Annotated in this window: 45 protein-coding genes and 2 pseudogenes (1 of these 47 cut by a window edge); 19 read left to right on the plus strand and 28 right to left on the minus strand. The window is 36.0% G+C overall.

From position 1 onward, the window contains the following. Nucleotides 1-511: pseudogene (gene acs / locus AAEU33_RS18030) on the plus strand (acetate--CoA ligase); its annotated part reaches 1,406 nt to the left of the window's first position; the annotation flags it as partial. A gap of 54 nt (nt 512-565) precedes the next feature. On the opposite strand, the gene AAEU33_RS18035 reads toward acs, so the two are convergent. Then, nucleotides 566-1,828 carry a T9SS type A sorting domain-containing protein gene (locus AAEU33_RS18035; protein ID WP_345989424.1) on the minus strand — a complete coding sequence of 421 codons (1,263 nt, stop codon included), beginning with the start codon at nt 1,826-1,828 and terminating at the stop codon, nt 566-568. 247 nt (nt 1,829-2,075) lie between these two features. Between AAEU33_RS18035 and AAEU33_RS18040 the strand changes: the two genes are divergently transcribed. The 3 genes from AAEU33_RS18040 (at nt 2,076) to nhaA (ending at nt 5,950) form a co-directional block, all read left to right on the plus strand. Continuing rightward, nucleotides 2,076-2,438: a hypothetical protein gene (locus AAEU33_RS18040; RefSeq protein ID WP_172277860.1), complete on the plus strand. Its 363-nt coding sequence runs from the start codon at nt 2,076-2,078 to the stop codon at nt 2,436-2,438. Between the two features lie 111 nt (nt 2,439-2,549). Then, the gene (locus tag AAEU33_RS18045; protein WP_172277859.1) at nt 2,550-4,760 is read left to right on the plus strand and encodes a RelA/SpoT family protein; all 2,211 of its coding nucleotides are present in this window, start codon (nt 2,550-2,552) and stop codon (nt 4,758-4,760) included. Between the two features lie 2 nt (nt 4,761-4,762). Continuing rightward, nucleotides 4,763-5,950 carry a Na+/H+ antiporter NhaA gene (nhaA, locus tag AAEU33_RS18050; protein ID WP_345989427.1) on the plus strand — a complete coding sequence of 396 codons (1,188 nt, stop codon included), beginning with the start codon at nt 4,763-4,765 and terminating at the stop codon, nt 5,948-5,950. Nucleotides 5,951-6,003: 53 nt separating this feature from the next. Here the strand turns inward: nhaA and AAEU33_RS18055 are convergent, their stop codons facing one another. From AAEU33_RS18055 to AAEU33_RS18065, 3 genes are all read right to left on the minus strand, one after another. Then, nucleotides 6,004-6,147: a hypothetical protein gene (locus AAEU33_RS18055; protein WP_172277855.1), complete on the minus strand. Its 144-nt coding sequence runs from the start codon at nt 6,145-6,147 to the stop codon at nt 6,004-6,006. 158 nt (nt 6,148-6,305) lie between these two features. Then, nucleotides 6,306-7,265 carry a YihY/virulence factor BrkB family protein gene (locus AAEU33_RS18060; protein WP_345989429.1) on the minus strand — a complete coding sequence of 320 codons (960 nt, stop codon included), beginning with the start codon at nt 7,263-7,265 and terminating at the stop codon, nt 6,306-6,308. 2 nt (nt 7,266-7,267) lie between these two features. Next, nucleotides 7,268-8,290 (minus strand): DUF4421 family protein, encoded by a 1,023-nt coding sequence (locus AAEU33_RS18065; RefSeq protein WP_273647549.1) that lies wholly within the window; start codon nt 8,288-8,290, stop codon nt 7,268-7,270. A gap of 159 nt (nt 8,291-8,449) precedes the next feature. Here AAEU33_RS18065 and AAEU33_RS18070 point away from each other — a divergent pair, with 159 nt between their 5' ends. Further along, on the plus strand, nt 8,450-8,923 hold the full coding sequence (locus AAEU33_RS18070; RefSeq protein ID WP_345989432.1) for a 23S rRNA (pseudouridine(1915)-N(3))-methyltransferase RlmH: 474 nt from the start codon (nt 8,450-8,452) through the stop codon (nt 8,921-8,923). A gap of 2 nt (nt 8,924-8,925) precedes the next feature. Here the strand turns inward: AAEU33_RS18070 and AAEU33_RS18075 are convergent, their stop codons facing one another. Genes AAEU33_RS18075 through AAEU33_RS18085 form a run of 3 tightly spaced genes read right to left on the minus strand, consistent with a single transcriptional unit; the run spans nt 8,926 to nt 10,637 of the window. Continuing rightward, complete coding sequence (locus tag AAEU33_RS18075; RefSeq protein ID WP_345989434.1) at nt 8,926-9,741, minus strand: tetratricopeptide repeat protein; 816 nt, start codon at nt 9,739-9,741, stop codon at nt 8,926-8,928. Then, complete coding sequence (locus tag AAEU33_RS18080; protein ID WP_345989436.1) at nt 9,738-10,304, minus strand: phosphatase PAP2 family protein; 567 nt, start codon at nt 10,302-10,304, stop codon at nt 9,738-9,740. Before AAEU33_RS18080 ends, AAEU33_RS18075 begins: the two co-directional genes overlap by 4 nt. Nucleotides 10,305-10,307: 3 nt before the next feature. Then, entirely contained in the window at nt 10,308-10,637 is a 330-nt protein-coding gene (locus AAEU33_RS18085; RefSeq protein ID WP_172277843.1) for a twin-arginine translocase TatA/TatE family subunit, read from the minus strand. 223 nt (nt 10,638-10,860) lie between these two features. On the opposite strand from AAEU33_RS18085, the gene AAEU33_RS18090 reads away from it, so the two are divergent. Next, entirely contained in the window at nt 10,861-11,802 is a 942-nt protein-coding gene (locus AAEU33_RS18090) for a hypothetical protein (RefSeq protein WP_345989438.1), read from the plus strand. A gap of 69 nt (nt 11,803-11,871) precedes the next feature. Here the strand turns inward: AAEU33_RS18090 and AAEU33_RS18095 are convergent, their stop codons facing one another. After that, nucleotides 11,872-13,098, minus strand: a complete 1,227-nt coding sequence (locus AAEU33_RS18095; RefSeq protein WP_172277839.1) for a TCR/Tet family MFS transporter — start codon at nt 13,096-13,098, stop codon at nt 11,872-11,874. Nucleotides 13,099-13,306: 208 nt separating this feature from the next. Further along, the gene (gene secD, locus AAEU33_RS18100; RefSeq protein ID WP_345989441.1) at nt 13,307-16,201 is read right to left on the minus strand and encodes a protein translocase subunit SecD; all 2,895 of its coding nucleotides are present in this window, start codon (nt 16,199-16,201) and stop codon (nt 13,307-13,309) included. Between the two features lie 217 nt (nt 16,202-16,418). Here secD and AAEU33_RS18105 point away from each other — a divergent pair, with 217 nt between their 5' ends. Continuing rightward, nucleotides 16,419-17,783 carry a PQQ-dependent sugar dehydrogenase gene (locus AAEU33_RS18105; protein ID WP_345989443.1) on the plus strand — a complete coding sequence of 455 codons (1,365 nt, stop codon included), beginning with the start codon at nt 16,419-16,421 and terminating at the stop codon, nt 17,781-17,783. A gap of 23 nt (nt 17,784-17,806) precedes the next feature. On the opposite strand, the gene AAEU33_RS18110 is transcribed toward AAEU33_RS18105, so the two are convergent. From AAEU33_RS18110 to AAEU33_RS18125, 4 genes are all read right to left on the minus strand, one after another. After that, on the minus strand, nt 17,807-19,012 hold the full coding sequence (locus AAEU33_RS18110) for a hypothetical protein (protein ID WP_345989445.1): 1,206 nt from the start codon (nt 19,010-19,012) through the stop codon (nt 17,807-17,809). 3 nt (nt 19,013-19,015) lie between these two features. Continuing rightward, nucleotides 19,016-20,374: an oxygen-independent coproporphyrinogen III oxidase gene (hemN, locus tag AAEU33_RS18115; protein WP_172277832.1), complete on the minus strand. Its 1,359-nt coding sequence runs from the start codon at nt 20,372-20,374 to the stop codon at nt 19,016-19,018. A gap of 272 nt (nt 20,375-20,646) precedes the next feature. Continuing rightward, nucleotides 20,647-21,657, minus strand: coding sequence for a glycosyl hydrolase (locus AAEU33_RS18120; RefSeq protein WP_345989448.1), 1,011 nt, complete (start codon nt 21,655-21,657; stop codon nt 20,647-20,649). 75 nt (nt 21,658-21,732) lie between these two features. Continuing rightward, complete coding sequence (locus AAEU33_RS18125; protein ID WP_273647541.1) at nt 21,733-23,262, minus strand: amino acid permease; 1,530 nt, start codon at nt 23,260-23,262, stop codon at nt 21,733-21,735. A 177-nt stretch (nt 23,263-23,439) separates the two neighbouring features. Here AAEU33_RS18125 and pnuC point away from each other — a divergent pair, with 177 nt between their 5' ends. The 5 genes from pnuC to AAEU33_RS18150 all read left to right on the plus strand — a co-directional run bounded on the left by pnuC (nt 23,440) and on the right by AAEU33_RS18150 (nt 29,330). Beyond that, nucleotides 23,440-24,117, plus strand: coding sequence for a nicotinamide riboside transporter PnuC (gene pnuC, locus AAEU33_RS18130; RefSeq protein ID WP_345989450.1), 678 nt, complete (start codon nt 23,440-23,442; stop codon nt 24,115-24,117). Next, nucleotides 24,114-24,740: a hypothetical protein gene (locus AAEU33_RS18135; protein WP_345989452.1), complete on the plus strand. Its 627-nt coding sequence runs from the start codon at nt 24,114-24,116 to the stop codon at nt 24,738-24,740. Before pnuC ends, AAEU33_RS18135 begins: the two co-directional genes overlap by 4 nt. Before the next feature lie 92 nt (nt 24,741-24,832). Next, nucleotides 24,833-25,600 carry a diaminopimelate epimerase gene (gene dapF / locus AAEU33_RS18140; RefSeq protein ID WP_345989454.1) on the plus strand — a complete coding sequence of 256 codons (768 nt, stop codon included), beginning with the start codon at nt 24,833-24,835 and terminating at the stop codon, nt 25,598-25,600. Nucleotides 25,601-25,634: 34 nt separating this feature from the next. Continuing rightward, nucleotides 25,635-26,660 (plus strand): endolytic transglycosylase MltG, encoded by a 1,026-nt coding sequence (gene mltG, locus AAEU33_RS18145; RefSeq protein ID WP_345989456.1) that lies wholly within the window; start codon nt 25,635-25,637, stop codon nt 26,658-26,660. Between the two features lie 168 nt (nt 26,661-26,828). Further along, complete coding sequence (locus tag AAEU33_RS18150; protein WP_345989458.1) at nt 26,829-29,330, plus strand: TonB-dependent receptor; 2,502 nt, start codon at nt 26,829-26,831, stop codon at nt 29,328-29,330. A gap of 34 nt (nt 29,331-29,364) precedes the next feature. Here the strand turns inward: AAEU33_RS18150 and AAEU33_RS18155 are convergent, their stop codons facing one another. The 3 genes from AAEU33_RS18155 to AAEU33_RS18165 form a co-directional block, all read right to left on the minus strand. Then, a complete protein-coding gene (locus tag AAEU33_RS18155) occupies nt 29,365-29,811 on the minus strand; it encodes an adenylyltransferase/cytidyltransferase family protein (protein WP_273647536.1) in 447 nt (148 codons plus the stop codon). 80 nt (nt 29,812-29,891) lie between these two features. Further along, nucleotides 29,892-30,914, minus strand: coding sequence for a UDP-glucose 4-epimerase GalE (galE, locus tag AAEU33_RS18160; RefSeq protein WP_345989461.1), 1,023 nt, complete (start codon nt 30,912-30,914; stop codon nt 29,892-29,894). A gap of 363 nt (nt 30,915-31,277) precedes the next feature. Beyond that, entirely contained in the window at nt 31,278-32,402 is a 1,125-nt protein-coding gene (locus tag AAEU33_RS18165; RefSeq protein WP_172277812.1) for a DegT/DnrJ/EryC1/StrS family aminotransferase, read from the minus strand. 86 nt (nt 32,403-32,488) lie between these two features. Here AAEU33_RS18165 and AAEU33_RS18170 point away from each other — a divergent pair, with 86 nt between their 5' ends. Continuing rightward, nucleotides 32,489-34,093: a S8/S53 family peptidase gene (locus AAEU33_RS18170; RefSeq protein ID WP_345989463.1), complete on the plus strand. Its 1,605-nt coding sequence runs from the start codon at nt 32,489-32,491 to the stop codon at nt 34,091-34,093. A 68-nt stretch (nt 34,094-34,161) separates the two neighbouring features. Here AAEU33_RS18170 and AAEU33_RS18175 read toward each other — a convergent pair whose 3' ends face one another. After that, nucleotides 34,162-36,696 (minus strand): phosphoenolpyruvate carboxylase, encoded by a 2,535-nt coding sequence (locus AAEU33_RS18175; protein WP_345989465.1) that lies wholly within the window; start codon nt 36,694-36,696, stop codon nt 34,162-34,164. Between the two features lie 253 nt (nt 36,697-36,949). Here AAEU33_RS18175 and AAEU33_RS18180 point away from each other — a divergent pair, with 253 nt between their 5' ends. Continuing rightward, nucleotides 36,950-37,555: a hypothetical protein gene (locus AAEU33_RS18180; RefSeq protein WP_345989467.1), complete on the plus strand. Its 606-nt coding sequence runs from the start codon at nt 36,950-36,952 to the stop codon at nt 37,553-37,555. Nucleotides 37,556-37,589: 34 nt separating this feature from the next. On the opposite strand, the gene lpdA is transcribed toward AAEU33_RS18180, so the two are convergent. Beyond that, nucleotides 37,590-38,990, minus strand: a complete 1,401-nt coding sequence (gene lpdA, locus AAEU33_RS18185; protein WP_345989469.1) for a dihydrolipoyl dehydrogenase — start codon at nt 38,988-38,990, stop codon at nt 37,590-37,592. Nucleotides 38,991-39,087: 97 nt separating this feature from the next. On the opposite strand from lpdA, the gene AAEU33_RS18190 reads away from it, so the two are divergent. The 4 genes from AAEU33_RS18190 (at nt 39,088) to AAEU33_RS18205 (ending at nt 42,164) form a co-directional block, all read left to right on the plus strand. Beyond that, nucleotides 39,088-39,492 carry a helix-turn-helix domain-containing protein gene (locus tag AAEU33_RS18190; protein ID WP_345989471.1) on the plus strand — a complete coding sequence of 135 codons (405 nt, stop codon included), beginning with the start codon at nt 39,088-39,090 and terminating at the stop codon, nt 39,490-39,492. Between the two features lie 115 nt (nt 39,493-39,607). After that, on the plus strand, nt 39,608-40,771 hold the full coding sequence (locus AAEU33_RS18195) for an iron-containing alcohol dehydrogenase (RefSeq protein WP_345989473.1): 1,164 nt from the start codon (nt 39,608-39,610) through the stop codon (nt 40,769-40,771). 205 nt (nt 40,772-40,976) lie between these two features. Further along, nucleotides 40,977-41,438 carry a lipocalin family protein gene (locus tag AAEU33_RS18200; protein WP_172277794.1) on the plus strand — a complete coding sequence of 154 codons (462 nt, stop codon included), beginning with the start codon at nt 40,977-40,979 and terminating at the stop codon, nt 41,436-41,438. Nucleotides 41,439-41,507: 69 nt separating this feature from the next. Continuing rightward, on the plus strand, nt 41,508-42,164 hold the full coding sequence (locus tag AAEU33_RS18205) for a GDSL-type esterase/lipase family protein (protein WP_345989475.1): 657 nt from the start codon (nt 41,508-41,510) through the stop codon (nt 42,162-42,164). Nucleotides 42,165-42,248: 84 nt separating this feature from the next. On the opposite strand, the gene AAEU33_RS18210 is transcribed toward AAEU33_RS18205, so the two are convergent. The 3 genes from AAEU33_RS18210 to AAEU33_RS18220 form a co-directional block, all read right to left on the minus strand. Next, complete coding sequence (locus tag AAEU33_RS18210; protein ID WP_345989477.1) at nt 42,249-43,601, minus strand: DEAD/DEAH box helicase; 1,353 nt, start codon at nt 43,599-43,601, stop codon at nt 42,249-42,251. A 67-nt stretch (nt 43,602-43,668) separates the two neighbouring features. Next, a complete protein-coding gene (locus AAEU33_RS18215; protein ID WP_345989480.1) occupies nt 43,669-44,178 on the minus strand; it encodes a hypothetical protein in 510 nt (169 codons plus the stop codon). Nucleotides 44,179-44,220: 42 nt separating this feature from the next. Then, a complete protein-coding gene (locus AAEU33_RS18220; RefSeq protein WP_345989482.1) occupies nt 44,221-45,870 on the minus strand; it encodes an AarF/UbiB family protein in 1,650 nt (549 codons plus the stop codon). 157 nt (nt 45,871-46,027) lie between these two features. Here AAEU33_RS18220 and AAEU33_RS18225 point away from each other — a divergent pair, with 157 nt between their 5' ends. Then, nucleotides 46,028-46,189 (plus strand): hypothetical protein, encoded by a 162-nt coding sequence (locus AAEU33_RS18225; RefSeq protein WP_172277785.1) that lies wholly within the window; start codon nt 46,028-46,030, stop codon nt 46,187-46,189. A gap of 66 nt (nt 46,190-46,255) precedes the next feature. On the opposite strand, the gene AAEU33_RS18230 is transcribed toward AAEU33_RS18225, so the two are convergent. The 7 genes and pseudogenes from AAEU33_RS18230 to purM form a co-directional block, all read right to left on the minus strand. Further along, a complete protein-coding gene (locus tag AAEU33_RS18230) occupies nt 46,256-47,764 on the minus strand; it encodes a bifunctional GNAT family N-acetyltransferase/carbon-nitrogen hydrolase family protein (protein ID WP_345989484.1) in 1,509 nt (502 codons plus the stop codon). A gap of 82 nt (nt 47,765-47,846) precedes the next feature. Further along, nucleotides 47,847-50,796: pseudogene (locus AAEU33_RS18235) on the minus strand (glycoside hydrolase domain-containing protein). Between the two features lie 322 nt (nt 50,797-51,118). Beyond that, complete coding sequence (guaA, locus tag AAEU33_RS18240; RefSeq protein WP_172277779.1) at nt 51,119-52,648, minus strand: glutamine-hydrolyzing GMP synthase; 1,530 nt, start codon at nt 52,646-52,648, stop codon at nt 51,119-51,121. Nucleotides 52,649-52,806: 158 nt separating this feature from the next. Beyond that, entirely contained in the window at nt 52,807-54,045 is a 1,239-nt protein-coding gene (purD, locus tag AAEU33_RS18245) for a phosphoribosylamine--glycine ligase (protein WP_273647519.1), read from the minus strand. A 92-nt stretch (nt 54,046-54,137) separates the two neighbouring features. Beyond that, nucleotides 54,138-55,655, minus strand: coding sequence for a bifunctional phosphoribosylaminoimidazolecarboxamide formyltransferase/IMP cyclohydrolase (gene purH / locus AAEU33_RS18250; protein ID WP_345989487.1), 1,518 nt, complete (start codon nt 55,653-55,655; stop codon nt 54,138-54,140). A gap of 149 nt (nt 55,656-55,804) precedes the next feature. After that, nucleotides 55,805-56,368, minus strand: coding sequence for a phosphoribosylglycinamide formyltransferase (gene purN / locus AAEU33_RS18255; RefSeq protein ID WP_345989489.1), 564 nt, complete (start codon nt 56,366-56,368; stop codon nt 55,805-55,807). Between the two features lie 77 nt (nt 56,369-56,445). After that, complete coding sequence (gene purM / locus AAEU33_RS18260; protein ID WP_172277771.1) at nt 56,446-57,438, minus strand: phosphoribosylformylglycinamidine cyclo-ligase; 993 nt, start codon at nt 57,436-57,438, stop codon at nt 56,446-56,448. Nucleotides 57,439-57,671 lie beyond the last annotated feature (233 nt).

Here is a 57,671-nt window from a genome sequence, read left to right on the forward strand (position 1 = left end):
CCACCAGAGATACAAAGAAACTTATTTTACCGCTTTTCCCGGAAAATATTTCACTGGAGACGGTGCTTTAAGAGATGAAGTTGGATATTACAGAATTACAGGCCGGGTAGATGATGTAATCATTGTTTCCGGACATAATTTAGGTACGGCTCCTATTGAGGACAGCATCAACCAGCATCCTGCTGTTGCCGAATCTGCAATTGTGGGATATCCTCATGATATCAAAGGAAATGCTTTGTACGGGTATGTTGTTTTAAAAGAAACCGGAGAAAGCAGACAAAGGGAAAACCTTAAAAAAGAGATCAACCAGCTTATTGCCGATCAGATCGGACCGATCGCTAAACTTGATAAAATACAATTTGTTTCAGGATTGCCAAAAACACGTTCAGGAAAAATTATGCGTAGGATCTTGAGAAAAATTGCCGAAGGAGATTTCAGCAACTTTGGAGATATTTCTACGTTATTAAATCCGGAAATTGTGGACGAAATTAAAAATGAAAGAATAGACTAATCTTTATCATTAATAAAAAGGCGCAGGATTTACCTGCGCCTTTTTTTATCAACTCTATTCTTTGATAATTTTTATAGCTTGTCTACCGAGGTTGGAATGTACACTAAGCAGATAATTCCCTTTAGGATAATGAAAATCCAAAGAATATTTTTTCAGCCTTTTCCCACTGATATCATCTTTCAGAATTTCTGTAATGAACTTTCCTGATGTGTCATACAGCCCGATAATGATATAATCGGAATGTAAAAAATGAATACTGAGATTCAGCTTGTCTTTAACAGGGTTGGGAGCTACATCGATCTGAAGTTTCCTTTCCTGATTCTCTCTGGTAGTTTCCTGCGTTGCAAGATTACCGACAGTCATTTTATAAATACCGGTACCAGCAGCATATGCCACATTACTGTTAACAAAAAATATCCTATTCAAAGTACCGCCTACTCCTGTGTCCGTCCAGGTTTCACCACCATTAAAGGTTTCATAAAATCCTGTATTATGACCACCCATCCACCCATGGTCTGGTGAAGTAAAGCCCACAGCCTGAACAAAAGTATCCGGAAAATCCTTTGTTTCCCAGGTAAGTCCGCCATTTAAAGATTTCAATAACCTTCCTGTGTTAGGAGATTCTGCTTCAATAGAGCAGAATATTTTATTATTATCCAGAAGCTGCATTTTCCAAACGTACTCAAAAGGAATATTACTGTTATATATTTTTGTCCAGCTTGCTCCTCCATCAGTCGTCTTAAGAATAACCGCACCGTCATCATCACTTCCGGATGCGAAACCAACGTTCTCATTGATAAAAGTAATTTCTACCAGGGCGGTAGCATACGCGGACATATCCATATACTGCCATGTAGTACCGCTATCTGTTGATTTGATAATATAAGCAGGATAAAACCATGCTCCGCAACCGTACACAGTAGATGCGCCCACACAATCCAGACCACAGATTCCTTGCGGGTATGGCGAAATATTATTAACTCTTTGCCATGTAACTCCGCCGTCTGTTGTCTTATAAAAATTGTTATTCAATGTCCCCAGAAAACCTACATTTTCATTTAAAAATTCAATATTCCTATAGTATTCATTGGGTGTCGTGCTCACAATTTGCTGTGTCCAGCTGGTACCACCATTTGTTGTCTTAAAAACAGCTCCGTTGCCGCCCCGGGCCGCCCACCCTAAATTTTCATTAAGAAAAAACACATCATCATACCGCCCTCCCCCATTTCCCGGAGGATAAGAGAACGCGGTCCAGTTATATTGCTGAGCCTGCAGAAAGAATGATGATAGAATAAGAGTCAATAAAATTCTTTTCATAGGTATTAATTTTAAAAACAAATTTGAGGTTTTTGAGATAAGTGTACAATAAACTTCTTAATAATTCATGATACTGTCTATCAACGACTAACGGACTTTTAAGTTCAAACATTTGATTGATAGAAATCATCAAATATTTTAACATTTAATTATAGATAAAACAATATAAATCAAATTTTATTGAATTTTATTCAAATAATTTGAAATTTAATTATTACCTTTAAGTACAAATTTAAAACACACGATCATGACAAAAATATTAGCCGGATTATTTCAATCTCACAGTGATTATAAGAAGCTTGAAACGGACCTGGAAAGCTCAGGCTTCGGAGATTCAGATTATATTGTTTATCTCAACGACCATCAAAATTCACAATATCTTGCAAGTGTTGCAGTAAAAGATACAGATCAGGCAGATAATGCCAGGAACGTTTTTAATAAAAATGCTGTGGTAAAAACCTATTTATTTGAGAATATGGGAATAGAACAAGCAGACTACCATAACATAAAAAGATATATTGACGCACGAAATAAAGCTGAAATCCATAACAGTCCCGACGTTAAAATCAAGGGCTCAAGCAATGGCATGGATTCAGAAGTAAAATTCTAATAAAAACTAAAATCTAATAACCGGAAATCCGCAGATCTTTCTGCGGATTTTTTGTCATTGACAACTGGGAAAATTTTCGTATTTTCGTTTAATTATACGGGATTTACACAAATGAGCTACGACTTAGAACGGGAGAACAAAGAAATACTGGCAAGATATAAAGACCTGATTTCTAATACTTACAGGACTTTGGATGAAGAAAACAATAAACTCATCCGAAAGGCATTTGATATTGCATTAGATGCCCATAAAGATCAAAGGAGAAAATCCGGAGAACCCTATATCTACCATCCTATTGCCGTAGCTAAAATTGTTGCAACGGAAATAGGTCTTGGAGCTACATCAATAGCCTGTGCACTGCTGCATGATGTGATTGAAGATTCCGACTATACCTACGAAGATATCAAGAAGATCTTTGGGGAAAAAATAGCCAATATCGTGAATGGATTAACCAAAATATCCATCATGAATCATCAGAACATTTCCGTACAGTCTGAAAACTACAGAAAATTACTGCTCACACTATCGGAAGATTTCCGGGTTATACTGATTAAAATCGCAGACCGCCTTCACAATATGCGGACACTGGAAAGCATGGCCCCGGATAAGCAAAAGAAAATTGCTTCTGAAACCGTGTACATCTACGCTCCCATGGCCCATCGTCTGGGATTATACAACATTAAATCCGAGCTTGAAGACCTTTCATTAAAGTATAATAATGCGGAAGTTTTCAATGAGATCACTGAAAAATTAGAACTAGCCAAGGAAAACCGGGAAAAATACATTGAAGAATTCAAAAAAGAAGTTTCCGAAAGGCTCAAAGAGGAAGGATTAAATTTCAGTATAAAAGGCCGTGCAAAAGCAGTTTCTTCCATTTACCGGAAAATGCTCAAACAAGGAGTTTCTTTTGAGGAGGTATTTGATAATTACGCCATCAGGATCATTTACAAATCAGATGCAAAAAATGAAAAGTTCCTGGCCTGGAAAATTTATTCAATCGTAACGGATGTATACCACAGTAACCCTTCAAGAATGCGTGACTGGATCACACAGCCCCGTTCTACAGGATATGAAAGTTTACACCTTACTGTCCTTGGACCGGATAAAAAATGGATTGAAGTACAGATCCGTTCAGAAAGGATGGACGAAATCGCTGAAAAAGGGGTAGCCGCACACTATAAATACAAAGAAGGATACAAGCAAAGCAGTGAGGACAGAAATTTTGAAAGATGGGTAACAGAAATCCGGGATGTTTTAGAACAGCAACAGAATCTTTCTACCTCCGAACTTCTGGATAACATCAAACTCAATTTATATTCTAAAGAGGTTTTCGTTTTTACTCCCAAAGGAGAAATCAAAATTCTGCCAACCAACGCTACGGCACTGGACTTCGCATTCTCTGTACACTCTGATTTGGGTATGAAATGCCTAGGAGCCAAGATCAATGGAAAACTGGTTCCAATCTCATATGTTCTTCAAAACGGAGACCAGGTAGATATCCTTTCTTCCCAGAATCAAAAGCCTAAATCGGACTGGCTCGAATTCGTAGTTACTTCCAAGGCAAAATCCAAGATTAAGAGTTATCTTAATTCACAAAAAAATCAGCTGGTAGAAGAAGGAAAAGAAATTTTACAAAGAAAGCTTCGTCATGCTAAAATTAATTTTAATGATGAGGAAGTCAATAAACTTCAGAAATTTTTCAACTTAAAAACATCACAGGAACTGTTTTTAAAATTCCAGAGCAATGAACTGGATGTAAGCAGTCTTAGAAAATACATCGAAAGTAAAAATGTATTCAATAATTTACTTTCAAGATTCAGAAAATCTCCTTCCAAAAACGTTCATTATGAAGAACCAAAGGAGCAAAACCTGGACATGATCGTCTTTGGAAAAGACGAAGAAAAGTTAAACTATAGTTATGCAAAATGCTGTACTGTAATACCGGGAGATAAAATTTTTGGATTCATTACGATTTCAGACGGTATAAAAGTGCATAGTGATAATTGTCCGAATGCTATTAACCTGAGGGCACAGTATGATTACCGGGTTATTCCAGCCAAATGGGTTAATGCTGAGAGCTTTAAAAACAGGGTTAAAATTGAAATTGAAGGTTTAGACCGGATGGGAATGATTAACGACATTACCGCCGTAATCAGTGGCACTATGGGAATGGATATGAAAAGTCTTTCCATAGAATCCAATAATGGCGTCTTTATGGGTAACATTATTCTTGAGGTTAAAAATAAAGGTCAATTGGAAGAAACCTTTAAAAAACTTAAAAATATTAACGGAGTTTCAAGGGTGAGACGATTACAATCATAGGCATGAATTTATCTATTTATTTTAAAAAATTTTTCAACAGCAGTCAATCTTCAGGTATCATCCTTATTTTTTGTGTAACGATTTCTTTATTAATTGCTAACTCGAGCTTAGGAGAAGGATTTCAGAATTTTCTCCACTATGAAATAGGCACTCATCTTTTTCACTTGAAATATCCGATCCATATCTGGATCAATGATGGTCTCATGGCTATTTTTTTCCTTTTGGTAGGCCTCGAAATAAAAAGAGAACTGGTGGAAGGTGAGCTTTCATCTTTTAAAAATGCTTCTCTTCCGATTTTTGCGGCAGTCGGAGGAATGCTTGTTCCCGCAACCATTTATACCCTATTCAACTCAGGAACAGAATTCAGCAATGGATGGGGAATTCCGATGGCTACAGACATAGCCTTCTCGCTTGCGTTGATTTCCATGCTAGGAAGTAAAATTCCTAATTCCATTAAAATTTTCCTAGCTGCTCTGGCTATTGTTGATGATCTGGGAGCGATTTTAGTTATCGCCATATTTTATACAGATCAGATTCAATGGATGTATTTGTTGATCTCTTTCGGAATTGTCGCTTTCTTGTTTCTTTTGAATTTTTTAAAAGTGACGAGGCTTATTTTCTATATTATCCCTGGATTATTTTTGTGGTATTTTCTTCACAATTCAGGAATTCATGCTACCATCGCAGGAGTATTACTGGCTTTGTCTATTCCTACCAATGCATCCAATGTTCAAATTTCTCCTTTGGAAAAATTAGAGCATCATCTTCATATACCTGTAAGCTTTCTAATCATGCCAATATTTGCACTTACAAATACCAATATTGCCTTTCACAGCGGAATGGCAGAAGGGTTGATAAGTACTTTGGGATTAGGGATCATCGGTGGTTTAGTCCTGGGAAAACTAATCGGGATCAATTTATTTTCATTTATTGCCATTAAACTTAGAATAAGTTCACTTCCACACAATAGCACATGGTCGCATATGCTGGGGGTAGGCTTTCTTGCAGGAATTGGTTTTACGATGTCTATTTTTATAGCATTACTATCCTTTAAGGAGCAATTTGAAATCCAGGATGAAGCCAAATTTGCAATCCTGATTGCATCGTTTTTATCAGCTATTTTAGGCGTAATTATATTAAGCCTAAGTGCTAAAAAGAATAAATTTATCGACGACGATAGTGATGAATAATTGCTAACTATAAAAATAAAAAAGAGCATCTTTCAGTGCTCTTTTTTATTGTATTACGGGCAAATGTAAGTGGATATCTTACATAGTCCGTTACAGCAGTAGGTCGTTCCCGGACAATAATCATCCCCGGTTCTGCATGCTAATCCTCCTTTTACGATTTTCAAATCGTTTCTCGTTAATTTTTTGATGTTTTTCATAATAAATTAATTTGGTATTTGTACAAGAATTTCAAATTCTTACTAGTCACTAAATTACCATAAAAATGAATACGAAAAAATATAATCAGGTATTTTTAATTGACCCATAAATAAAATATTAGCTGAATCAATACAATATTGATTGAAGAGAATTCAGATTAGTCTTTTTCGTTCGGGGAATGATCTGCATGCACTTCTTTTCGGAGTTCATCAGCCAGTAATTTTTCTATCCTGAGTTTTCTGATAGCCATATTAAGTTCATTACCAAATAATAGCAGATAAACATTCACATTTACCCATACCATTAAAAGAATCATACTTCCAATGGACCCGTACAGAACATTATAACGGGCGATATCTTTCACATAAATAGCAAATATGTAAGTAGTAAGAACAAAAAGAACAGTCGTTAAAATAGCCCCAGGAACCGCTTGCCTGAATCTGGCAATCTTCACTGTTCCCAACCAGTAAAACATCGCTAATAAAATAAAATAAAAAAGTGGAAAAGATACAAATCCAATAATCTTAGAAAGGTTATTCACCAGCCAGGAAACATTATGGATAGGTGTAAATAGTTTTAAAACTACTTCTACATAATAGACCCCGAAAAGAGCTAAAAAAACTATGGTGATAAAGCCTATGGTAATAAAAAAAGAAAGAATAAACTCTTTTACGTCACTCAGCTTTTCTTCGGAATTTTCATTGAATCCATTGATAAGGGAAAAAGTCCCGTTTGTAGCAAAAACCAGGGCAAGAATAATGGTTAAATTACTGATTCCCCTCATATTTGGAATGATACTTTTCTCAATATAGCCTCTAACATCAGTTTCCATATTGGAAGGGAAAACATTGTGAATCAGCACTTCAAAAATATAAAAATGAAGCTTATCATAATGCGGCATATAAGGTAAAACGGAAAGCAAGAAAAGAAGAAACGGAAATAAACTGATGGTAAAGCTCCATGAAATAGCGGCTGCTTTTCTTCCTATCTTATCCTTAAAAATACCCGAAATATAAATCTGAAACATTTGCCACAGTGATATTCCCAGTAGCGGGATATGGATATCATCTAAGAATTCCTGAATCTTCAGGATAAAATTAGGTGTTTTTATATTCATAATTATTTCAGGATATTATCTATTTTATCAAAATTTCTGTTGACTATTTGTGGCGCATTAAACCTCAGACCAATTCCAGCCCTGAATTGCCATTGTGTAGATGAATACAAATTCGAATTTGAACTATTTACCCAGTTAAGCTGAGTACCGGCTCCAACAAACCATTTTCCGTTATCATATCCGATCCTTACATTGGAATTCATTCCCATATTAAATTCATGAAAGTCTTCATCAATCAGCTTTGAATAATAAAGCTGAGGATAAAATTCAACCACCGCATACCAATTACTATCGATCACTCTTTGTATTCCTGCACCTGTTCTTAATGCCAGCCTTATATCTTTCGTGGCAGAACCTTCTTCCCCGCTTCCTATCACTTCTCCCTTGTATATTGCCCTATCGGAATCTTTCAATATATTATACTGATAAAACAGACCTGTAATAACGACAAAATCATTTTTAGCAGGCTTATAAGTCATATTAGTATAGCTTCTGTAGTTCTCTTTATTTCCGACCCATAAATAACTTGTCTCCCCTTTAAAAGACCTGTAATTAGCATCCGGAAACTGAATATATGCATCCGTGATACTTTCGTCTGAACCATTTAACAAAAGATCTATATACTTCCTGGTATCCCGGAAATACAACCCTTTGATCTGATTATAACCTATCATTTGTCGTAGCTTTGGATTCAGGAAAAAAGCAAAATTCACATTGAAATATTTCGTTTTCCCCTTGATATCATCATCATTATTTATTTTAATCAGTTTAGGTGTAAATGAAATACTGGTATCCAGCCATCTGTACCTTAGAAAAAGCTCAGTGTAAAAAGAATCATTTGGTTTTAGCCTGAAAATTTCTCTTTCATAGCGAAGTCCAAAGGAATTGTTAAGGTAGCTTACGCCTGCAACGAGAGAAATTGTATTATTATCTTCCCTGTACTTCTTATTATACTCATTAACTTCCTGACCATAAGAAGCTAAAGGAAAATATAAAAATAAGTAAGGAATAGATTTTATTTTCATCGTGTGATATTGGCTCCGTAAAAATACAGATTTTTTTAGACTTGATAATGAACCGGAAAATTACACCGGTAGGCAACGACGGGTAAAATGTATCATAGGAACCAGGGAAAATTCCTTAATTTATGAATATCTTTGTCATCCTAAATGTGATTATATCCTATGCGAATAAGTTTACTTTGTATCGGTAAAACAGATGATAAAGAAATTAATTCTTTGATCAATTATTATATTCCCCGCCTTCCTAAACATTGGAATTTTGAAATAACAGAAATTCCTGATGTTAAGAATGCCAAAAATCTCTCTTCAGATCTTCTGAAAAAAGAAGAGTCAAAGCTTTTTATGAATTATATAGATAAAAATGATCTTGTTATTATTCTCGATGAAAAAGGAAAACAGTTTACCAGCAGGGAATTCTCTCAGAAAATAGATACATGGATGAATTTGTCGGTAAAAAAGATCCACATACTAATCGGAGGAGCCTACGGGTTTTCTGAGGAAATATATACCAGAGCCAACGAAAAAATGTCTTTATCTAAAATGACATTTACCCACCAGATGATCCGGTTATTTATCGTTGAACAATTATATCGTGCAGATCAGATTCTACAGGGAAAACCTTATCATAACGATTAAGTTTACTTGGCAGGAGGACATTTCGCAAAATGATCTGCAAGAATTGCTTTTTCGTATCCCAAAGCAACAGCTTTCTCCAGATTGACACAAGCTTCTTTCAGCTTGGCACCGTCAAACAAAATCAGAGATTTTGTTACATAGGACTGAGCAAATTTCGGATCTATGGAAATAGCTTTATTGATATCAGTCAAAGCCTCCTTCTGTTTTTTCATTTTTAAATAGACTTCCGCACGTCCGTTGTATAACAAAGACTCCGGTTTTTCAGAAATGAGCTGATTATAATCTTTTAATGCTCCGTCAAGATCGCCATTATTCTTCTTTAAATTAGCCAATCCCGTTCTTGCAAAAATATTTTCCGGAGCAAAAGATAAAATCTGGTTCAGATCTTTAATAGCCAGTTCTTTCTTTCCCTGGCTGTCATAAATTTTAGACCTTGTCAAATACATATCTACATTTTCAGCATCAATCTGTAATCCTTTATCAATGTATTCAAGGGCTTTCTGTTTATTTCCTTTTTGGCTGTTTACCGATGCCAGATTAGCATATACTGGTGCCGACATTGGATTTGCCCGCAGAGCTGCTTCATACGATTTAAGAGCAAGGCTCGTTTTACCCAATCTCCTTTGGGAAGTCCCCAGATTATTGTAGTACTCCGACTGGTATTTCTGAATCTGTTCTTTTTCGGCTAATTTAGCGTACTGCTCTTCGGCGCACTTATAATCTGCTTTTTTAAAGCATTCTTCCGCTGTTTTTGCGTCCTGGGAATAAAGATTAGCAAATGTAAATGCTAATACTACAAGTAATAAATGTTTTTTCATGAGGTTATCGTTTGTTTGTTGATGACTTTTTTCGCGAGTGCACTAAATATCACTCCCAATAAAAGTCCAACAAACGCCCCCACCAAAATATCTATCGGGAAATGCACTCCTAAATATATACGGCTGTAAGAAACCACTGCAGCCCATACAAATATAGCATAAGGAAACCATCTGAGTTTTTTTCCTAATAAAACACTCAGATATGTAGCTAAAAAGAAAGTATTCGATGCATGAGCAGAATAAAATCCAAATTGTCCGCCACATTTTACGATCCTCATATAATGTTCAAGAGAAGGATCATGGCAAGGTCTTAACCTTTGTACTCCATGCTTAAAGATGCCAGCGACCTGATCGGACACGGTTGTTCCTATAAGTATAAATAAAAGAATAAAAACTAAGGATTTTAACTGGTAATTTTTATAAAGAAAATACAGAAAAATAATATAAAGCGGAACCCAGATCCATGTACTAGAGATAAGCATCCAAAACTGATCAAACGAAGAATTCCCCAAATTATTGAGAAATAAAAAGACATTTTTATCTTCCTGAATGATTTCTTCCATCAGTTATCTGCTTACAGGTCCTTCATAGGTTTCATCTTCAGAAGGCTTTGGCTTTGCAGGCTCAGAAGAAGGTTCGGTAAGAATATCTTTTTCAATATTCTTCATTGGGTTAAAATCTTTAGCAGCATCTTTCACCTTTTCGATCTCACGTTTGATTTCAGAAACAGGGTTATCCGTCTCTTTCATGATCTCGGTTTTAATGTCTTCTACCGCTCCACGCATCTTTCTTACGCCTGCTCCTAAGTCACGCGCTATCTGAGGGAGTTTATCCGGACCGAATAATACAACGATTGCGACTGCAATCAATGCCATTTCTCCAATGCTTAATTCCATGAGGTAAAATTACAAAAGATTATACATATATAATGTAGAAACTTAAAATTTAAACAAATTTTAAGATTTTCCATTTCAAAGCTTTAAATATTTTCAATTCAGGCTTATTAATCCTCTTAATATTCCTGTCTTTTTAAATTAATCAATAATTAATTCTCTCATTAAAGAATTATATGATATTTTTCATTATTTTTATTTCTACACAAACATTAAATATATACTTATGAAAAAATTAGTAACTACCTTCAAGGTTTTTGCCTTGGCAATGGTGCTGTCTTTAACAAGCTGCCAAAATGAAACAACTGAAGTACTTCAGGACAATACCGCAAAAAAAGAATCGGTTTCCGATTTGAAAAAAGTATTAACTCCCTCTTCTCAAACACTCCCAGATATTGTTCAAACACAATTGAGTGATTCGAAAAAAAATCTGGAACAATATCTTAAAAATGATCTTCAGATTACAGGAGTTTCAGTTTTAAGAAAGCTGTCTGATGCAAATGGAATTTCAATTTCCCAAAACCTCATTTCAGATAAAAATACTTATGTGGCGTTTGGTAATATCACAGACCCGGCATCAGTAAAAATAGGCAAAATGACAAATTTTAATTCAGGAGATGAACTATCAGTTACCCAACAAAGCCTGAAGGATGTCATTACTCAGGAGGTAAAACCAAATACAGAAGTACTTGAAATTACATGGAACCATAAGGGAGAGCAATTTACTTCATTATGTTTCTATAATACCAACGGAATTATCTGGGATAATGTGTTAGGAGGCCTGGTAATGATGGATAGAGGAAGTAACGTAGAAGCCTCTAATGACAATCAGGCAAAGGTACTTTCGAAGTGGTATAAAGAATGGTGGACGGCAAAATGGCTATGGGGATCCAAAAGAGGAGAAATCGGATATAAGATCACGATTTATTATAATGGATCTACCGTATCTAATACTGATGTAAGTGATTGGGGCAATATCAGTTTAGGAAAAGCAAAAAGCGAAAGCAAAATATTAAAGAGAACCGGAGCTTACGGACAATGCAGATATGCACTTGGATTATGTACACCGACAGGTTCTTTAAGCTTTAATTCAAATAACTTTACCGTATCATTTTCCGGTTTGGGAAGTAATATCGTAAGTAACGGAACAAAGTCCCTTTATCCTTAATCAATACATAGACTAAAAAAATAAAGCAGGATACCAATAATGATATCCTGCTTTTTTATTTAAAATAATTTACTTTTTAATTTCTCTATTTTTCTCGAATGCATAATATGAAATAACCACACTTACCGCCATGAGAAGGAAAGCTAAAAAGAAAGGTGCTCCTGAAAACTTAAATGGCGCCTCATCATGGGTAAAGTAATAAAACAGGTTTGTCATCATAGGAGGGCCTACAATTGCCGTAGCACTCATCAGGCTTGTTAAAGCGCCCTGCAATTCTCCTTGTTCATTAGAAGGGACACTTTTTGTAATCACAGATTGAAGTGCAGGACCACAAATTCCTCCTAAACAATAAGGAATAAGGAATGCAAACATCATCCACCCTTCTGTAGCAAATGCAAACAATAACATTCCGATGGCATACAAGGCCAATCCGTAATAAATACTTTTCTGCTCTCCTAATCTTGGAGTTGTCCAACGGATCAAACCTCCCTGTACAAGTCCGACCAATAATCCTACTGCTCCGAGAGATAATCCAACCATCCTTTCCGTCCAGCTGAATTTATACATCGTATAAAAACTCCAGTTGCTCTGTACAGCATGACCTGCAATATAAATCAAAATTAAAGACACGATCAATCCAGAAATTTCAGGATGCTTACCTAAAAACTTAAATGATCCCACAGGGTTGGCACGCTTCCAACTGAATTCTCTTCTCTTATCTTTATCTAAACTTTCTGGAAGAATAAAATATCCGTAAAGAAAATTGAGCAGGCATAAACCGGCCGCAGCGTAGAATGGAACTCTTGAGCCATAATGCCCCAGAACACCTCCCAGCACAGGTCCAATAATGAATCCCAAACCAAAAGCTGCTCCTATCAGACCAAAGTTTTTAGCCCTGTCCGCGTCAGTAGAGATATCAGCGATGTATGCACTTGCAGTGGTTACGCTCGCTCCTGTGATTCCGGCTATAATTCTTCCTAGGAATAACCACCAGATACTTGGAGCTAAAGCCAGTAAAACATAATCTATTGAAAATCCAAAAAGCGAAATGAGGATAATGGGTCTTCTTCCGTATTTATCACTGAGATTTCCTACTACCGGGGAAAATATAAACTGTGTAAACGCATAGGCGAAACCAAGCCATCCACCATATTTTGCGGCCTCACTGATGTCTGCATGAATCAGTTCCTCAATTAATTTAGGAACAACGGGAATAATGATCCCCCATCCGGTGATATCAATCAGGAGCGTTATAAAAATAAAGCTCATGGCGGCTTTTTTCCTTGAATTTTCCATAATTGTGCAAAATTAATGAAATATAGAAGTATAATGATTCTAAATTGTGAAGATTTAATAATGATAATTGATTATCAAGGATTGAATAGTAGGTCGGATTTACAGCTTAACATTTAATTATTCAAACAATTTTCTTTCCTTAGATTTAAACCAATAAAAAAATAGCCTTTCGAAATGAAAGGCTATTTTTTTATTTATTGTAGTATAATTATTTTGAAGCAAGGACTTCTTTATTCGAAGTCGTTTTTCCATGTACTCCTTCTTCTTTCCCTGACTTAAGGAAGTCATAAGCAATAGCCGAAGCAACAAATATGGATGAATAGGTACCGAAACCAATACCAATTAGCATCGCAAACATAAATCCTCTCAGATTATCTCCACCAAAGATAAAGATTGCTAAAATTACAAGGATTGTTGTAAATGAGGTATTGAATGTTCTACCCAATGTACTTGAAATTGAATCATCAAATAAACCTGCCAATGTTAAAGATTTCTTCTCTCTCAAATATTCCCTGATTCTATCGAAGATAATCACGGTGTCATTGATTGAGTACCCTAATACGGTAAGGATTGCAGCAATGAAATCCTGGTTGATTTCCATATTGAAAGGCATGAATTTATGCAGCAATGAATAAGCTCCCAGAATGATAATCGCATCGTGGAACAATGCAGCAACAGCACCCAGAGAGAATTGCCATTTTCTAAATCTGATAAGGATATAGATAAAGATACCTCCTAAAGCAGCAACAACTGCAAGAATACCGTGGGTTTTGATGTCATCTGCTACAGTAGGACCTACTTTCTCAGAAGAGATAATTCCGGCATGGTCTTTATCCGCAGATTTAAAATCGTGAAGTGAAATATTAGTCGGTAAATTCCCTTTTAATCCTTCATATAATTTTTGCTCAACAGTCTGGTCAGCCTTAAGCGATTCATCATCAATAAGGTAATCTGTAGAGATTTTCAATTGTTTAGAGTTACCAAAGGTCTTAGCCTCAACAGAAGAGTTCTTACCATCTTCTGTTTTAAACATTTTTACCAGATTCTGTTCGATATCTTCAGCATTAACATCTTTATCAAACCTTACCACGTAGTTTCTACCACCAGTGAAGTCAATTCCATACTTAAATCCTTGAGTTGCAATAGATCCGATGCAGATAACAGTTAATATAGCAGAAATGATATACGCATATTTTCTTTTCCCAATAAAATCAATCCACGTATTTCTGAACAGATTTTTTGTCGGAGCTGTCCATACAGAAAGGTGTTTTCCTTTATTCAGTCTGTTGAAGATCATTACTCTTGAAAGCAATACAGAAGTAAATAAAGTCATTGCAATACCAATCATTAGTGTTAAAGCAAATCCTTTAATAGGTCCCGTTCCGAAGAAGAATAACACCACTGCCGTTAGGAATGTTGTCGAGTGACCATCAATAATGGCATTTAATGCATGTTTGAAACCATCTTTGTAGGCCTCCAAGATACTTTTTCCGGCAAATAGTTCTTCTTTGGTTCTTTCGTAGATAATTACGTTCGTATCCACGGCCATTGCCATTGTAAGAACGATACCTGCAATACCTGGAAGAGTAAGCGTAAAGTCTCCGGAATCCATAATTCCGAAAATGTAGAATAAGTTAATAACCATTGCAATTACAGCGTACACTCCCGCACCACCATAATAGAAAATGATATAAACGATGATGATTAAAAATGCAATAGCGAATGAAATCATCCCTGCATTAATAGATTCCTGTCCTAGAGACGGTCCTACCTGTGTAGCCTGAACTACTTTAGCTCCTGCCGGTAATTTACCTGCTCCTAAAACGTCTACCAGTTCTTTAGCTTCTTCCTGAGAGAAGTTACCGGAGATCTGAGTTCTACCGTTAGGAATAGCATTTACTACGTTCGGGGCAGTATATACTCTGTTATCAAGAGTTACAGCAACCGGTTTATTAACGTTTTTCTCTGTTAATGTTTTCCATTCTTTAGCCCCTTTAGAATCCATCTGCATATCAACTACTACTCTTCCCAGCTCATCATAGCTGATGTTAGCAGTTTCAACAGCTCCGTCTACTGGTGCTTTTTGGTTGATGTTTCCTCTTATGGCATACAATACAAGGCTCTCAGCATCTGTAGCTTCTGGTTTGTACCCCCACATGAATTGGGTATATTTAATGTTAGCCGGACGTAATGCCTGAGCCACTTTGCTGTTTAAAATTTTATTTACAACTGCAGTATCAGACAATTTAATGTTAGCAACTCCGTTGGTTCTTAACTTGTCTAAATGTAAAAGGTTCATGAAGTTCACATTCTTTGCAACTCCCATAGAATCTCCTTTTGCTGCAACCACACTTGTTAAAGTCTGAAAATAAGGTGCAATTTCAGGAACCTGCTGTACTTCCCAAAACTGAAGTTTTGCTGAAGTCTGAAGCATTTCCTTTACTTTATCGATGTCTTTCATACCAGGCATTTCAACAGAAATTCTCGCTGTTCCCGGTACTCTCTGAACATTCGGCTGTACAGCCCCCATTTTATCAATTCTGGTTCTGATAACCTCAAAAGCAGTACCTACAGAAGCATCAATTCTTCTTTTAACGATACTTTTTACCTGCTCATCAGTAGTATTATACTTAATCTCAGTAAGATTAGTGTTTCCGAATATTTCCGGATCTGCAAGTTTAAGATTGGTTCCTTTTGCTTTGTTTATGGCATCAAACTGATCGAAAAAATTATCTACATAAGATTTAGTAGAATTCTTCTGAACCTCATCAGTTTTATTTAAAGCTTCGATTAGAACAGGATTAGAAGAGTAATTCGTTAAATCACTCACCAAATCTCTTTGGTTGATCTCCAAAAGAACGTTGATCCCTCCTTTCAAGTCAAGACCAAGTTTCATTTCTTTGTCTTTCGCTTTAGAATAATAAAGCTTCGTATAACCAAGATTAAGAGTATCTTCCTTTATTCGCTTGATCTCTTTCTCGTTTCCGTTCGCAGCTTCAATCTGCGATTCAATTTTGCTGGCGTACCAGGTTGGTATAAGCTCATTTAAGCAAATCAACCCCAGTACAATAGCAACAATTGTAATAAGTCCTTTTCCTTGCATTTTGTTATAACTACGTTAAATTAAGTCGGCAAATATAATGATTTTCTTTATATTTTATGAACTTTCAATAACAGAAATGGTTTATTTTCAGATATATCGACAATATGACTTCCATTTAAGATTTATCAATTTTAAAAGCTTATTTTAATGAAGTTTATAAAGTTTAATTGGTATGAAATTTTCATTATGAATACAATACACTAAATATCAAAATATTATGAAAATTTTACTTTTTGTGATAGGGATTTTTTCTTCCCTATTTCTTAATTCCCAGACAATTAATCTGGTAGAATTTGCCACCGGGCTCACGAGTCCGGTCGAAATTACAAATGCCAATGATAGCAGGCTTTTCGTAGTACAACAGAACGGAATCATTAAAATTATTCAACCTTCCGGGACTATTAATGCGACTAACTTCTTAAACATTAGCAGCAAAGTTTTGTATGGTGGAGAAAGAGGACTTTTAGGATTGGCTTTCCATCCCCAGTATGCAACAAATGGTTATTTCTTTGTGTATTACAACAATGCAACCAACGGGAACATTACTGTTGCCAGATATACCGTAAGCAGCACTGATCCGAATGTAGCCGATGCAAGCTCTGAAAAAATAATACTCAATATCCCAAAGCCTTTCGATAATCATAATGGAGGAAGCATTCATTTTGCGCCTGACGGCAAATTATGGATGGTAACCGGAGACGGAGGTAGCGGTGGAGACCCCAACAATAATGCACAAAATAAAAACTCACTGCTGGGTAAAATGCTGCGCCTCGATATTAACTCCACCAATGCCTATAATATACCTCCTGACAATCCATTTGTGGGTATAGATGGAGCTGATGAAATATGGGCATATGGCCTTCGGAACGCCTGGAAGTTTTCCTTTGATCTCACCACAGGAAATGCCATGATTGCAGATGTGGGTCAGGGACAGATTGAAGAAATCAACAAAAATCCGATTACCCAGGCCGGAATTAATTATGGATGGAGATGTTATGAAGGAAATACGGCCTATAATATCGGTGGATGTGCAGCTGCTTCGACAATGACTTTTCCGGTTGCCGTATATGACCACTCTGGTGGAAAATGCTCTATAACTGGAGGTTATGTTTACCGTGGAACTCTTTACCCTGCATTACAGGGAAAATATTTTTTCGCAGATTATTGCTCCAACCAGATCGGAATGTTGAGCTCTGATAATTCCATAACATGGACGACATCCTACTCTGGAAATGGTTTCTCAACTTTTGGACAAGATAACCAGAATGGTCTCTATGTTGCCGGTGTTAATAGCGGAAAGATTTACAAAATTACAAGCGGAACACTCTCAACACAGGAAAATAATAATTTAGCTAAAATAAAGGTATATCCAAATCCTGCTTCTAAAAAAGTATTCATTGACGGTATTAAAGACCAGAAACTTTCAGTAGAGATCATTAACTCTGAAGGCAGGCTAATGAATCAGCTAAAAATTGGTAATGATAACAGTATTGATATTTCAGGTCTTAGCCCGGGAGTATACTACATCAATTTAAAGTCAGGAGAATTAAAATCCTATAGTCAAAAGCTAATTATTCAATAATGTTAACGAAAGCCTCAATATCATTACATTGGGGCTTTCTTATAAAAACACGCAGTTCCTAAAGCTAGAAGTGGAATTAAAATCAGCAGCCTTTGAACTAAAGAAAAACGCTCCACTTCATCATCCAGTAATTGACTCGGAACTAACGATACCAATGCAATTGCAAGAACAGCAAGCAAAATTTCAGGTAAGGATAATTTTTCAGAAACATCGACTGAAACATTGTACCCGGAACTGAGAATCCAATAACCCAGAAACAAAATCATGAAAGGAAATGACCATATCCTGTAAGTGTCATAGGCAATAGCATGAAGTCCTAAGGGAATTAGAATAACAATAGCAAACAATAGCAAAAGATACTTGTTGGCCTTTTCAAACTTCCTGTAAACAACATACATCATAAAGAGAATGGGAATCCCAAAAAATATTGAGCATTTGGAAACAAATATCCTTTGAAAGAAATGCGGACTCTCATCTTGTATATAGTCTGTAAATTTTACAGTATAAGCAGATGCTACAGAATCGGCAACTTTTGCGTTTATAAATTCTAAATGATCCAGATAATTAAAAATCATTTTATGATAGTTTGACCCGCTCATTTCCTGGTAGGCTGACACTCCAAAAGTAACAGCAAGCGGTAATATAAGAAAGAAGCTGATCCTCTTTATTAAATGGGAATTTAAAGTGTCTTTGAAAGAAATTCCTCCTCCCCTTACTCCATCCACCACCAAAGCAAAGCAACAGATAGGGAGCATCAGGAAAAATGAAACCTCATGTATAAGAATGCTAATAGAAGCAACTAATGATGCCAGCAGAATCTTTTTCTTCCTGAGAAGCCATATAACTAAAATGGTTAGCAAAAAGATGATATGATCCAGGTACCCTATAAGATGGGCCGTAAATATGATATATTGAGATAAAAAAAAGGTCAGATAAAATACGAGAGTGTAAACATCTCCTTTGTTACGGATTGTTTCTTTACTAGCCATAAACAACAACAATCCATATAGCAACAATATTATAAAAACAGATAAAACAAATATTTTCTGTTCATTTTTCTCTACAAATAATCCCAAAAAACCTCCGGCAAATCCTCTTTTTATAAACCCGAATCTATAATCGAGCATCCAGTGAGCAACGGACCATTGATTCGGAAACCTTATCGTTTTTAAGACACTAAAAACAAGTGCATATGTATAGATAATAATGAAAAGAACTTTTCTATTCATCTATTAAATAGTCATAGAGAAAATCCTGGTTTCAGGTTTATTTCGCATCATTCTAAGATCAAACACCATGGCTACATTTCTTGTAAACGCTCTTCCCTTTTCTGTAATCTTGATCTGATGATCTCTGATTTCAACGAGTTCATCTCTTTCCATTTCCTTAAGCATCTCCAAAGCATTTTCCAGTTCCGGGAAAGAGTTTTGGATATCCCATGTCGTTTCCAGCTGACACATAAGGTTCAAAATATGTCTTCTTACAATTAAATCTTCGTGATTAAGGATGTGACCCTTTACCACCGGGATCTCTCCTTCTTCAACGATTTTCTGGTATTCTTCAACCGTTTTTACATTTTGAGCGAAAGCATACCAGGAATCTGAAATTGAAGACATTCCAAGTCCCACCATCAATTGCGTTTTGCTTGAAGTATATCCCATAAAATTCCTATGCAGCTTTTTCTGAATTAAAGACTGATAAAGGTCATCATGCTCCAGGGCAAAATGATCCATCCCAACCTCTATATATCCAAGTTCCTGCAATAAGCTTTTACCATCTTCGTAGAGTTTTCTTTTTTCCTCTCCGCTTGGCAGGTCATTTTCATCAAAACCTCTCTGTCCTACTCCTTTTACCCACGGAACATGCGCATAGGAATAAAAAGCCAGTCTGTCAGGCTTCAGTTCCAGTGTTTTACGGATCGTGTATTCCATTGCATCCCAATGCTGGTGAGGCAGTCCAAAAACCAAATCGTGGCTTATTCCTCCATATCCTATCTCACGGGCTAATTCGGTTACTTCCTTTACTTTTTCAAAAGGCTGGATCCTGTTGATTGCTTTCTGAACTTTCGGATCGTAATCCTGCACGCCGAAACTTACTCGTCGGAAGCCAAGATCATACAAAGTCTGAAGATGCTCTCTTGTTGTATTATTGGGATGTCCTTCAAATGAAAACTCGGGATGTTCTGCAATATCTACCGTAGCAAATATTCCTTCCAGCAATGTCTTTAAATTCTTAGGAGAAAAAAAAGTAGGCGTTCCCCCTCCTAAATGAAGTTCTTTTAATTTAGGTTTTTCATCAAAAAGCTCAAGATAAAGCTTCCACTCTTTTAAAACACTTTCAAGATAAGGTGTCTCAACACTATGCTGCTTTGTAATACGTTTATGACATGCACAGAAAGTACATAATGCTTCACAAAACGGCAAATGGATATAAATAGAAATTCCCTCACCTGAGTTACTTTCATGGAAAGATCTTACCACACTCTCCTTCCATTTTTCAGGAGAAAAGGTGCTTTCGTCCCAATATGGAACAGTAGGATAAGACGTGTAACGTGGTCCGGGAATATTATATTTATCGATTAAAGAGTTCATCTAAAAATTTTAAATTTTTATAAATTGAATAAAATTCACATAAGAATTTCATTCTGCAAAATTAGCTATAACTTATGAATTTTAAATCATGAATTATATTAGGGTTTGTTTTCGAAATTTATAATCAGTCTAAATACCCTTCACAGGCTCTAAATACAAAAAATAAAGCCTTAAAATATTCAATAACCTAATTGTATCCAAAATCACTCAAAGGTATACCGAAGAAAATAATAATGGGTAATAAAACTACAGATATCCTCTATACCAAAAATTTAAAATTTTAATTTCATCAGCTGGATCTTGTCTTTACCCGCAAAGGCAACAGAATTTTGATCAACCCACTCACACACGTATAAGTTTTTTTCATCAGAAATTTTCCTCCAAGTTTTTCCAAAATCTGAAGAATAACTGATATGCTGATCTCCTACTGCTATCATTTCTTTTCCTTTGGATCCCGGTCTAATTTTTACACAGGTAGTATAGCCTGCGTTCGCACCTGACGCCTGAATCTGCCAGGTTTTTCCCCCGTCATTAGTCGTCGCTATGTTATTGATGTTCTCTTTCTGTTTGGTATAATCTCCTCCGACTGCAACTCCAAACCGGTCATCATAAAAATCTATAGAATACATTCCCTGCGATGGCTCACCCTGAATAAATGGTGTAGTAAAAACATCAAACTTCTCCGTTTTAAGATCTAACCTCAGAATTCGGGAAGCTTTACCTCCTGTTGCGATCCACATGTATTTTTTAGTTGAAGCAATGTTTGTATTACTTGCTGCAAAAGCTGCTTCCCCACTGTTTAATGAAATTTCATTCTTTAGCAAATCCCATTTCCCATTTTTAAAAGCAACCAATTTAAGGCGATTACTTGAATCCGAATCACTGAAAGTAAAAGCAAGATGATCATCCACAAAGTGTAAAGCATCATAAAATGCAGTTTTCACCGTATCCTTATACACTGTTTTTGACTGCATATCCTTTTTATCAATTTTAAAGAAATAAGCAGGACTTCCAACATTAATAGCATAAAAATCATTATTGTTCTGAGCCAATGTTCTGAACTCTAACTTCTGATCCGATAATGAAATCTGTTTTTGATTTTTAAAATTTTTAAGATCAACAAAACCAAATTTGGAATCCGTACCTGCATACCAGATTTTATGATCCCAGACCTGGAGCGCTCTTATGCTAATTTTATCATTAAAAATTGTTTCCATGTTTACTTCCTGGGAAAATGTCAATATTCCCAAAAAACAAAATACACATGCTAGAATATTTTTCATAAAAATTTAATTTGGTGAAAGACAAAAATAAAAAATCCACAACATTCTGTGGATTTTTTATTTTTATTTTTATTCTTACAAATCTAGATCAGGTTTTTCCAGTGGCTCTTGTTCTGCCTTAAAGGTTTCTCCGTACCCTCCGTTTTGTAATTTGGAATTTCTTTTACTATAAAGGAAGTAAATAATAAATCCGATGATCAACCATGCGAAAGAATACATTTTAGCCTCTCTACTTAAATTAAAAATCAGATAAACATTAATTAAAATTCCAAGACAAGCGATTAATGGCAATGCCGGAACTTTAAAGTTTCTCTGCAGATTAGGTTCTTTAACCCTCAACACCCAAACAGCTACACAAACCATCGTGAAAGCAAATAAAGTCCCGAAGCTCGTCATGTGAGCAAGATCATTGATCGGTGTTAAAGAGGCAACTACAGAAATTAAAATTCCCAAGATAATTAAGTTCTTGGTTGGCACTCCTGTTTTTGGATTTACTTTTGAAAAAGTTGCTGGGATCAATCCATCTTTAGACATTCCAAGGAAAATTCTTGATTGTCCCATGATCATTACCATCAATACTGAAATCAATCCAACAGTTGCTGCAATTGTAATGATGTAACCAGCCCAGGCCTGACCAGCAATATCAAATGCATAGGCAACAGGAGCTTTGATCGCATCAGGATATTTCCCTAAAGGATTGAAATCCGTATAATGCATCATACCCGTTAATACAAGAGACACCAATATATATAAAAGTGTACAAATGATCAAAGAAGCAATAATAGCAAAAGGAACATCTTTTTTGGGATTGATTGCCTCTCCTGCCTGAGTCGACACCGCATCGAATCCTACATAAGCAAAGAAAATTGCAGAAGCTCCAGCAACAACCCCTCCTATACCATACGCAGAATGGGAAACCCCATTTTCAGTAATAGTAGTCGCTTCAGGAATGAAAGGAACCCAGTTATCCGTATTGATAAAGAAAATACCGGCAATAATAACAAAAATGATTGCTGACACCTTAAGCATTACAATAAAGTTATTCGCTTTTGCAGCTCCCTTTGTTCCTCTCACCAAAATAGATATAACAAATAATACAATCAAAAATGCAGGTAAGTTCATAGAAAAACCGGAATTTCCGGCTGCCCAATAAGTCTGGGGGTCAGTAGTAAGCCATGTAGGCAAATGCAATCCGAACATTTTAAGGAGTTTTCCAAAATAACCGGACCAGGATACGGCGACCGTCATAGATCCCATTGCATATTCTAAAATCAATCCCCACCCGATAATCCAGGCAAAAATTTCCCCTACTGTTCCATAAGCATAAGCATAAGCCGAACCTTCTACAGGAAGTATGGAAGCAAATTCAGCATAACATAAAGCTGCAAATACACAGGCAATTCCTGCAATTACAAAGGAAAGTGCTAATGCAGGTCCTGCATTATAATAAGCTCCTGTCCCGGTAAGTACAAAAATTCCTCCTCCGATAATTGCTCCGATTCCAATAGCTGTAAGACTCCATTTTCCTAAAACGCGTTTCAGCTCACTTTTCTTAATATCAGCTTCATAAGCGCTCATTGGTTTCTTAACCCAAATTTTTGACATATTTTATTGTTTATTTAAGATTTACGAAAGTATAAAAAATTTACAAATACTAACAATTATTGACAAACTTTCATTATTAAATTTATATTTAAGGATATAAAAAACTGATTAACATACCATTCAACTCATTTTTCATCAATATTGAATTTTTGCTTATTTTTGAACACATTTGAACATATGAACCTATATGACCTCTTTGTAAAACCGTATGAAGACTATACAACCTTACAAATTATGCTGGAAAGCGCAGGAACTTTTTTCGGCATTCTCAGTGTCTATTTCTCCATCAAAAAAAATATTTGGGTATACCCCACTGGTATTATTTCGACCCTTATTTATGTTTATATTCTTTTTAACTTTGGATTGCTGGGCGATTGTATGATCAACATCTACTACACTGCTATGAGTATTTATGGATGGGTTTTATGGGCAAAAAATTCAGAAGATAATGTTCATGTGGAAGTTTCATGGGCAACCAAAAAAGAATGGATCTTTGCCAGCATCCTGTTTGCAGTTAGCTTACTACTCGTTACTTTTATATATTATTACAAGCCTTACATAGATAATCATTTTTCCATGGCAGGTGCTAATTTAGGATTGTATCATCTTGATTGGGCAAATTGGCTTGATGTATTTACCACATCCATTTTTTTAGTAGGCATGTGGTTTATGGCTAAACAACGCATTGAGAACTGGATTTTCTGGATCATCGGAGATTTTATTTGCATGCCTATGATGATTTTTAAAGGACTTGGAATCACTTCGGTTCAATATTTGGTATTTACTATAATGGCGATCATAGGATTCGTCAAATGGAAAAAAAGTTATAAAGAAAAAAGAAAGATAAAGTCATGAAAAATTTATTAAAATTAACGTTTAGTTTTTTCACTATAGTTAGTTTAACTTCTTGTTTGGCATATTCTGACGGATATGCTGGTGGTTATGGAGATCCGTATTATAATAACGGGTATTATTATGCTCCATCAGGATACTACGGAAGTGGCGGATATTATGGCAATGATGGATATTACTATAGAAATGATATAAATTATTATTACGATAACGGTGCTCCTTATTATTACTATGGGAACAATAATAACAGAAGAAGGGTTTATGTAGAAAGAAGAAGCTCTACAATTACTTCTCAGAGACCTAATAACGGATTACAAAATACGCGTACCAATAACAGTAATTATAACAATAGTAATTACAATAACAATAACGGATATAATAACAGAAACAACGGAAATAGCGGTTTCAGAAATAACAACTCCAATAGTCAGAGCAATCAGGGCAGCGGATATAGAAATGTTCCTCAGCAAAATACTCAAAGACCTCAAAATAACAGCGGTTTCAGAAGTAACAGTTCATCCAACTCTAATAGTACAATAAATACAAATAACGGAAGTGGATTTAGAAGTAATAATACTCAGCAAGATAACTCTAATCGATCAGGCGGAAGCGGATTCAGAAGATAATCATTCTAAATAATAAAAAACGGGCAGTATTTACTGCCCGTTTTTTATTTTAATATACTAATTTTGTTTGTTTATTTTAATGTAAAGAAAGTATGGAATTTTATAAATATCAAGGCACTGGAAACGATTTCGTAATGGTAGATAACAGAGATCTGCAATTTCCAAAAGACAAAGCAATTATCGCAAAGCTTTGCGACCGACGTTTTGGAATTGGAGCAGATGGTCTTATTCTTTTGGAAAATGACGAAAAGTATGATTTCAAAATGGTGTATTACAATTCCGATGGTGGAGAAAGTACCATGTGTGGAAATGGTGGTAGATGTCTTGTTGCGTTTGCTTTTTTCCTTGATATCTTTGAAGCCAAATGTAAATTTATTGCTATAGATGGAGAACATGAAGCAGAAATCCATAATGGTATCATCAAATTAAAAATGATCGATGTTACCGACATTTCCAATGACGGAGCAGATTCTGTAATGGATACCGGATCTCCACATTATGTAAAATACGTCGAAGATTTGGTTACCTACAATGTTTTTGCAGAAGGAAACGGGATCAGAAATTCAGAAAACTATAAAGAAAAAGGCATCAACGTCAATTTTGTTGAAAAAATTACCGATGATGAAATTTTCGTAAGAACCTATGAACGAGGCGTTGAGGATGAAACATACAGTTGTGGAACAGGAGTTACTGCATCTGCTTTAACCTTTCTACAAAAAAACAATCTAATCTCTGTAAAAGTTAAAACTTTAGGTGGAAACCTTAAAGTGTATGCTGAAAAAAACGGAAATTCTTTCCAGAATATTTGGTTGGAAGGACCGGCAAAACAAGTTTTTAGAGGTAAGGTTGACTTGGTTTAAAAAAAACAGACAACTTTTAATCAACTATTAAATAATGAAAAAAACTATTCTCATTATCATACTGCTTGTTGTAGCGGTAGCAGGATTTTTTGGGTTAAGATTTTATAATACATATTACGGTAACAACGTAGAAAAAGAAGGATATGTTTTAATCCCTCATGGAGCAAGCTTTAAGCAGGTACTTGATTCTATTGGACCGTATATACAAAATAAAGAGTCGTTTGAAAGAGTAGCAAAGGATAAGGATCTGGAACAACATCTCAAACCGGGTCGTTACCACATCCAGAATGGAACAGGAAATACGAATATTGTCAATATGATCAAAGCAGGAAACCAGACTGAGAATACCTTTAGAATAGGAGATTTTGGTGATATGTATCAAATGATCGGTAAAGTCACAAAAAAAACGGAGCTAGATTCACTCAGATTTGTAAAAGATTTCAATACGATTGCAACTGAAAAAGGATATACCAGCGCCGAAGACCTGAAAAAGTATTTTTTTATCGATTCATATAACTTTTTCTGGACAGTAAGTCCTAAAGATTTTTTTAAAAGATTTGAGGACCAATATAATGGTTTCTGGACAAGTGAAAGAAAAAACAAAGAACAGCAGTCCGGGCTAACAAGAGATCAGATTTATGCACTTGCCTCTATTGTATATAAAGAATCCGGTGGAAAAAAAGATGAAATGAAAACTATCGCAGGACTATATTTAAACCGATACAGAAAAGGAATGAAATTACAATCTGATCCTACGGTGATCTATGCTATTAATAAGCAGACAAATTTTAAAGAGCCAATCAAAAGGGTTTTATATAAACATCTGTCTACGCCCTCTCCTTACAATACATACGCTAATCCCGGTATTCCTCCCGGCCCGATATGTATTGTAGATAAGAACTCTGTAGATGCTGTGCTTAACGCAGAAAACAACAATTATATATATATGTGCGCTGATCCGGCAAGGTTTGGCTATCACAAATTCACGGCAAGTGCTGAAGAGCATGCAATTAATGCAAAAGCTTATCAAAACTGGCTTAATTCAAAAAATATAAAATAAAAAGCAAATTTAACTTTATTTTAACAATTTCATAATTAACATCCAGCCTTAAAAAGCGACATATCTATTACAAACAATAAATTAATCGTAATATTTTGAAATTTAACCCATTAATAATTTCATAATATTAGGAGTTATCCCTTCACGATTTTACACAAACAATACCTTATGAATCAGACGGAAATTATTAACCTTTTTACAAAAAAAACCTTAGGGCTTACTTTTGTTCTTTCGGCGGCGGCATTTGCTTTCGGACAGGAAAAAGCAGCTATATCAGGGACAATTGTTAGTAAAAACAATCAACCTGTTCCTTATGCCTCAGTCACCTTCAGCAATAAAGAAAATAAATTACTTAGTGATGCTGCTCTTACTGATGAAAAAGGACAGTATAAACTTGATCTTGCTCCCGGGAATTACGACATCACCGTTGAAGCAATTGATTACAAAAAAAGTGTAGTTAATAAACAAATTGCAGCTGCAGGAAATATCGGCGCCTTATCCATTGAGCCTGAAAAAAGTGCGACCAACCTTAAAACGGGAGATATACAGGGTGTAACGATTACGGTACAAGCGAAGCCATATAAAGTGGAACTTGACAAAAGAACATATGACCCCTCTCAGGATATTGTAAGTAAGGGAGGAAATCTTCAGGATGTATTATCCAATGTTCCTTCTGTTTCTGTTGAAACGGACGGTACAGTTTCTATGAGAGGAAGTTCTAATGTGAAGTTTTTAATTAATGGAAAACCTTCTGCATTACTTGGTATTGATGATGGTGCCAATGCTTTGCAAAGTATTCCTGCAGATCAGATCGATCGAATCGAGGTTATTACAAACCCTTCTTCGAAATTTGAAGCCAGCGGTACTGCAGGTATTTTAAATATTATTTTAAAGAAAAATAAGAAAACAGGTTTTAACGGTAGTGTTGTTGGAACTTTAGGATATCTTCCACAAACTTCTCTCAATACCAACTTAAGTTGGAGAAAAGGAAAGTTCAATTGGTTTTTAAATGGAGGTGGTGGATACCGCGAGTCTAAAAATACAAGCAGAAACAATTCATTATTTTCAAGTGGTACAACAAGCCAGATTGACAACGAGTCCATTACAAAGAGTAAAAATGATAATTATAACGCTTCTGCGGGGGTAGTTTATGATATCAATGACAAAACCTCCGTAAACGCATCCGGTACTGTAAGAACTTTTGACAACAACAGCAACGGGAACGTAACCTATTATGATTACTTCACCAATAATACAACAGGTTTCAGACAAAGATCGAATACAGGAAATGGCAATAACTTAGCATTTCAGGGAGATTTCGGACTTGATCACAAATTTGATGATAAAGGCCAGAATTTATCCCTCTCAGCAAGTTTGCAAAGGAACCGATCTAATAATGATACCAATATATATGATACCAACAATAACGTTTTCCAGCTTGAAGATTTTGTAGCACAGAAAACACTTAACCGATCATTTATAGGAAAAGCTGATTATGAACTTCCTATTGGTGAAAATTCTAAGATTGAAGCCGGTTATAGATTAGATATCAATAAAAATGACTATAATAACATGGTCATGGAAAGCACAGCATCCCATCCCTTGCTATCTTATCTTGAAGATTACTCATATAACGCGACTTACAAAGAAATGTTTAATGCATTTTATCTTCAGTTTAAAAGCAAAATCGGAAAGCTCGGGTATCAACTGGGTTTAAGGGATGAAATTTCCAAAGTAGATATCGATTATTTAAATCTTGCCGGAGGAGCTCAAAAAACAACCAAAAACTATAATAATCTTTTCCCTAGTGTATTTCTAAGCTATGAAATAGCAAAAGACAATCAGTTTTTAGTAAATTATTCAAGAAGGATTGATCGTCCACGTTCATTCTTTATGATCCCAAATCCAAGTTATAATGACAATCAAAACATTTTTGACGGGAATATTGATCTGAATCCATCTTATGTCGATTCTTACGAAGTAGGATACAGCATTTCTAAAAAAAGCTTTACCATTAACCCTACCCTTTACTACAGACACTCAAGTGATGATGTTAAAATGCTGGTGTACAAAACAGTTGATGATAACGATATTACAACATTTCATACAAAGCCAATCAACTTAGGAAATGACGATCGCTATGGTCTAGATCTAAATTTTAATTGGGATGCAACCAAATGGTTAAAATTTATGGGAAATGTTGACCTGTTTGGCTATAAGACTACCGGTAGTTATTACGATCCTAAAACCATGGATAAACCAATGTCATTTGATGGAAGTGGCTTTTCTACAAGAGCCAGATTGACATCTACTTTCAAAGTTGATAAAACTTTTAATTTCCAGCTGCAAGGTTTCTATAGAGGAGCACAAAAGACCCAGAGCCAGGACAGAAAAGATATGTATGCAATAAGTTTAGGAGTTTCCAAAACGATATGGGATGGCAATGGTACGATAGGTTTCAATATTCAGGATATTTTCAATACCAGAGCAATGAGATCCACAACTTATGGTACTGATTTCACCAGAGATTCTTACATGCAATGGCAACCAAGACAGTTTGCTCTATCTTTAACTTACAGATTCAAACAAGGGGAAAAGGTAGACCAACCTAAAAAGAAAAAAGACATTAACGCTAATGCTGCCGGAGATGACCAGCAGGCACCAATGTAATACAAAAAAATCCCGATTATTAATCGGGATTTTTTTATTTTGCATTTACGGGTACTTTACTTTTCTCGGCTTCGAAAATTCTTTTTCTTAAATCGCTGGAGGAAAACCGGTGGTCCCTTTTATTATAATAAATCTCTATTCCTTTTTGCTCGCAGTATTTTTTTCCTGTAAAATCACGGTCCATATAATCGTCTCCGATAATTCTTACGTCTATGACAAAAGATTTCAAAATGTCTTCCAGGTCTTCTTCGGTATAGTAAGGAATGATTTCATCTACAGCACTCACTGCCTTAAGCTGAATATATCTTTCTACAATGGTCTGAGTAGGCTTATTTTTATTAGGGCGATCATGGGAGGGGTCAATCTGTAAACCTACAATCAGATAATCGCAAACGGTTTTTGCTTCTTCTAACATTTTTATATGTCCTGCATGAAGTAAGTCAAATGAAGAGAATGTAATCCCTATTCTTTCTGTTTTCATATTAGTCTATTTAAAACTTCGCTAAGATAGAAATCTTTTATTCAATTCCTTTCATAGAGAAATATTTTGTTAATCATTTATTATAAATTTCTTGAGTTCAGGTATTTTTGCCATTCCCAAACCGTTTTTAATGCCTCCTGCAAACTGGTTTCAGCCTTCCACCCCAGCTCACGTTCAGCTTTGTCAGCATTAGCATATGCAACCATAATATCTCCTTCTCTTCTGTCACAGATCTGATAAGCAACCTTCACATCATTTGCCATTTCAAAAGCATTCACCACTTCTAAAACTGAGAATCCTTTTCCGGTTCCTAAATTATAAATATCAATAACGGTATTGTTACTAGAATCTGACATTAATTTTTTTAATGCTGCAACATGAGCCTTTGCAAGATCAACAACATAAATGTAATCGCGGATTGGTGTTCCGTCCTCCGTGTCGTAATCATTCCCCCAAATATTTAATTTTTCACGAATTCCTGCTGCCGTCTGCATCACATAAGGAACAAGATTATTTGGAACTCCAATAGGCAATTCGCCTAATTTACCCGAAGGATGCGCTCCAATAGGATTGAAATATCTTAATAAGGAAATCTTTCTTTTATATGCATTGGCAAAATCTTTAAGGATCTCTTCACCCATTTGTTTAGTTTTACCATAAACGCTCTCCGGCATTTTTAATAGGGTATTTTCATCAATGGGCATTACATCCGCCTGTCCGTAAACCGTACATGAAGAACTGAAAATAAAATTAGAGATCTCTCTCTTCTTAAATTCCTGAAGAATATTGATCAGAGAAAATAAATTATTCTCATAATAATCAACAGGTATAACCTGACTTTCGCCAACTGCCTTAGAAGCAGCAAAGTTGATACATCCGTCAATCTGATGAGCATCAAAAACCTGACTTAAAAGCTCCTTTCTTTTTAGATCAAAGGGATAAAAAACAGGTTTCTTTCCGGTAATCTCTTCTATATTATTTAAAATAAATCTTTCAGAGTTAGACAAATCATCTACAATAACAACATCAAAGTTATTATTAAGTAATTCCACTACGGTATGGGAACCTATATATCCAAGACCTCCGGTTACGAGTATTGCCATTTAAGTTTATGTTTTGATTTTTATTTTTCGTTTTTACCTATGAAATCAATATTTTCATATTGTACTTCTTTAAATTTAAATCTATTAATTGCAAAAATTAAGAAAATTAATATCATACTACCAATAGAAGTAAATCCAATATCATATTCTTGAATTTATATCTGTAATAAGACTTGTATGGTTTAGCAGAAATACCAAAATTGCAAACGAAAGTATCCAATATCTGTAAGTACCATTCTCTTGATTACTATATTCTGCACTAATCCCATATCCAAATAAAATAGAAATAAAAAGGCCAAACAGAAAAACTAATAATCCTATGATTCTAAATTTAAATACTTTCTTTTTCACAGTGCATTACTACTACCCCAGAAACTCTAATACAGCATCCGTAATATACTTCAACTGCTCTTCATCCAATTCTGTATGCATCGGAAGAGAAATCACCTGATCCAATAATTTATCCGTATTTACAAAATCTGCATCATTACTTTCCTGGAAATAAGCTTTTTGCTTTCTTAATGCTACCGGATAATAGATCATCGCAGGAATTTCTTTTTCTGCAAGGAATTTTTGTAACTCATTACGTTTTCCGTTTACTATTCTTAAAGTATACTGATGAAATACGTGGGTTGTGTTTTCGGCTCTTTTTGGTGTTAATATGTTTGGGTTTCCCGCAAAAGCCTCATCGTAATAATCCGCAGCTTTTCTTCTTGCTTCATTATAGGAATCAAGATTAGGAAGTTTTTTCCTTAAAATAGCAGCCTGAATACTGTCTAAGCGAGAGTTCACTCCTACTTCATCATGATAGTACCTTTCGTACATTCCATGATTAACAATTCCTCTTAAACGGTGCGCCAGTTCATCATTATTGGTAAAGATAGCACCTCCGTCTCCATAGCAACCTAAATTTTTAGATGGAAAGAATGAAGTGGTACCTACCGTAGACATCGTACCTGCCTGTTTTACAGTCCCATCGGAAAACGTATAGTCTGAACCAATTGCTTGCGCATTATCTTCAATAACGAATAAGTTATTCTCTTCGGCAATTTTCAGAATTTCTTCCATATTAGCACATTGTCCGAAAATGTGTACGGGAATGATCGCTTTTGTTCTCGGAGTAATTGCTTTTTTAATCTGTTCCGTAGAAATTGTGAATGTATCGTAATCTACATCTACCAAAACAGATTTAAGTTTCAATAAATGAATAACTTCTACAGTAGCTGCAAAAGTAAAATCAGCAGTGATCACCTCATCTCCTTCTTTAAGGTCTAAAGCCATCAAAGCAATCTGTAAAGCATCAGTTCCGTTTGCACAAGGAATAACATGCTTTACGTCTAAATAAGATTCCAATTCATTCTGGAAGGACTTCACTTCTGGGCCGTTTATAAAAGCCGCAGAATCCATTACATTTAATACTGCATTATCTACATCATTCTTTATCTTGTAATACTGACTTTGCAAGTCAACCATCTGAATTTTTTTCATAAATAAATATTTCCGTAAAAATAAGGAATTTACAATCCATTCAAAAATTTTATTGATTTTGTTTTACCTTTATACAAAATAACACCATGAAGAAAACTCTACTCTTTTGTTTCTTAACCGGTTACTCTCTGGCTTTTGCACAAACAGCACTGGTATTCGTGTATTTCACTGACAAGCCTAATAAGTCAGCATTTTATGCTAATCCCCTTTCTGAGCTTAGCCAGAAATCATTGAACAGACGCACGGCTTTGGGAATTCCCCTGAATGATCAGGATGCTCCCATTGAACAATCTTATATCCAGAATATCCAAAACCTTGGTTTTACAGTTACCGATTACTCAAAATGGCTTAACGGAGTAGCCGTAAATGCCACTTCAGCCCAGATTGCAACACTTCAGTCACAACCCTATGTCCAGTCAGTAGAAAGTTTTGCAAGAAATGCTTCTGCAGGGACCAAACAGACCAACCCTAATAAATGGGAAAATTTTGACAATTCAAATAAAAACCTGACCACATTTGATTATGGTTCAGGCTCAGAGCAAATTGATCAGATCAATCTAAGACCTCTTCATCTTGCAGGCTTTACGGGAAATGGTGTAACCATCGCAGTTATAGACACCGGATTTCCGACAGTAAACACAGGCGCTGCTTTTGCCAGATTATGGACCAATAATAAAATAAAGGGAGGGTTTGATTTTGTTACTAAAACGAATGATATTTATAACCCCTCACTCAATGTCCATGGCTCTGTTGTTTTAGGTGCAATTGGAGGTTATATTCAGGATATATTTGTCGGTTCGGCACCTGATGCTGATTTCTATCTTTACCGCAGCGAAAATTCCCTTATAGAAATTCCTGAAGAAGAATTATACTGGATTGAAGCAGCAGAGGAAGCTGATCGAAAAGGGGTCGACCTTATTACTACATCTCTGGGATACACCACATTTGATGATACACGATATAATTATCAGTATTCTGATATGAATGGAAGCACATCTTTTATAGCCAGAGCCGCCGGGATTGCAACAACCAAAGGTATTTTTGTATTAATTGCAGCAGGAAACTCGGGACAGCTTCCCTGGCATTATATCAGCACTCCTGCAGATAATCCCCAGGTGTTTACGATAGGCTCAGTAGATTCTTCCGGAATCTCATCCGGATTTTCATCTTTCGGGCCTAATGCGTTGGGTGTAATAAAGCCAGACGGCAGTACAAGAGGTACTGCATCTGCTACTGTTTTCAATAATTCAATAACTTCTGCTACAGGAACCTCAATTGCAACACCAATTGCTGCAGGTGGAGTAGCTTGCTTAATTCAGGCTTTTTCCAATATGAACCGAGATCTGATGAAAAACAAATTACGACAAACGGCCTCATTATATCCTTCCTACACAGATCAGATGGGTTATGGGATTCTTAATTTCGGAAACTTCTATAATGGAACTTTAAACACTTCCGAAGCAGTAAAAAAGCACAAAGTTGCCATATTTCCAAATCCTGTTAAAAGCATTCTAAATGTCGCATCAGAAGCAGATGTTATTGCATTGGAAGTTTATGATAACATGGGTAGGCTCATCATCCGGAGCAACCGGCAAAAATCGATTAAGGTTGAGCATTTTCCGAAAGGTACTTATTACCTTAAGATTCAGACAAAAGATAAATCTTATTATGAGAAATTTATAAAAGAATAAACAAAGGCCACTCAAATTGAGTGGCTTTGTTATAACGAGATTAATTATTATAGTTTTGAGATCCTTTGCTAAGCTGAGTTCCTACTCGCATTAATATTTCCAAACAATGATCTTGTTACCAGCTTTTCATAAGCTTCTTTGTTCCCTTCTCCTTTCTGGATCTTCATTAAAGCATATTGCTGGATGCTTAACAAAGGCAATACAATCTTTTCACGGATCTTTACAGATTTTCTTGACAATGGATCTTCTTCCTGCAGCATGGTAAATCCGGTAAGTTCAAGCATGATATCTTTTGAAAGGTTATATTCTTCAAAGAGCACATTCCAGAATGCTCCGAATTTCGGATTGTTTTTAATATAGTAAGTAAGCGGGAAATAAGATTTATTCATACTCATCATAGAGTTTAAAACTAAAGTTTTAAAGAAGTCCGAACCTTTGTATAATTCTCTTACTTCTTCAAACCTTCCCTGCTTTTTCATTTCCTCCATGGCAAAACCAAAACCAAAAAATCCCGGCACATTCTGCTTCAGCTGGGACCACGAACCTACAAAAGGAATAGCCCTTAGGTCTTCGAATTTCAATTCGTTTCCGTTTCCTCGTTTTGATGGACGGCTTCCAATATTTGTTTTACCATAGTATTCCAATGTACTCATTTCCTGCAAGTACGGAACGAACATCGGATGTGCTTTCAGATCGGAATATTTTTTATAACTGATCTCTGCCAGCTCACTGATCAACTTTCTTTCTTTTTCAGTAAGGTCTTTTTTAGAGTTTTTAAATACATCGTTTTCCACTCCCGCCGTTAATAGCTGCTCAAAATTGTATTTTGCCTGCTCTTTATTTCCAAAAATACTGGTTATAGTCTGTCCCTGAATGGTTAGCTCAATTTTATTATTGGCAATGGTATTTCCCTGAGAAGCATAAAAATCATGGGTCTTGCCCCCTCCTCTGGCCGGAGGTCCTCCCCTTCCATCAAAAAATACTACTTTGATCCCTCTTTGTTCGGAAAGTTTAGTAAGAACTTCTTTGGCCTTGTAAATCTCCCAATTGGCCTTTAAATACCCACCGTCCTTTGTTCCATCGGAAAAGCCCAGCATTATGGTCTGCTGATTACCTCTTTTTTCAAGATGTTTTTTATAAACCGGATTTTCGTAAAGTTCTTTCATTACCTTTTCAGCATTATCAAGCCCTTCCATGGTTTCAAACAAAGGAACAATATCCATATTGATATTCTCTTCCTGATAACCGCAAATTTTGAAAAATGCATATACATTCATCACATCTTTCACAGCATCGGAGTTGGATATAATATAACGGTTCATTCCTCTCATACCATTCAATTGCTGAATTTCAGCAACTTCTGAAACCGTAAACAAAGTATCGTTTACAATGCCTTCAAAATCATCAGCCTTAACTGTTTTTGAATCCTGAATTAATCGGTTGAATTTTTCATTATGATCGGCTTCCTTATCTCCATATAATTTTGCAAAGACTTCATCTATAACCTGCTGATGAATCCTGCTGTCCTGACGAATATCTAATGTGGCGAAATGGGTCCCGAAAATTTTAACCCGGTCTTTGAAATTCACGAGAAGATCTAAAAATAATGAGTTATGTTCCCGTATAAGAATATGTTCTGCTTCATCTGCCCTTTTCAGGATATCTTCAGTGGTAATTTTGTGGTTATTAAAAATAGCCGCATACAATTCATCATTAAGCTGTTGTAAAACTTCCGACACGCCTCTGAAACTTAAACGTCTTCTGATAAATTTTAAATGGCTGTAATAAGATTTTAAAATTGCAGAACGAAGTTCTTCAGCGACTCTTTTGGTAACATCAGCCGTTACAAAAGGATTCCCATCCCGGTCTCCTCCCGGCCAGAAACCAAGCTGTATGATATCTTCATGCAAATGAAAATGTCCGTTTCCGAATGTTTTTCTAATCTTGGTAAACAATTCACCGATGGTATCGTAATACACATAGCGTAAATAGGAAATGATACTCAATGCCTCATCAATAGGAGTCGGTTTTTCTTTATTAACAAAAGGAGTTTTTCCCAGCTGCTGAAGAAGCATATCAATATTGGTAACAGAATCAGTGGTAATCGCTGACCTTAAATCCTGAATGATCCTCTGTACAGAACTTGGATAAAATTGTGTAGGGTGAGCGGTGAACACAACCTTTACTGTAAAATCCCTCAACTTTTCACGAACTTTTTCAAGTTTATGATCCTGTTGGGAGCGCTCAAAAAGATTGGTTACCGTTCCATTATCGCTCTCCGAATGTAGATTCGGAAAGGCAGCATCTTCAATACTGTCAAATAAAACCACCTGCCTTTCGATATATTGTATGATTTTAAAAAGCAATTCTAGTTTCTGTTCCTCAGTATGCAGGTCGGTATGGCTTTTAAAAAACTCCTCTACGATTTCTTCAGGAGTCTTTCCGGCCTCGTAACCGTTTTTGCTTTCTTCGTATAAAAATGGGAGTAACATCCCGATATTGGTCATTTTATCATAAGGCAAACTCATAAATAATGAATTGTAGATCTGAAATTTATTTTCTACAATCTGCCTGAATTTCTCTGCGCGTTGGTCATGTATCATATAACAAATTTAGGAGATTTTGTTTTTAATCAATGTCTGTTTAATTAAAAAAATATAAAAATGTGAGATCATAAAGTCTATATGTTAATCACTGATGAGAAGTGATGCGTATTAAAGCTTAGTGTTCCTCGACAATGTAAAAAAAGCAATCACTTGCGATAATGAGAACCCTTCATAAATAGCCGATATTAACTTTAAAAATAACCAATTTCAAAATCACATTTCGTAAATTCGCATGAAAACACTTTCCTCTATGAAAATAATCATCGCTACTTTCCTTATGATATCATATCTGCCTTTTGCACAGATTAAAGTTTCTGATGATTATAAAAAAATTCCGGATATATTGGATACCACCGATTATTTGTATCCATTTATTGTTCCGGATAAAGAGTATCAGTATTGGAGAGTCCTAACCAATGTTTCTGATCCTGATAAAGCTGTAATTTATGAAAGCCAGATGCCGGAATTCATGACCATTAATGAACCTATGCCCGAAAAAGGGTTTTTCCAGCAGTGTATCGGTGAAGGATGTTTTTCCTATATCCTTGCCTGCAAACAGGATAGATCAGTATACTTCACAAACGAACAGCAATTAAGAAATTTCATCGGATTCATAGACAACCTTCCAGAGGCTTTACTGATTGCGAAAACCTATGGTTATTCGATTGATACAAAAAACAAATTCACAGGTTCATACAAAATAGAAGAAAAATACGTTTCCTTATTTGGTTTAAAATCTAAAGCCTGTCCCGCTACAAAAGAATCTTTTCTTATAAAAATTAATAGAAAAACAGGAAGACTCGAAGCAAAAAGTAATGGAGTGTATTATAAAAGTAATGACTGCAATACCCAATAAAAAAACTACTCTAAAGAGTAGTTTTTTCACAAGATTAAATATTAACAGCTCCCTGTCCGGACGCAATCAGATAGGCTTCCTTCAATGTCTCTGAGTACGTAGGATGTGCATAGGAAATACGGAACATGTCCTCTGCTGTCACTTCATATTCCTGGGCTATAACCCCCTGGGCAATTAAATCCGCAGCCCTTGCTCCAATAATGTGAACTCCTAAGATCTCACCATATTTAGGATCTACCAGTACTTTTGCAAAACCTTCCGTATCCATCGATGCTCTGGCCCTGGCACTGGCCGAGAAAGGAAACGATCCTGACCTGTATTCGATCTGATTTTTTTTAAGATATTCTTCTGTAAATCCAACAGATGCCACTTCCGGCCAGGTATACACCACTGAAGGAATACGGTCATAATGGATATGGCGATTCTGGCCATTGATTGTTTCTGCAACAAGAACCCCTTCTTCCTCCGCTTTGTGGGCCAACATTGCACCACCGATAACATCACCTATTGCATAAATAGTAGAAACTGCTGTGCAGCATTTTTCATCTACTTCAATAAAACCACGGTTATTAACCTGCACCCCTGTATTTTCAAGTCCTAAACCTTCTGTGTAAGGTCTTCTTCCCACCGCCATCAATACATAATCTCCTTCCAGCTCATTTTCTTTTCCGTCTTGATCACGAAAAAAAACTTTTGCCGAAGCTCCCAAATTTTCCGCTTTATAAACAGACTGGTTAAGATGTATTTCAATTCCTTCTTTTTTAAGAATCTTTTGAAGGCTCCTGCCCAACCCGTGATCCATGGTGGAAATAAGATGATCCGCGTATTCAAGAATGGTAACTTTAGTCCCTATTCTGCTAAAAATAGAGGCCATTTCAACACCGATTACCCCACCACCGATGATTATCATCGTTTTAGGCTTTTCCTGAAGAGAAAGAGCTTCGGTAGAAGTGATTATTCTTTTCTTATCAATTTCAATCCCTGAAATAGTTGAAGGCTTGGAACCTGTTGCAATGATATAATGTCTAGCCACAACAGTTTGTTCACCTTCCTTTCCGCTGACCTGTATAGTGGAATCATTAATAAATCGGGCCATTCCCTGAATATGTGTGATTTTATTTTTATTCATTAAAAATTCAAGCCCGGAAGTATTTTTAGTTACGACCTCCGATTTCCTTTTATACATCTGGCTAAAATCAAGATTAATTTCATTGAGCATAATTCCATGACTCCCAAACCCGTGCTGTGCTTCTGCGTAGTGATGGGTACTATCCAGTAATGCTTTTGTAGGAATACAGCCAACGTTTGTACATGTACCTCCCAATGTTGCATATTTTTCTATGATTACAGTTTTATAACCCAGTTGTGCACTTCTGATTGCAGCTACATATCCACCAGGGCCAGAGCCTATTACAGCAACGTCATAATTTTCCATTGATTTATTAATTTATTTATAATTAAATTTGCTTGCAAAATAAAAGTAAAATTAAATAAAAACTTTCATTTTGCAAGTGTTTTTTTCAATTAAAATTATGAGTAAAAAAAGATCCGACTGCCCTATCAGCTCTTCCCTTGAAATATGGGGAGATAAATGGTCTCTGCTTATCATCCGTGACCTTATGCTTCATAAAGAATGTACTTACGGAGCTTTTTTGAAAGCAGAGGAAAAAATAGCCACCAATATATTAGCCTCGAGGTTACAACATTTACTGGAAAACAGTATTATTGATAAAAAAGATCATCCTGAAAATAAATTAAAAGTCATTTATTCTCTCACTGAGAAAGGAATTGACCTCGTCCCTATCATCGTAGAGATCAATCTTTGGGGTGATAAATATTTATCAACACCTCCTGATAAAGTAGAGATGCTGAAAAGAATAAGAAAAGATAAAGAAAAGTTTATAGAAACTGCCAAAGCGTACCTGAAGGGAAAATGATACAATTCCCATACACTAATAGTTTTCATAAAACAGAATCATAATAATTTTAAAACTCCATTAACTCAGTTTTCACTTTGCATTCCGTAAATTTGAGTAAAATAAATTTACACTAATGCTCAATTTCGAATTTAAAAATCCAACCAAAATACTTTTTGGAAAAGGTGAAATCGCTAAAATTTCAAAAGAAATTCCTGCTGATGCCAAAATATTAATGATTTACGGAGGTGGAAGCATTAAAAGTAACGGCGTTTATGATCAGGTAAAAGAAGCTTTAAAAGATTATGAAGTGCATGAATTCGGGGGTGTTCCAGCTAATCCGGAATACGAGGTACTTATCAATGCACTGCAGGTGATCAAAGACAAAGGAATTACTTTTCTCCTGGCAGTAGGTGGCGGTTCGGTTATTGACGGAACGAAATTTCTTTCCGCGGCAGCCAACTACCATAGTGAGCCTTGGGAAATCCTCACCAAACCGGTAAGAACCTTTGAAGGAGAAGGGATGCCTTTCGGAAGTATTCTGACTCTTCCTGCAACAGGTTCCGAAATGAACTCAGGATATGTTATTTCAAGAAGAGAAACTAACGAAAAATTATCCACAGGAGGTCCCGGTCTTTTCCCGCAATTTTCAGTTTTAGATCCGGAGGTTGTACGATCGATCCCTAAAAGACAAATCGTTAATGGAATTACTGATGCATACACGCACGTTCTTGAACAATATATGACGGCTCCATCTTCTGCAGACCTGCAGGAAAGAATTGCAGAAAGTATTTTGATCAGTCTTCAGGAAACGGCTCCAAAAGTAATGGCCGACAATTTTGATTATGATGCTGCCGGAAACTTTATGTGGTGCTGTACCATGGCTTTGAATGGTCTGATCCAGAAAGGAGTGATCACAGACTGGGCTGTTCATGCTATGGGTCATGAATTAACAGCTTATTACGGCATTGATCACGCGAGAACTTTAGCCATTATTGCCCCTTCTCATTACCGGTATAATTTTGATTCCAAAAAAGGAAAACTGGCACAATATGCTGAAAGAGTTTGGGGAATTAAAGAAGGAAGTATTGAGGAAAAAGCAGAAGCTGGTATTAAGAAGCTGGAAGAATTTTTCCACAGCTTAGATATCCAGACTAAACTCTCGGAATATACCCAAGAATTTAAAGGAACTGCTGAAAGAGTGGAAAAAGCTTTTACAGACAGGAACTGGCTAGGTCTGGGAGAATACAAAAAGTTAACTCCTCAGGATGCTTATAAGATCGTAGAAATGAGTTACTAAACAGATTTGAGGCTGGAAGTCAGATAATGGAAGATATTTGAATGATCAATTACTTCATTTTAAAATATATAAATTCTAATCGTTTCTGACTTCCAACTTTTAATACAAAATTATTTTATTTGTAAACATTTGTTTAAAAAACCTTAATTTCATTATCTATATTTCAAATTTATTTATATTTTAGCATATTCTTAAATTTGTGAAAATGAAAAAACAACTACTTTTATTTGCCTTTTCAGCGCTAGCGCTTACTTCGTGTGAAGATGACAACATGCAGGCTTATGAACTGGATATGATGAAAGGAGAATGGAAGACAAGTAAAACAGAAATTATCTCCGGAAAAGACAATAAAACTGTACTTGCCTCTGATACTCCCAGTGGATGTAGTACCAAAAATACTACCGTGTTCAGGACCGATTATTTTACTTCATATACTTCTTATGCCGGAGTTGGTGCAGATTGTCAGCAGAATGGATTAAGTGAAGGAACCTTTAAATATGATACAGACTCTAAAGACCTTACCATAACATATGGAAATAGTGGGGAACTAAAATACAGAGTTGCGATTTTAAATAGTACGGAACTTAAGCTCCAACAGCTTTTTGGCAATATAGATATCAATGGAGACCAGGTTGTAGATATCGCCTACATTACCTACAAAAGATAAAACCACACTCCCGAAAAGTTCGGGAGTTTTTTTGAGACGGGTTTTCAATAACTAAAAATTATTAAAAAAATGAAGAAGATTTTATCAGCATTCTTACTGCTGTCATTTGCCATTTTCTTTTCACAGGAAAAAAAACCGATGTTCTGGCAGGACATTCAAAATTTCAAAAAATTAGATAAGGAAACTCCACCACCCAAAGATGCTATTCTTTTAATCGGCAGCTCATCTTTTACGAGATGGACAGATGTGGCGAGTTATTTTCCTGGTAAGGTAATCATCAACAGAGGATTTGGTGGCTCAAGATTAACAGACCTGAATGCCTATGCTGATGATCTTCTCGCTCCTTATCAACCCAAACAAATCATCATTTATTGCGGGGATAATGATTTTGCAGACAATCACGATTTAAAAGCAGATGTAGTTGTCAAGCGTTTTAAAACTTTCTATAAAAAGATTCGTCAAAGGTTTCCTAACATAGAAGTCGATTACATTTCAATTAAATTTTCGCCAAGCCGGGAAATTCTCTGGCCACAAATGAGAGAAACCAACAAACAAATTGCCGCCTTTATGAAAAAGGAAAAAAATGCTGAATATATTGATATCACTAAGGCAATGGAAGATGCGAATGGAAATATAAGAAGAGATATTTTCCTTGAAGATATGCTTCATTTAACTCCGGAAGGAAATAAGATCTGGGCAGATGTGATAAGACCTTATATGAAATAGCAGTTGTTAACAGAAGATACCTTCTCCACATCCGCAAACAAAAAGCTTCATCTTAACCGATGAAGCTTTTTATTTATTATTTTATTATTTCTTTCTTTTTGATTTCGAAATTGCTTTCTGCTGTGCCCTGTTAGCCCCAAATTTCTTTGGTGCTTTTCTTTTAGAAGGTCCACCCCAGTTTTCCTTTTTATTCTTATCTTTTTTCTCATGGAAAGCTCCACCTCCTTCGTAAAGCTTCACCTGTGCCGGATTCTTCATTATAATCTGGTCTTCTTCTGATGCAATCTTCTTAGGGTTGATTTTTACTTCTTCAGGGAAATCTATAAATTTCAGCTCTTTATCCATCAAAAGCTCGATATCCAGTACCAACGGTTCTTCTTTTTTTGTAACAAAAGTAACAGCTTTACCGTTTTTATCCGCTCTACCTGTTCTACCAATTCTATGGATATACTGTTCAGGAACTTCAGGAGTCTCAAAGTTGATGACATGGGTAATATCTGAGATATCAAGTCCCCTTGCCATAACGTCTGTAGTGATAAGGCCTCTGATTTCTTCATTTTCAAAGCGTTTCATCGCTTTCAACCTGTAATTCTGAGATTTATTGGAGTGAATAACATCAAATTGTCCGGGGAAAAGTTCCTCAATCTTTGTAAATAACAAATCGGAGTTCTTCTTATTATTGGTAAAGATCAGAACTTTAGACATTTCAGCGTCACTTTTTAGTAAATGCTCCAGTAGATTGATCTTCGTATTGAAATTTTCAACTTTATATCCTGTCTGTTCTATCTTTTCCAGAGGAGTTCCGGACTTTGCCAATGAAATTTCTATAGGATGTGCAAAATATTCATCCAGCATTTCATCTACGGCTTCCGTCATTGTAGCTGAGAAAAGGATATTCTGTCTTTTCTCTTTCATCATTTCAAAAATATGAGTCAGTTGTGGTCTGAAACCTAAATTAAGCATTTCATCAAACTCATCAATGATCAGCTTCTGAACTTCTTTAAGAGAAATTGCGTTATCAATTGCCAGATCCATTACCCTTCCCGGAGTTCCTACCAAAATATCACATCCGTTATCAAATAAAAGCTTCTGTGTATTGATATTTTTTCCTCCGTAAATTCCGATAACTCTTGCGGTAATATTGGCGGTCAACTTTTCAAGAATTTCAGTTACCTGTACCACCAACTCCCTGGTAGGAACCAATACCAATACCGTTGGATTTCCACTTTTGTTATACTTCCAGGTCTTAAGAACCGGTAAAAGATATGCTAAAGTTTTTCCTGTTCCGGTTTGGGCAATTCCCATTACATCCCTACCCGAAAGTATCGGGCTGATACTCTTTTCCTGAATAGGAGTAGGTTCAAACAGTTCCAAATCTGCTAAAACATCAAGAATTTTTACCGGCAGGCCAAAATCTGCAAAAGTGAGTTTTTCCATTTTGCAAAGATAGGTATTAAAATGTACAATGTGAAATGATAGTTGAATGGTTGATGAATAGCAGGTTTTAATTTACTTTAACGCTTTGACTCACTATCTTAATATCATCATCTTTCCATTGGCTTGACGTAATAATTATATGTCCTTTCTTCCGAGGATCTTTTTTGATCGGAAATTTATCGGCTTCCCATTGCGAGCAATGGGTTGAAATAGGTTTCACTAAAGGCTTCCAATCGGTTTTGCTGTTGGTATATACATAAAACGGAGCCCAGCAGCTTGTACACCAAAGCGTATAAGCCCCAATATCATCTTTTCCGTCCCCATTAAGGTCTCCGAGGTTGTACAGTTCAACACCATTTGCTTTTGAAACGGTAAAAGACTTTATTTTTTTGTCACTAAAATAAATTACCGTTTCGCACGCTCCATCACATTCTTCAGTGCAGTCATTTATCTTAAAATAAGCATACTCCTTTGTTCCATTTCCATCGTAATCACCCAGGATTCCTTTTTCTTCTTTATTTTGAGCTGACAGGACAGAACCTCCGAATGTCAGAACAGCTAAAATCATTAGTTTCATATGGTTATTTTTTATTTTAAATGAATATTTCTTCTAAAAAAATTACTTTCTGGTTATCCTCAATAACAGAATCAAAACCAATATCACTGAAAAGATAAACCCCAATACCGCTATCAGTGACATTTCTCCGATCCTCGGAGGAGCCTCTGACACAAAAACAATTGCCGTTGCAATCATGTTTGCTCCCAATATGAGCGCTAAAATCATATTAACCGCACTGGATTTGATGATCTGATTCGTTTTGTCAATATTTTTAATTTCACTGGAAATGCTAAACTTATTTTCATCCAGCTTTTGTAAAACAGAACGGAGTTCTCTGGGAATTTCATCTACATTATCCGTGAAATTCATCATTTTATCCATTCCGGTTTTAAGTATATTTTTCGGACTTATTTTTTTGGCAAATATCTTTTTGGTATAAGGATTAAGACTTTTAACAATGTCCAGATCCGGATTAATATTCCTTCCTACTCCCTCTATAAGGCTGATTCCTTTAAACAACAGATAAAAATAGTCCGGCATATGAAGGCGGTTATCTTTCAAAATGTCTTTCATTTTATTGATTACCGTCTGAACATTGATATCCTGCAAAGAAGAACTATGAACAAAATTCAGAATATCATTTACATCATTTTCAAATCTTCTTTCGTCCGGAATTTCATAACTGACAGACATCCTCTTCAGATACCTCACTATTTTGTGTGAGTTTTTCGCTACAAAACTTACAATAAGATCCTCAAGGATTTCTTTATCATTAGGCTGAATCTGCCCTACTGCTCCAAAGTCAATAAAAACGACTTTCCCATCTTTCTTTACCAGGATATTTCCGGCATGCGGATCTGCATGAAAGAAACCATAGTCGAGGATCTGAGATACAAACAACCTTAATCCCGCTTCAGAAACCTTTACAGGATCAATATTATGAGCTAAAAGTCCTGCTTTATCTGTGACCTTTATTCCATCAATAAATTCCATACAGAGAATGTTATTATTGGAAAATTCCTCATAGACTTTTGGAACGTAGGTCTCCTTATTATTTTTAAAGTTCCGCGTAAACTGTAAAATGTTATCTTTTTCATTGATCAGAGAAACTTCCTCAAGCAACGATTTCTCAAATGTGGATATAGCCTGTTTTAAGTTCAGCTTCTCTCCAATTTCAGAATAAGAAGAAACAAGCCTTTCCAGGTCTTTGATCAAAAGCAAATCATCCTCAATAACGGTCTGTACATCGGCTTTTTTTATCTTTAGGATTACACTGGTCCCATCTGCTAAAGTAGCCTTATACACCTGTGCAATGGATGCGGTTGCTAAGGGTTGGGACTGAATTTCCTGAAAATGATCCTTCACTGAAATGTTGAATTCACTTTCCAGGATTTCAATTACATTCATTTCCACAGTATCCACCTTATCCTGTAGTTTCTGTAATTCCTGAATCAGTTCCGGGGGAAGTAAATCTTCCCTGTTGCTAAATGTTTGTCCCAGTTTCACGAATGTTGGCCCCAACTCTTCCAAAACCAATCTGATCCTTTCATAAACAGTTCCTTTTGAAATAATTTCATCAGAACGTTCAGAATCCTCCTCTTCCTGCTTATTCCCATTCATCCGGGCCAGCATATCTTTAAAACCATATTTGCTTAATACGGAAATCAGCCTGGCAGATCTTTTCAGTTTTCTCTGTTGCTTATCAAACATAATTGTGAATAATAAGTGCAAATTACTCCAAAAACCATTCCTAATACAATATCCAAAGAACTATAGAAGAAAAAAAATCCATCTTTATTGTTATTTGCAGGATTTTTTTATCTTTATAGGGTACAAAAATTATTACTAACCCGTAAAATATTACAAAATGAAAAATTTACCGATCAAAAAATTATCAAGAGAAGAATTAAGAACTGTTTCAGGAGCTGGAATTATCGTAGGATGCTCAAATCAATGTTGTCCTACAGACGGAAGACCTAGATGTCCAAAATTGATTTGCCCGGCTGTAGTTTGTCCACAGCTTCAATAAGATAGAGGTAACAAAAATTATTTATAAAAAAACAGAATGCAAAAGCATTCTGTTTTTATTTGTTAACTATTTAAGATAAGTTTCATAGAGATCATTTCTCCTGTCTTTGAGAATCTGAACAGAACCATTATAGTGAAGGTCTTTTAAAAGATTTAGATCTACATCCACAATCAAGGTCATCTCCGTATTAGGGGTTGCTTCCCCTTTTACGGCATTAGATGGGAAAGCAAAATCAGAAGGGGTAAATACAGCTGCCTGGCCGAATTGAATATCCATATTATTCACTCCCGGTAAGTTCCCTACACATCCAGCTATGGCAACATAACATTCATTTTCGATGGCTCTTGCTGCAGCACAATGGCGAACCCTCATATAAGCATTTTGAGTATCTGTAAGGTAAGGGACAAAAAGGACCTTCATTCCCTGGTCTGCCAGAATTCTAGGCAGTTCCGGAAACTCCACATCATAGCAAATTACAAGACCTATTTTTCCGCAATCGGTATCGAATACTTTAATTTCACTCCCACCTTTCATTCCGTAGTATTTTCTTTCATTAGGCGTAATATGAATTTTCCTGTATTCATCAATGCGTCCGTCACGGTGCAACAGGTAGCTGACGTTATAAAGGTCATTATTTTCAGGATCAAAAACCGGCATGCTTCCTGAAATAATATTCACATTATAACTGATAGCCAGTTCCGAGATTCTCTCTTTGATCTGGTCAGTTAATTTTGCCAACTCAATCATGCTATCTCTTTCCGATAGTTTGTTAAAGGGTGCCAGCAAAGGAGTATTGAATAGTTCTGGAAACAAAACGAAATCAGATTTATAATCTCCCATTACATTAACAAAAAACTCCACCTGCTCATAAAAGGCATCAATATTCTTAAAGTGCCTCATTTGCCATTGTACAAGGCCAAGCCGGATAATACTATCCTGCATCGTGTTTGGCTTTTTACTGTAATAGATATTATTCCATTGCAACAAAACTGCATTTTCCTTTGAAGATTCATCTTCCGGAAGATATTTTTTTAAAACACGGATGGGTAAAAAGTTATTGGAAAGCTGAAAAGATAAAACAGGATCATAAATTTCCTTATCCCTCACTTTCCGTATATAATCCCTCGTCGATAATTCGTCACTGTATTTGTGGTAATTCGGAATTCTTCCACCCAACACAATCGATTTCAGATTCAATTGTTCACATAATTCTTTTCTTGCATCATACAATCTTCTTCCCAATCTCAGTTCACGGTATTCCGGATCTACAAAAACTTCGATCCCATACAGTACATTTCCTGTTGACGAATGGGTATTGAAAGTATAATTTCCGGTAATATCACTATAAGTATGATCATCTCCGAATTCATCATAATTTACGATGATAGAAAGCGCCACAGCAGCTAATTTGCCATCTACTGTAATACAGATCTGTCCCTTTGGGAATATTTTCGTTAATTTTTCGATGCTTTTTTTAGACCATACATATTCTGACATCTGAGGGTAGGCACGCCTCATTGTTTCTACCAACTCATCATAATCCTGTACACTTAAGGTCCTTGTATCTACTTGCATTTTATATAAATTTTATTAAATTTAAGTAAAATAAATCAGATTATGCGCCAGATTTCCTTGTATCCGGGGCGAGTTCTTTAATCTATTGAATAATTATTAAACATCCTTTGTTTTTCTCCACATTAATTTCATCATTGATATTAAATGTCTTTGCTTCCTGAAAATCTTTAATTGCAGGAGTACTTATTTTCACATTCTTCGGGTCTATGCCTAAACCTTTCCAATCTATTTTCAGCTTCACTCGAATATCCTGAGGAGCCCAGCTTGCAAGGGAAACCATGATCTTTTTTTCCTGTTTATAAATTGTAGCCAGTACTGCTGGATTATCTGTTTTCACAGGATTGTCAGGAACCCAATAGCCAATCATCTTTGAGCCTTTAATTCCGAAATCATCCCAGGCTTTCCACAGATGAGTTGGATTACTTTTTGCCGACCATCCCAGACGACTTGTCATGCCATAAAGCATTCCCCGCCAAGGATTGCCATCATCCTGAAGCATTTCTCCCATTAGCCCGAAAGGAATACCACTCACCTCAGTTAATAAAAATTCAGGATTATTGTTGTTATAATCAAAATATTCCCCAAACCATAAACGGTTGATATAAGGAAAATGCTCAAGATAAAGATTGGCACTGTTATTAAAACCATCCTTATCATTATACTGATTTGCAGAATGCAGATCAATGATACCGGGATGTCCATTCTGGGTCATTACTCTTTTAATCCTCTTCATGGTTACCCTGTCAAATGCTACATCGTCGAGATAAATTCCGTCAATCCCTAAATTATTGACCAGCCAATTCATCCCTTCCACATAATAATTATGCCAACGGTTCATCCCACTATTAATAATTGCAGCATCTTTAAATTCCGGCACATACCAGGCTGCGATATAGTGATCATGAAGATGCTCCTGCAGCCATGAATAGCCTCCACCCTTTCCTGCGGAAAAAACTTCCTGACCCAAACTTTTCACGGGGTACAGCTCATACATCCGGTTAGAAACCTCCCTGATCGTATTGTAAATTTTCACCTTTAAACCTTTCTCGTGCGCTTTCATAATGTAGTCCTTCATCTCTTTCGTCGCTACAAACGGATAATTGATATAAGGATTGATCTCATTTCCGTGATGAATGTTGATTACATTAGCTCCACTGGCTTTTATCGTATCAACCGGCTTATAAGCATGATAAAAACGGTTATTCCATTGTTCCTCTGTATTGATCGGATGGAACGGAGTAATCAACAGATGAAAGTTATAATATAGTTCATCTCCTTTTTTCATGCTGCGGACCCCACTGAAATTATTGACAACAATTTTTCCTCCGGCTTCTTTTATCGTGATCCCTCCTTTATTTTCATTACCCCATGAAGATGGCAGAATCAATGGTTTTTGAAGGTAAAAATTGGTATTAAGCGGACGTGAATAATTCTGGTCCCTTAAAGAAAATTGTATTCCGGCATTTACGTTGCCCAACCATGCTCCATCCTGGTTTTTTTTGGCAACATCCCATTTCCAGTTAAAATGATCAGGTCTGTAACCTCCTTTCTGCCCTAATCCCATCATATAGGTTGCTTTATCTTTCTCAAAAGGAATCTGCAAGGCAATATCTTCAATCTGCATATCTTTTAATGCAGTAATCTTAACATTGTATTCCATAAATCCGTCAAATTCTATGGAACCTTCTACCTTCATTTGTAAGTTCCCTGAAGTATTTGTGCTTATCCAGGATATTTTACCTTCTTCTTTTCCTATAAACTTAATTCCTGAATTTTTGAAGTTCTCAGGTTTTGCCCCGGGTCCTTTTACTACAAAATGTACAGGTTCACTTAATATTGAATTGGCCTTTTCTCCGATTGATGTCATTTCCGGAGTAAAAAAAGTCTGAATCTGCTTAGGAAATCCTGAAGCATCTAATTGTACCTTCCTTCCCAGTAAGGAAATTTCTTGTCCTTTGAGCTGTAATGGTGTATATGGTTTGATTACGGTATTAGCCTGCGCCAAGGTAGAATTAAGCCATGGCAACCTGGTCATTTTCAGGTTTTTCCCCACTTATGTTTAATACAATTTTCACTGTTTGTACAGTAGCATTTTCTGGACGAATGGTAATTGTCCCTTCATAGATTCCGGGAGAAGTATTTTCAGGGATATCAAAGCCACACCAGAAAGCCTGTAAATCATCTTTTTTTACATTTGCGTTTAACTCCAGCTTTTCTCCTTTATAATCTGTACCGTTTGTATTGATACAATTAAAATATCGGGAATCTATTGTCGCCCCTGAAGTACTTTTTAATGAAGAAGCTGTTATTTTTACTTTTTCAAGATTAATTTTTACTGGTAAAACCCCAATCTGAAAAGCATAAAATAGGCCTCTTTCAGTATTTCCATGAAGAACAGATGAGTCTTTTTTATCATCCACCCAACGTTGAGGGATTATATTCATTTTAACAGGGTTTTCTCTAGTTTCCGGGAATACAAAATAAGACTGATCTTCATGTTTTTTCATGTATTCTGCAATCTCTTTTTTAGTCGCAATTACTTCCATCGGATCATTGGAGTTGAACTTATCCACCGACTCTATTCTTATCACACTGGCCAATGGTACGGCTCCAACATCTTTAGCAGTCGCTATATTGGTCCTCTTAAGATAAGTCGCTTTGGGATAATTCGTTCTTTCATCCAACTTATAGGGAAGAAAATAGACATAGTAAATTCCCTTTCCTGAAACCGGATTAAAAACAAATGAACCTTCTTCTTCATTCATACTCAGGTATGCATCCGGCTCATACTGTTTTTGAGTAAGGCTGTCTATAATTATGACCTTCTGATCAGCTTTTACATTTATATTTCTCCAGGGAATGACGGCCTTTGCCTGCTTTGAAGATGCATTCCACCGCAATACTGCCCGTTGATTACCCAATTCATCGGCATTCCATTTCTGGATTTGAGGAGGATAGACATGTTGTGCATTACTAAAATTTGGAATAAGGCTTCCTGTCAGAATCAGTGGGAAAATTTTTTTTAAAAGCATATTAAATGAGATAAAGTGGTCAATGATTTACTATTTTTCAAATTTAAGATAAATCACAATACATAGAAAATATTAAACAACTCTTAACACATTACAGGTAAATAAAGAAAGAATATCTCCTCAGAAATAAAAAAAACCTCCCATAAGGGAGGTTCAAAAACACAAATGATGAAAAAAAAATTATTATATCTATTAGAATATAAATCATGTAATTCTTATACAAATGTACGGCCTAAAAATAAAATAAATCATGAGCTTAATCATAAAATACAAAATCCTACTAAAAAAGTAGGATTCTGCATTTTTATGTTTATAAGTAAGATTATTCCCACTCAATAGTTGCAGGTGGTTTACTTGAAATATCATAAGCTACCCTGTTAATTCCTCTTACTTCATTAATGATCCTGCTGGAAACAGTATCTAAAAATTCATAAGGAAGTCTGCTCCAGGTTGCCGTCATAAAGTCGATTGTATTGGCAGAGCGAACTACCGCAGTGTATTCATAGGTTCTTTCGTCTCCCATTACTCCAACAGACTTAACCGGAAGCAATACTACAAAAGCCTGAGAAACTTTTTCATAAAGATCATTTTTGTATAATTCTTCAATAAATATGTCATCAGCTTCCTGAAGAATTCTTACTTTTTCTGCATCTACAGCTCCTAAAATTCTGATCCCTAAACCAGGACCCGGGAAAGGGTGTCTGTATACCAAATGATGAGGAATTCCCAACTCTTCCCCTACTTTCCTTACTTCGTCTTTGAAAAGCTCTCTAAGAGGCTCTAATAGCTCAAATTCCATTTCCTCAGGAAGCCCTCCAACATTGTGGTGAGATTTGATCACTGCTGATGGTCCGTTTACAGACTGACTTTCGATTACATCAGGATAAATTGTTCCTTGTGCTAAAAACTTAGCTCCTTCAATTTTATGAGATTCTTCATCAAAAACATGGATAAATTCGTTTCCGATGATCTTTCTTTTTTGTTCAGGATCATCTACTCCAGCCAATTTTGATAAAAATCTTTCTGAAGCATCAACCAATTTAATGTTCATATGGAAGTGCTCTCCATAATTCTCCATCACTTTTACATCTTCATTTTTTCTCAAAAGACCAGTATCCACAAAGATACAAGTCAGCTGATCGCCAATTGCCTTATGAATCAAAACTGCAGCAACAGAAGAGTCAACACCTCCTGAAAGCCCAAGGATTACTTTATTATCTCCTACTTTTTCTTTGATATCAGCAACTGTTCTTTCAATATAATTGGTAAGCTTCCAATTTTTCTCAGCATTACAGATCGAGAAAACAAAGTTTTCAAGCATTTTACCACCTTCTTCTGTATGAGAAACTTCTGGGTGGAACTGAACGCAATAGATTTTTCTTTCAGAATTTGAAATAGCGGCGATAACTCCCGACTTTGCATTTAATTCAAAACCTGCTGGCAAATCACCTACTTCATCAAAGTGGCTCATCCAAACCACAGAATTCTGACTTACCCCTTCTAATAGAGCATTTTCTTTAATAATATCAAGGTGAGCCTTTCCGTACTCCCCTTTTTCTCCTTTATTTACTTTTCCTCCTAAAACATGTGCCGTAAGCTGCATTCCGTAGCAAATACCCAGTACAGGAATTCCCTGTTCGTATAATGCTTTCTCAACCAGGTGAGCATTTTCAGCATTTACAGAACTTGGCCCTCCAGAAAGGATAATTCCTTTAGGCTGGCGTTCAAGAATTTCTTGTAATGGTGTATTGTAAGGTAAGATTTCCGAATATACTCCCATTTCACGGATTCTTCTTCCGATAAGCTGGTTGTACTGAGATCCGAAATCTAATATGATAATACCGTTGTTCATTTTATAATTGATTTGTTTGAAAGATATCAGATTTCAGACATCAGATTTCAGATTTTAGTCTGAAGTCTTGAATCGAGCATCTGACTTCTTATTTCTAATATTAACTGTTTTACAAAAAAAGACTTGGAAACGTTCCAAATCTTTTTTTATGATTTTTATTAAAACTTTCCGATGTCTTCTCTGTAGAAACTGTAATCGAAGTGAACCGGAAGTGCATCTTCGTATACTTTCTTGCGAGCTTCTTCATAAGTAGCACCCGTTGCAACCAGGTTAAGAACTCTACCCCCGTTGGAAACCACTTTGTCTCCTTTTCGGATCGCTCCGGCGTGTAGCAACTGACTGTGTTTTACTTTATCTTCTCCTTTGATCTCGAAGCCTATTTCTATATTTCTCGGGTAACCTCCTGAACACATTACCAGACATACGGCTTTCTCATCTTTAAACTTAAGCTCGATGTCTTTTCCGCTCATACAGTCATTGATTACATCCAAAAGATTGTTTTCCATAAGAGCCATCAATACCTGAGTTTCAGGATCTCCGAATCTCATGTTGTACTCAAGCAGGTAAGTCCCGTTTTTAGTAACCATTAATCCGAAGAAGATAATCCCTTTAAAGCTGAATCCTTCTTCTTTAAGACCGCGAACAGTAGGCTCCAAAATATTTTTTTCAAAATCAGCCTGATGTTCAGCAGTAAATTCTGGGCTTGGTGCCACAGATCCCATACCTCCTGTATTAGGTCCTGTATCTCCGTTTCCGGCTTTTTTATAATCTTTAGCAGCAATACAAGGGAATAGTTTTTCTCCGTTTGAGAAAGCAATGATTGAAGCTTCAAAACCCTGTAAAAATTCTTCGATAACCAAACGGATACCTGCATCTCCATAAATTCTGCGAATCATGAAATCGTGGATTGTAGCTTCAGCTTCTTCCAGGGTATCACAAATTACAACACCTTTTCCGCCTGCTAAACCACTTGCTTTGATCACTAAAGGGTATTCCTGAGTCTGAACGTATTCTTTAGCTTCGTTATATGAATCAAATACTACAGCTTTTGCTGTTTTAATATCATAGGTCTGCATAAATTTCTTAGAGAAAGCCTTGCTTCCTTCAAGACTTGCCACTTTCTGGTTCGGACCAAAAACTTTAAGATCATGTTTCTTAAACTCATCTTTCAAACCAGCTACAAGTGGAGCTTCAGGACCTACAATCGTTAGATCCACCTTTTCCTTGATAGCAAAGTCTCTAAGTTCTTTAATTTCTGATAAATGAACATTTTTCCCTATTACATCCGTACTTGCATTTCCATTAGCAAAAAACATTTTAGTAACTCTGGAGTCTTTATGAAGTTTCGCTGCCAATGCAGACTCTCTTCCACCTTCACCTATGATTAAGATTCTCATACTTTATTTAATTATCTAGTCTATATTATACAAATATATAATTTTGAAAGCGATAAATGCCACCTCAAAACTACTTTTTAATTCTAATTTAATTAATGTAAAAAATGTCTAACTCCTGTAAACATCATCGGAATTCCGTGCTCATTTGCAGCTTCGATGCTTTCCTGATCTTTTACACTTCCTCCCGGCTGGATGATCGCTTTGATACCTTCCTTAGCGCAGAAATCTACAACATCACGGAAAGGGAAAAAAGCGTCTGAAGCTAATACAAGATTTCCGGAGAATTTCTCTTTAGCTCTTTCGATTGCCTGCTGAGTTGCCCAGATCCTGTTAACCTGACCTCCTCCGATTCCAAAAGCCTGAATACCGTTAGAAACTACTATCGCATTAGATTTTACATATTTTACAACCCTTTGAGAGAAAAGCAATGCTTTTTTCTGCTCTTCAGTAGGCTGTACATCGGTAACTACTTTAATATCTTCAGAGAAATAAGTATCGTTATCCTGAACCAGCATTCCTCCATCAATTTTCACCCATGTCTGCTTATCGGAAACCGGATTTACGATCTTTATAATTCTTAGGTTTTTCTTTTTTCTTAAAATTTCAAGAGCCTCCTCATCAAAATCAGGAGCCATAACAATTTCAAGGAAAGTTTTGTTTAATTCTTCAGCAGTAGCCGCATCGATCTTATAGTTCATTGCAACAATTCCGCCAAAAATTGAAATAGGATCACATTCAAAAGTTTTTTGATACGTTTCCAATGCTGAAGTCCCGATCGCCACGCCACAAGGTGTAGAGTGTTTCACTGCACAACAAGCCATCTCTTCTTTAAATTCAGTAACCACTTTCCAGCAAAGATCCATATCGCGAAGATTGTTGAAGGAAAGTTCTTTTCCTCCAAGTTGTTCGAAATCTTTCATCGCTCCGTTTTCGAAAGTGGAAACATAATAAGCAGCAGTCTGATGAGGGTTTTCACCGTATCTCAGATCAGCAGCTTTTTTATAAGATGCACTTAAATAAGTAGGATATTCCTCTTCTAAAAGCATTCTTGAAATAGCAGCATCGTAAGCAGAAGTAAGATTGAACACTTTACCGGCCAACTTTTTACGGGTTTCGATATACGTGTCTCCATTCTGTTCCATTTCAATTTTTACGGTTGTATAATCTTCAACATCAGTAATTACAGTAACAGAGTCAAAATTTTTGGCTGCTGAACGAAGCATTGAAGGACCACCGATATCGATAAATTCTACCTTTTCATGTAGAGAAATATCTTTGTTTACGTTTTCAAAGAAAGGATAAAGGTTTACAATAACCATATCGATCAAACCAATTCCGTGTTCCTGAACCGTCTTCATGTGTTCTTCATTGGAACGGACAGCAAGGAGCCCGCCATGAACTTTTGGATGCAGGGTTTTTACTCTGCCATCCAGCATCTCAGGGAAATTGGTCACCTCATCAATCTGAACCGGATTCAGACCGGCTTCCTTCAAATGTTTGAAGGTACCTCCGGTAGAAATCAATTCGTAGTTTTGAGCTTCCAAAAACTGAGCGAATTCTATTAATCCACTTTTGTCAGAAACACTGATTAAAACTCTCTTTTTACTCATCTTACTTTCAATTTTTTACTTTTCACAGCTATCTCAAACTGTATTCCCGGTCTTTCACCTCCGGATTTACTTTTATTTTACTTAGATTTTTTTTAATTGTAACAATGTCCCTTTCCAGCAATGTAATCTTATCAAACAGGTATATTGTATTAATTCCCTAATACTTTATTGATCGCTATCGGAAAAATTTCGTACTCAATCTTGTGTACTTTTCCAGCCAATGTTTCCGGAGTATCATTTTCTGTAACGTCAAATGCTTTCTGAAGGATAGCCTGGCCTTCGTCAATTCCCGGAGTTACAAAATGAACTGTTGCCCCGCTTTCTTTTTCTTTAGCTTCAATAACGGCATTATGAACATTCATTCCCCACATTCCTTTTCCACCAAATTTGGGGAGCAAAGCAGGATGAATATTAATTATTTTACCATTCCAGTTTTCGCAGAATTCAGGTTTCAGAATAGATAAGAACCCTGCCAATACAATTAAATCAGTATTTTCAGGAATTACTTTGCTCAATTCACTGCTGAAATTTTTCCCTCTTGGAATGAGTATATTTTCTATATGATGATTTTTTGCTCTTTCCAGCCCGTAGCATTCTCTGTCTGCAACAACTAAAGACACTCTTGCATTTTGGATTTCTCCACTTTCAATGGTATCTAAGATTCTCTGAAGATTGGTCCCGGAACCAGAAACGAGTACAACGATGTTTTTCATTAATTTAGATACTAGATGTCGGATATCAGATTTCAGACTATTTCGTCTTGTATCTGATATCTGACATGTGAAGTCTTTTAAAATGTTAATTTTATTTTCTCACTTCCTTCCGTGATTTCTCCGATTTCGTAAGCATCATCCAGCAGGTGTAAAACTTTCTCGGCATGTTCAGCATCTACAACAACGATCATCCCCACTCCCATATTGAAAGTTCCGAACATTTCTTCGCGAGCTACCCCACCTCTTTTTTCAAGTTCAAGCATTATGCTTGGGATCTGTATTTTTGAAGCATCGATAGAAGCACACAAACCTTCAGGAATAATTCTTGGGATATTTTCATACAACCCACCTCCCGTGATGTGAGCGATTCCTGCAACTTTTACTTCTCCGATTACTTTATGAATATCTTTATAGTACAATCTTGTAGGAACCAATAAAGTTTCATACAAAGGTTTTCCTTCAAATTCTTCTTCAAAATTCGGGAATACTTTTCTTACCAGTGAAAATCCATTGGAATGGAATCCTGAACTTGGTAATGCAATGATCTTATTTCCCGGTTTTATTTTAGAGCCATCAATAATCTGATCTTTTTCAACAATTCCTACACAGAATCCTGCAACATCATAGTCCCCAGGCTGATACATCCCCGGCATTTCAGCGGTCTCACCGCCTATCAATGCACAGTTGTTATCTTTACAGGCTTCTACCATTCCTAAAACAATTTCTGCTGCAATTTCAGAGTCTAATTTTCCACAAGCCAGATAATCCAGGAAGAACAATGGCTTGGCACCGTGACATAAAATATCATTGGCACACATTGCGAAGCAATCTACACCGATAGAATCATATTTTTTAGAATCTAAAGCTACTTTAAGCTTAGTTCCTACTCCATCCGTACCGGAAACGAGTACCGGATTTTTATATCCACCGATTTCATAGAAAGCCCCAAAACTTCCCAAATGGTTCAGTACATTGGAATTGTGGGTCTCACCAACCGCTTTTTTGATCTTATCAACGGTTTTGTATCCTTCTTCTTTGTCTACTCCTGCAGATTTGTAAGTATTGCTCATGTTATTATTTAGATTTTAGATGCCAGATTTCAGATTGCAGACTATTGAAAATCTAATATCTTACATCTGAAGTATATCCTACCTTTTTATATTATAATTTTATTTAAAATTTAGAAAATAAAAAAGCCGACAATCTTAGTAGATTATCGGCCAGTATTTTATCTGAGAATTTTAGAGCCCACAGTTTTCCCTTTTATGGAAAAACATTCTTTGAAAGTGGACTGAATTTTCAT

The organism is Chryseobacterium sp. Chry.R1, assembly GCF_039645525.1.
GTDB classification, from domain to species: domain Bacteria; phylum Bacteroidota; class Bacteroidia; order Flavobacteriales; family Weeksellaceae; genus Chryseobacterium; species Chryseobacterium proteolyticum.

Excerpts from the sequence above, each read along its gene's own strand:
- AAEU33_RS18035 (WP_345989424.1), bottom strand. The coding sequence starts at position 1,828 with ATGAAAAGAATTTTATTGACTCTTATTCTATCATCATTCTTTCTGCAG.
- AAEU33_RS18095 (WP_172277839.1), bottom strand. The coding sequence starts at position 13,098 with ATGGAAAATTCAAGGAAAAAAGCCGCCATGAGCTTTATTTTTATAACG.
- AAEU33_RS18225 (WP_172277785.1), top strand. The coding sequence starts at position 46,028 with ATGAAAAATTTACCGATCAAAAAATTATCAAGAGAAGAATTAAGAACT.
- purD (WP_273647519.1), bottom strand. The coding sequence starts at position 54,045 with ATGAGAATCTTAATCATAGGTGAAGGTGGAAGAGAGTCTGCATTGGCA.
- AAEU33_RS18200 (WP_172277794.1), top strand. The coding sequence starts at position 40,977 with ATGAAAAAACAACTACTTTTATTTGCCTTTTCAGCGCTAGCGCTTACT.
- secD (WP_345989441.1), bottom strand. The coding sequence starts at position 16,201 with ATGCAAGGAAAAGGACTTATTACAATTGTTGCTATTGTACTGGGGTTG.
- AAEU33_RS18040 (WP_172277860.1), top strand. The coding sequence starts at position 2,076 with ATGACAAAAATATTAGCCGGATTATTTCAATCTCACAGTGATTATAAG.
- AAEU33_RS18150 (WP_345989458.1), top strand. The coding sequence starts at position 26,829 with ATGAATCAGACGGAAATTATTAACCTTTTTACAAAAAAAACCTTAGGG.
- AAEU33_RS18205 (WP_345989475.1), top strand. The coding sequence starts at position 41,508 with ATGAAGAAGATTTTATCAGCATTCTTACTGCTGTCATTTGCCATTTTC.
- AAEU33_RS18190 (WP_345989471.1), top strand. The coding sequence starts at position 39,088 with ATGAGTAAAAAAAGATCCGACTGCCCTATCAGCTCTTCCCTTGAAATA.
- AAEU33_RS18105 (WP_345989443.1), top strand. The coding sequence starts at position 16,419 with ATGAAAATTTTACTTTTTGTGATAGGGATTTTTTCTTCCCTATTTCTT.
- AAEU33_RS18120 (WP_345989448.1), bottom strand. The coding sequence starts at position 21,657 with ATGAAAAATATTCTAGCATGTGTATTTTGTTTTTTGGGAATATTGACA.
- AAEU33_RS18230 (WP_345989484.1), bottom strand. The coding sequence starts at position 47,764 with ATGCAAGTAGATACAAGGACCTTAAGTGTACAGGATTATGATGAGTTG.
- AAEU33_RS18215 (WP_345989480.1), bottom strand. The coding sequence starts at position 44,178 with ATGAAACTAATGATTTTAGCTGTTCTGACATTCGGAGGTTCTGTCCTG.
- guaA (WP_172277779.1), bottom strand. The coding sequence starts at position 52,648 with ATGAACAACGGTATTATCATATTAGATTTCGGATCTCAGTACAACCAG.
- AAEU33_RS18220 (WP_345989482.1), bottom strand. The coding sequence starts at position 45,870 with ATGTTTGATAAGCAACAGAGAAAACTGAAAAGATCTGCCAGGCTGATT.
- AAEU33_RS18080 (WP_345989436.1), bottom strand. The coding sequence starts at position 10,304 with ATGGAAGAAATCATTCAGGAAGATAAAAATGTCTTTTTATTTCTCAAT.
- AAEU33_RS18085 (WP_172277843.1), bottom strand. The coding sequence starts at position 10,637 with ATGGAATTAAGCATTGGAGAAATGGCATTGATTGCAGTCGCAATCGTT.
- AAEU33_RS18045 (WP_172277859.1), top strand. The coding sequence starts at position 2,550 with ATGAGCTACGACTTAGAACGGGAGAACAAAGAAATACTGGCAAGATAT.
- purN (WP_345989489.1), bottom strand. The coding sequence starts at position 56,368 with ATGAAAAACATCGTTGTACTCGTTTCTGGTTCCGGGACCAATCTTCAG.
- AAEU33_RS18055 (WP_172277855.1), bottom strand. The coding sequence starts at position 6,147 with ATGAAAAACATCAAAAAATTAACGAGAAACGATTTGAAAATCGTAAAA.
- AAEU33_RS18195 (WP_345989473.1), top strand. The coding sequence starts at position 39,608 with ATGCTCAATTTCGAATTTAAAAATCCAACCAAAATACTTTTTGGAAAA.
- dapF (WP_345989454.1), top strand. The coding sequence starts at position 24,833 with ATGGAATTTTATAAATATCAAGGCACTGGAAACGATTTCGTAATGGTA.
- AAEU33_RS18110 (WP_345989445.1), bottom strand. The coding sequence starts at position 19,012 with ATGAATAGAAAAGTTCTTTTCATTATTATCTATACATATGCACTTGTT.
- AAEU33_RS18155 (WP_273647536.1), bottom strand. The coding sequence starts at position 29,811 with ATGAAAACAGAAAGAATAGGGATTACATTCTCTTCATTTGACTTACTT.
- lpdA (WP_345989469.1), bottom strand. The coding sequence starts at position 38,990 with ATGGAAAATTATGACGTTGCTGTAATAGGCTCTGGCCCTGGTGGATAT.
- AAEU33_RS18165 (WP_172277812.1), bottom strand. The coding sequence starts at position 32,402 with ATGAAAAAAATTCAGATGGTTGACTTGCAAAGTCAGTATTACAAGATA.
- hemN (WP_172277832.1), bottom strand. The coding sequence starts at position 20,374 with ATGAACTCTTTAATCGATAAATATAATATTCCCGGACCACGTTACACG.
- mltG (WP_345989456.1), top strand. The coding sequence starts at position 25,635 with ATGAAAAAAACTATTCTCATTATCATACTGCTTGTTGTAGCGGTAGCA.
- AAEU33_RS18070 (WP_345989432.1), top strand. The coding sequence starts at position 8,450 with ATGCGAATAAGTTTACTTTGTATCGGTAAAACAGATGATAAAGAAATT.
- AAEU33_RS18065 (WP_273647549.1), bottom strand. The coding sequence starts at position 8,290 with ATGAAAATAAAATCTATTCCTTACTTATTTTTATATTTTCCTTTAGCT.
- AAEU33_RS18135 (WP_345989452.1), top strand. The coding sequence starts at position 24,114 with ATGAAAAATTTATTAAAATTAACGTTTAGTTTTTTCACTATAGTTAGT.
- AAEU33_RS18170 (WP_345989463.1), top strand. The coding sequence starts at position 32,489 with ATGAAGAAAACTCTACTCTTTTGTTTCTTAACCGGTTACTCTCTGGCT.
- nhaA (WP_345989427.1), top strand. The coding sequence starts at position 4,763 with ATGAATTTATCTATTTATTTTAAAAAATTTTTCAACAGCAGTCAATCT.
- AAEU33_RS18210 (WP_345989477.1), bottom strand. The coding sequence starts at position 43,601 with ATGGAAAAACTCACTTTTGCAGATTTTGGCCTGCCGGTAAAAATTCTT.
- AAEU33_RS18060 (WP_345989429.1), bottom strand. The coding sequence starts at position 7,265 with ATGAATATAAAAACACCTAATTTTATCCTGAAGATTCAGGAATTCTTA.
- galE (WP_345989461.1), bottom strand. The coding sequence starts at position 30,914 with ATGGCAATACTCGTAACCGGAGGTCTTGGATATATAGGTTCCCATACC.
- AAEU33_RS18075 (WP_345989434.1), bottom strand. The coding sequence starts at position 9,741 with ATGAAAAAACATTTATTACTTGTAGTATTAGCATTTACATTTGCTAAT.
- AAEU33_RS18180 (WP_345989467.1), top strand. The coding sequence starts at position 36,950 with ATGAAAATAATCATCGCTACTTTCCTTATGATATCATATCTGCCTTTT.
- AAEU33_RS18090 (WP_345989438.1), top strand. The coding sequence starts at position 10,861 with ATGAAAAAATTAGTAACTACCTTCAAGGTTTTTGCCTTGGCAATGGTG.
- pnuC (WP_345989450.1), top strand. The coding sequence starts at position 23,440 with ATGAACCTATATGACCTCTTTGTAAAACCGTATGAAGACTATACAACC.
- AAEU33_RS18175 (WP_345989465.1), bottom strand. The coding sequence starts at position 36,696 with ATGATACATGACCAACGCGCAGAGAAATTCAGGCAGATTGTAGAAAAT.
- purH (WP_345989487.1), bottom strand. The coding sequence starts at position 55,655 with ATGAGTAAAAAGAGAGTTTTAATCAGTGTTTCTGACAAAAGTGGATTA.
- purM (WP_172277771.1), bottom strand. The coding sequence starts at position 57,438 with ATGAGCAATACTTACAAATCTGCAGGAGTAGACAAAGAAGAAGGATAC.
- AAEU33_RS18125 (WP_273647541.1), bottom strand. The coding sequence starts at position 23,262 with ATGTCAAAAATTTGGGTTAAGAAACCAATGAGCGCTTATGAAGCTGAT.